The following is a 49,123-nucleotide window of genomic DNA, read 5'->3' as shown; positions in this document are numbered from 1 at the left end:
AAGCACCAGTTGAGCGCATTCAAGTTTAAATTCTGGGTTAAAAGTGCGTCTATCACGCTTAGTCATAATGTCACCTGTTTTAGTCTTGAGATGATCATACATCACCTCTTAATCAGGTGGCCAAATTCACTATGCCACTACACATATCTGAGCTCTCCACTGACCGATACATAAGAGAAGCCTTCGTATGAGAGTTCATTCTTGCTGATTAATGAGGTGTATATGTCGAAAACTCTTTCGTAAATCTTGTCAGGGATTTTTAATCCTTCGAAGGGATCGGCTCTGAGAGTAGACAGTGTTAATTCAAATTTAGGATCCATGATATAGACATTACGCTGTCCGAATTGATTGGCGTGGTTCTGGCTTAAGACTCTAAGCACTCGTTTTTCTAATAGCGATAAAGTCGTGTAATCGCCAGGGTTTTGAATGTAGCGAAGGAACTGCAATGAAGAGCCAATATCTTTGACCAATAAGGATAAGCCGAGCTGTTCGTATTCTGCAGCGACTAAAGCGGTGTTCACATCAGATTGCACCTTATCTAAGTACATGTGTTTAGCATGGTTTGACGCGAAGTTGTACGACACTATCCCCGCTATCAGACAAACAAGCAGTAGCGTTGGTAAAAGTACGAAATAGAGCTTCTTCAATACTGGCATGAGTTATCTCAAACTGTCGACAATGCGATTTCGAATTTGGATGCTACTTGGCCTTAACTGTTGATAAAGGTAGCTGCGATCTAAGACTTCTTTACTTGGGAACAGTTCGGGATCGTTTTGATACTCCTGAGAGGTGAGCGCTTTTGCTTTTGAACTTGGCGTTGCAAACCATGAATCCATCGCGTTTTGAGCGGCTATTTCAGGTTGCGATAAAAAGGAGAGGATCGTGGTTGCCTGTGGAGAAAGCTCTCCGTTGTTAATTGCGGCCATACACTCTAACCATAAAGTCGTGCCTTCTTGAGGCACGGTGTAGGCCCAAGATGCTCCAGGCTCGGCATCGTTAAGTACATAGCTGTCGCCCGAATATCCGTAGGCTAGGTCGATATTAGCTAGACGCTCAAGCTGGTGGATATGGTCGACGACATACTCATTGCTTTCAAGATGTGGTTTTTGCTGCTGTAGAGTTTGATACGCGACACGGAGTTCTTGTTCATTATTGGTAAATGGGGCAAATTGATTGGCTAATAATGCAGTGCTTACAAGATCTGTGGGGTCATAGTACATACTTATACGGCCACTGACTTTGGTGTTGGGTTCAAGAATGGCCATCCAAGATTCTGGGGCAGAAACTTTGTCACTACGATACAAAATACCTGATGTGCCCCAAGCGTAAGGAATGCCATATTCGCCACACCCATCCGCCCATCTGGGGTCAAAATTGCTTTCAATGGATTGTTGTAAATCACTCAGATTATGGAACAGGTTTTGTTTCGCTAATGCCTTAAGCTTTACACTTTCGACAATGACCAACTCAAAAGCGCCTCGACGTTCACTTAATAGAACCTCATCTCTTATTGACTCATCAGAGAAGAACTGTTGTTTTAGCGAGATACCGTAGGTGTCACGTAACTGAGTAACGACATCGTCAGATAAAAATTCATCCCAGTTGTAGAGATAAATGTCATTTTGCTGGCCGAATAATGGGCTAGCAAAAATGGATGTAGACGTGAGAATTGATACACAAAACGCTTTCACTGACGGATTCCCTCTCGTACGTGATATCTAAATCGTAGCCCAAAATCTGCGATATGATTCAAATTTAAGCACTTAATTTAACTTCAACTTAATGCATTTCGTGCAAATGCCTTCTTATTTTACTTGTTGAGTCAGAAATTCGACCGAGTGACCTCTGGCTTTTTCCTTCATAAAGTATTCAACATGAGTGCATATTTTTGACTTGTCAGCAAATGGTTTGTTTGAGTTAATATTCATTAAAATATGCATATTTGCAAGTTATTATGCAATTATTAAGCATTAAATTTGGTTGGTGGTTGATCTTTTCGGAGCTTTGAACGCACCGAATATCATTATTCTTTGTAGGTGCTCCAGCTCCACTCATGTACTTGATGCTCTTCTCATTCTGAAGGGGCTTCCATAACGCTTTGTTTCTTATTTTCTATTTCTTGAATAAGTATTAACGATGTTGTCGTTAAATACTTGTAGCACAAGGTATTTGTGCTTATTGTGGTCAGCAACACTCGGTTATCAATATCTGGGTCATGTCCCAACTAGCCATGATTATCGATTAGGGGAACGCTGTGAATTTAGGAGCCATTGTGGATTTAGAGATATATCAAGTAGATTCGTTTACAACTCAAGCATTTAAAGGTAACCCTGCCGGGGTCTGTATCTCTCAAGAGCCATTGGATGAATCATTAATGTTTTCAATCGCTGAAGAGATGGCGGTATCCGAAACGGCTTTTCTTTCGCTTAACACCATGACGCTTAAATGGTTCACTCCCCAGGTAGAAGTGAAGCTGTGTGGGCATGGCACGTTGGCAACGGTTCATGTCATGAAAGAGAAAGGGTTGCTAAACACGGGAGATAGGGTCGTATTTAACACCTTATCTGGGGAGCTATCTGCCGCAGTTTGTGAATCGTCTATCGAGCTTGATTTCCCCAGCACTCAGTTATCGTCGCTTTCTGAACCCAACATCATGTTACTTGAGCACCTTGGTCTTGCTCCGCACCACGTGGTTTCATTCAGAGAGTTTGACTCTAAGCAGTTAATTGAAGTTTCTGACGAGCAGGTGCTATTGGCGCTTTCCCCGAACTTTGATGCTTTAAAAGGCATACCTGGGCGGGGTGTTGTGGTGACTGCGCTTGCATCAAATACTAAGCTCGATTTTGTGTCTCGCTACTTTGCGCCATGGGTTGGGGTGAACGAAGATCCTGTAACTGGTTCAGCACACTGTGCATTAACGCAGCACTGGGCTGATAAATTAAATAAAAACAGTTTCAGTGCCTATCAGGCGTCTCGTCGTGGTGGTTATATTTCAACAGGGCTATTAGCTAATGGGCGAATAAAGTTAATTGGCTCTGCTACCACAGTGACTAGTGGTGTGTTGAAGCTTTAGATCTCATAGAAGCTTTAGAGCTCTATATAAGCTTTAGATCGCAGTTTGCTCTGGCTTGTTGTAACCGCCTAGTACGTTCTCTTCGATTGTTCACAGTTAAAAGAGGCGGCTAGGGCGTCATGTTATTATCGAAGGAATCACCGTGTCAGCCTTTTATCTTTCTCAAATATTAGTCGCGATTGCTATTTGTTTTGATCTTCTGTCATTCCAATTTAAGGAACGGAAGAAAATCGTCACTTGTCTGTTCTTTGCTGGTGTTCTTATTTCGAGTCACTTTATCTTGCTCGAACAATGGACAGCTGCGAGCTTAATGACGATTGCCACGATTCGTTATTTGACGAGCGTCTTTTCTACCTCGTCTAAGTTTAAATATTTGTTCTGCTCGATGTCGGTGGTTGCAACCGCAATGACTTACTCAGGGCTGACCAGCATATTGAGTTGCTTTGCCTCCGTACTTCAGACCTTTGCAGCCTTCAATAAAGATGACCGTCGATTAAGAGAATTGATGATCATCGGAACCAGCTTTTGGTTGGTTCACAATTATTTAGTTGGTTCGCCAACAGCGGTTGTTATGGAGGCGCTGTTTATCTGCAGTAACTTGGTGGGCTATTACCGTTTTTACTTCAAAAAGAGTGCCGCTGCTTAGGTTATTAGAGCAACGGTTTATAGAGCTACGATTTACACAGAAGCGGTTTACAGGGAAGCTAAGGCTGAGGTTGTTAATTCTTCTAATACTAACGAGGAGAGCTTAATGTCAAACATTTACAATGATGTTCCTTCACCAATACCCAATGAAATATTCAATGACCTGATTGCCAACGACAATATTCGGATCGAGAGAATCCTGTCTCATGGACACAGTTCTCCTGAAGATCGTTGGTATGACCAAGAAGAGAATGAATGGGTAATCGTGCTCGAAGGACAAGGCATAATAGAGTTCGAAGATGGTCGTGTCGTTACCTTGTCAAAAGGGGATTACATTAATATCGCGGCACGAGAGAAGCACAAGGTGCTCGGCACCGACAAAGACGCTGTTACGATCTGGTTAGCGGTGTTTTATCGTTGATGTATCGCCGAAGATGAGATGTTCTAAAGCTCTCAACCTTCGTACTCTTTAAAGCAGAACAAAACAAAATAGGAACTGGTCGTGGTTAGAATTCGCAACTACCAAGTCAGTGATGCCAAAGCTTTATGGGAGATTTTCTTTCATACTGTGCGTAACATAAATGTTCGAGATTATACCCAAGAGCAAGTCGAGGCTTGGGCACCAAGTGGTTTTGACTTTTCTCTATGGCAGAAGCGCATGGATGGGTTGCAGCCATTTGTTGCAGAACTCGATGGCCAGGTTGTTGGGTATACTGACCTGCAACCGAGCGGCTTGGTAGACCACTTTTTCTGCCACCACGAGTATCAAGGGCAAGGTGTCGGTCGAGCTTTGATGGAGCATGTTTTCGCCGTGGGTCGTGTTCGTGGTGTATCGAGATATTTCTCAGAAGTGAGTATTACGGCAAGGCCTTTCTATGAACGTATGGGTTTTAAAGTAGTAAATGAGCAGCAAGTTGAGATGCGTGGTGTAACGCTGACTAATTACGAGATGGAAAGGGTCGTCGAATAAGTGGCTAAGGCTCGTAGGGATTCAGAAACCAACTTTGAAATATTAATGAACCTTTTTAAGGATAACTTTTGCTGATCTATTGATATTGTCGATGAGTTCAAATTGTGTGCAAAATAATTTGTCTAATCTAAATATTGGGTGAATACAAGGAGTGTTGTTCATGAGTCATGTGAGTAGATCTAAACTGTATACATTAGTGTCGATATTGTCGTTCGCTGTTGGGGTTCTAGCGTTGGATGCTGGAGTCTCTGGGCTGTTTCCTCTCTTTGTTGTTGTCATCTCATTCTTTTCATTCGTCATCAACTCGTTTCTTTGTTTGTTCGGAGGTAAACGCGAAGATGGCTTTGATGCCTATCAAAAAGCAAACCAGACTTGCTCGGGGGCACTGGTCAAAGGCCTAGAAGATTCCAACAAATAAACCTGTCCGTTAAGGGGAACGGTAATCTCATTTTTGTTACAGTTTTCACCGGCTTTTTGCTCTCTTCTTCAAGAAAGTACATCACTTTAGAGATAATATTCACTTCAATTAATATCAGTGAAGGAATTAAAGTGGGAATTGAAGCTCTAGCGTTTGTGATGGACGCATTAATAACTGCATGTTGTATGTACATCGCCTCTAAAATGTCTTTCGTGGTTGCTGATTTTAAATCCCTTCTTACTATTGCTGTAATCGTTGCTTTGGTGTCATTGATTCCTACAGTAGGTTGGATGCTAGGGCTGATTCTATTTGTGTTTCTACTTGGGAAAGCAACGCATTCTAGTATTGGTGATTGTATCTGGGTTGTGGTCTTCACGAAGGTAGTATCGATGGCGGCATTTCTGATATTTGGTCGCTTGTTTATGTAATTCGGGTTATTGCCTATATCAAGTGTGTAGGTAGGTGACACTGATATTAGTTTGATATCTTTAAACGCAAAAAGGGTGTGAAGTGGTCACACCCTCTTTGTTGCTAGCAATGTAACTGAATTTGTTATTTAGGTAGCAACACTGTATCGATCACATGGATGACACCATTGCTCGCTTCAACATCGGGGATCACCACCTGAGCCTGATTAATCATGACTTTACCGTCGTCTGTTCCTATCATTACCGCTTCACCTTGTACCGTTACGGCACTATCGAGGTTCATCACGTCAGCTGCCATTATTTTTCCTGGTACGACATGATAGGTGAGCACTGCGATGAGTTTATCTTTGTTTTCTGGTTTCAACAGCATGTCAACCGTGCCTTCTGGCAGAGCAGCGAACGCTTGGTCAGTCGGCGCAAACACAGTGAAGGGGCCATCACCTTTCAGTGTCTCAACTAAGCCCGCTGCTTTGACTGCCGCCACTAAGGTGTTGAAAGAACCGTTTTCAGCTGCAACGTCGACGATGTCTTTCTTCATACCATGGTGGCCGGCGTGAGCAAAAGCCGTAAAAAGAAGCGTTGCAGCTAGCACTGACATGGTTTTAATTAATCTATTAAACATATTGTCTTCCTTTGAGTTTTGTCCGTTATTTTCGAGAGGTTTTACGAAAGCTCAATCGTGATAGATCAATTTGTTGCGCCTTTGAGTCGATGGTGAGCAATATCTAATGCTCCAATCGAATAAATTTCCATTGTTGAGCGTCTGTTATAATTCCATTTTTATGCATATAGTTATCTGGTGATCATTCAAAAAATGGATGTGAACATGAGGTTTGTTTTACCAGTTGTCTTTTCGGCGTTGGCTTCAATGCCAGCATACAGTGGCCTTGCTCCAAGTGAAGGTTTCAGCGGTAACTTCAGTGTTTTGGCTGGTTTTTACTCTGATAGTAGTAACTTGAGCACTGAACAAGATTCAATTCAAGCAACCAACACCAAGGAAGGAAATAGCGAAAACCAAGGGCTACTCGGCTTTTTGGGTACAGTTAAATATACTTTTGGCGAATCGCTGACTCACCAAGTGTATGCGGGTACAACACGAGAAGATATTGCAACCGGTACCATAGCGTTTGAAATCGGATATAGACATCAATTTTCTGGTGGCACCATATTGGATTTCTCTGTGCTACCAACGCTTATCTCAGGTAAGGCTTGGTCTGATCCCTATGCGGTCGGCGTTAATCGAAACGAAACCGATGTAAAAGGTAATGTTGGTCGTTTGCAATTGACGAATATTGCAGGCACTGGCTTTAGAACGGACTTCGCGATTGGTGAATCTGACGTTGATGATGAGTTGTCTGGGACTCAAAGTTCATTAAATTTATCTGTTGAGGACATCGCTCTGCTTGATAGGGAGCGAAGCTATGTATACGCCAAAGTAGGGTATCCCTTCATCTTGCCTAATCAAGCCGGTGTGTTTGTTCCATCTATGGTGTATTTCAACTCGGATGCGGAAGGTGGCTCGCTCAGTTTTGATAGTTACGGTATTGAATTAAATTATGCGAAGCGGATTGGTCGTCACGGTTTTGTTGTCACGCTGGATGCCAATGATCGTCAGTTCGATGAAGCTAATCCAATCTATGGAAAAACGCGTGACGAAAACGAGTACGGTGCCTTTTTAGCATACGAGTTTGGCGGCTTGATGGGATATGAAGATTGGTCGTTTATTACTTTACTCGGTTTGAGAAGCATAGATTCCAATATCGATTTCTATAACTCTGAACAGGTACTCGCGAGCGTTGGTATCGACTACAAGTTCTAAGGGTTAGATATTCCGAAGCGTTGTATAACGCTAAGATTTCGTTGATTTTATTATCTGTTTAATTATTTCGAGCACTTATAATCTTTAAGGTTGTAGGTGCTCGTTGCTATCCGTAGTATGAAAGTTGTTCAGTTAATAAGATCAGATAGTAAGGAAGCGCTTTGGAAATACAAATTAGACATTTAGAAGCAACGGATAGCCAAGATATTTTCGATATTTATCGTCGAACTTCGGTTTCAGAAAATACCTCGCAAAAGCCTTACCTGAGTTCTGATCAAGTGGAGCGACTGTTTGGTCATTCTGACCATTTTACTTTAGTCGCGGAATTGTCAGAGAAAGTCGTCGGTCACATTACTTTATTCATGACCTCCAAGGTAAGAGACAGGCACTGCGCTGGTCTTGGTATTGCTATTCACCCGGATATGCATGGCAAAGGGGTAGGTAAGGCGTTAATGCTGGAAGCGATCAATCAGGCGGATAACTGGCTTAACCTCGTGCGTCTTGAATTAGAGGTTCATGCCGATAACTACGCAGCTATTGCTTTATATGAACGTGTAGGCTTTCAGTTAGAAGGCACAAAAAGGCTCAGTACATTCAAAGCGGGCAAGTACATCGATATGTTACTGATGTCGAGAATACGACCGGACTACCTATCGACAGAGCATTTGTGTCTTTAGAGTTCAAGCCGCACGGTGAGATTGGCGGCTTATGTATTTAGTGTTTTATTGACTTCGTTAAGGTATAAAACCGTCTTCCTGTTGAGTTTTGACCTAGACTCAGACCTTAAGCGCCTACTGTTTTTCTTATCTTATAGTTTTCATACCAGTAACCTAATGTATAGGTACAGATGGTGATATCTGTTATGGCAAACGGGATGAAGCTCGCGTTTAAGTGTGCTGTTTCCGGATTGAAGATATTGGAAACGAACAGATACACCATGAACAGTTTTTCAAGGAATGAGTAGAGGATAATCGACTCTCTCCAGCGACGTACATACGCCGAAGCAGCAATAAAGAAGCCCATTAACCCAACCATGATTCCCCAGTGCCTAAATAAGAACACATAGTTAGAATCGTAGGGTAGGTTGTTCATGTCACGTAACGCGGTTTCTGGGTTAATCGCATAGATGCCAGCGTACATGGTGACTATGCCACCCACAACCAAAAATGGTTTGAGGTATTTATTAAAAAACATTGAATTGCCTTATTTCATTGAAAGTATGTTGATTTCTACACGGCGGTTGCATGCTCTGCCCGCTGTCGTGTTGTTGTCACAAACGGGGTAGCGCTCACCGTAACCTTGGGTTACAACGCGGCCGGAAGCAACTTTCTGGTTAATAAGGTAATCACCCACAGATTGTGCACGCTGTTCTGAGAGCTTTTGGTTACTTAAATCATTGCCTGAGCTGTCTGTGTGCCCTTTAATGTCTAAACGTGTATCTGGGTATTCACTAAGAATAAGTGCGACGCTGTTTAAGGCTGGGTAAATGCCAGAAGACAAATGATATGACCCTGAGTCAAAGCCAATGCCATTCTCCATCACTAGCTGAAGCTCTTTTTCGTTGATACGCTTAACTTGTACGCCGGAACTCAGCAACTCTTCACGCAATGCTTGTTCTTGTTTATCCATGTAGTAACCAGCACCACCACCGACCACGCCACCAATAGCTGCGCCGCGCAGGGCGTCAGAGCTATTTCCTGTTGCAGCTCCAATTGCAGCCCCTGCTAACATACCGGCTAACGCACCTTTGGTTGCAGAGTTCGTTTCGGTTTCACCTGTGGTCGCATTTTGTCGTTGAGTCGCTTGGCAGCCTGATAGCAAAGCTGCGATAGATAAGGTGACGATTACACGTTTCATAGAGTATTTACTCACTAATGGTGGGTGTCTAATTTCATTTATGCCTGTGATATAAGCCCGAGTGTAGAATATCGGTTAGGCTCTCCACAATGCGTTATACCAATCGTAGTAAATAACTGATCATTACTGTGACTGGTATTATATTTGTTCGTGTTATTTTAATGGCGTCTGAATGAAAATTGTGCAGGAAAAATACTGCAAATAAGGCGACATATAAAGAATATGAGCAGCTTTTTATGAGTTTTTGTGTTGACTATTATTTCCCTAACATGTTGTTGTTTTAATGTAAGCAGTAAATATACCCAATAATTAGGTTCCAATTTTTGTGTGTTCTTTTAATATATCCAGTTTTTCTTGTAGCGAGCTTCGTACAATATTAATGCAGAAGCGGTATAAAGGGTGATTGTGATTTCGTTCCAAATAGTAAATGGCATGACTCATTTGAGTGGGAGCAAGTTCGGTTAACCAGGTCGGTTTTACGCAATCAATCGTGTTAGGGCACATTGAAGCCGAGAGCGTTTCAGTAATGGCTAAAATGTCTGAATGCTCAGCGAGGCATGTTAAAACAGACATACTGGCAGAGCGGTATTTGAAATTAAAAAATTCAGGGGATCGACGTTGCAGTATTGCGTTAAAATCTGTGAGCCCAGGAACGAGAATGCCACCCGTCGGATATTTGTTGAAATCTTCTAGTTTAAATTTCTCATCACCCCATGGATGGTTTTTTCTCATAATAACAATGGGTTCACTTGTGGTGAGATCGACGGAACGAACAGACTTTGGTGTGTCAATTGAGCCGAAATTCAACCCAATATGGACATCGCCATTTTGTATGTCGGTGAGTGTTCGCTCTGTCCAGGTAGTGATATTCAGCCTTGCTTTTGGGAATGAGTTAAACACGACGGAGCTCGTTAACTCTGTTGCAATCGCTTCAAGGAATACACTTGATACCGCGATAGTGAGCTCACCGTCGAATTCTTTTGGATCTTCAAAAAGATCTGAAACAATCCGATTATCAAGTGCGTCAAGCTGCTCGTTTAAGCCTAAGCCAATGGCATCAGCCCTATGTGTCGACTGTAATTTACCATTGGCAGTGTAAAATAGTTTATCGCCAGTATAGTCGCGTAATTTTGCTAATGTTTGGCTAACCGCCGATTGGCTAATACCTAATGTTAATGCCGCTAATTTGGTGCTTCTATGAATATAAAGCGCATCAAACACCCGGAGGTGATTGAGATTTACTTGTTCATTATATTTTTTGTACATATAAATTCTCACTTATATTCTGTTTGATTAATTAAATGTGGTTCGAATAAGCAATGCTTATTTATTGTATAAGTAGCAAGGAAATGGTCATGTGAATATAGTGACGCCATCTTCTTCAATATCATTTTGGCATATATTATGAAAAATATTAAAAACGCTTCTCTTTCTCTGATAAGCACAGCATTAGTTTTGGCTTCAACTTCGGTTTTCGCAGATCAAAACAGCGACGCAAACAGTCATGAGTATCATGATGCTGACCCTCGAAACAGCAGTTTAAGAGCAGCGGTATTCTCAGATGATGAAGGCGAACTTAAACTCCTTGCTGGTGGCGGTGCTTCAGGCCTTACGAGCGATATCTCTCAGACGGTTGGCTTTGCTGAATATTACACTCAGTCGGAGAATGCACGTTTAAGAGCCGCTCACTTTGATTCTTTTGGTGGTGTCTATGTTGACGTTTATCAATTGAAAGACGCTGCTAACATGTACACCACTGGTTACATGCTGCCACTCGGTAGTGAAGATGGCACTTTGTTTTTCCCTTCATTGAACTATACCTATGTCGATGGTGGTGATGCATACTCAACTTTGAACGGATTAGGCGTACCTTTAGAAGGTAACGAAGAAGCGCACTTGGGCTCTGTCAACATGTATGCATTGCACCCTTGGAACGATACTCACTTTTCTGTATTCAACATTAACCTTGGTTCATCATACGGCGGCGCTGAAATGCAAGTGGCTAACCTAATGTGGCTGCAAGGCATCAAGACCAAAGTAAAAGACAAAGATTTCAACATCATGTTTGAATTTAAATACGATGTGATTTCCGTTCAAAATGAGCGTGGCATTGATGAAACGTCAGAAGAAGTGACAGCCTCTATTGGTATTGATTACCGCTTCTAAACTTAATAAAACATAATAAAAGCGAAACACAATAAAAGCGCTGCGAGTGCAGCGCTTTATCAAGTGATTGAACGTTATTACGTTATTACGTTATTACGTTATTACGTGATTAAAAGGTAAAGTTCGCGCCGACAAAGTGAACGCTACCAGACATGGTGCCTTGGAAGTTAACGGCAGCACTTTCGGTACGCTCCATGTAAACGTCACCAAGGTCAACGTACTCGTAGAACAGGTCAACACGTGTATCTCCCCAGTTTGTGCTTGCACCCATTGCATAACGGTATTGCTCGCCTGCTGGTACATCTACCCACTGTTTAGTTGGGTCATCTTGAGGAGAGGTTTCGTAAGACATGCCGGCACTGAGTAACCAGTCTGAGTTAAATTGATATTCGGTACCGATCGCAAATTTCCATACGTCGTCCCAATCACGGTTGATTCCCTGTGGCAATTGGTCTTTTGTGTTCAATTTGTCTTGGTAAACTTCTGTGTTGTCGAATGCGCTCCAACGGTGGTATTGGATTGAAGACAACAGGTTAACTTTATCGTTAAGTTGGTAGTGACCACTTAAGTCAACGATTACTGGGATAATGGAATTGGCACTGGCAAGAGACGGTACGGCATTGCCAGCAACGTTGAAGTCAATATCCATATCTTTGAAGTCGTGCTCGATTTGAGAGCGGTAGCTAAGGCCTAAAGCCCAATCGTCTTCTTTGTATAAAATACCGGCGTTGTAGCCAAATGCCCAATCGGTACCCATGTCTTTGGTTTCTAAACCGTCAGTTTTGATGTCAAGAAGGCCATAGTTTGCTTGAATACCAACACCGACAGAGACTTGCTCTGTGAACTGGAAACTCATGGTTGGGTTAAACTGGATTGAGCTCATGAAGGCTTCGTTAAGGTGGCCACTGGCATCCCAGTGCGTGCCGTAATCCACTGCTGATCCAGAGTAAGCGGCAATATTAATGCCAGCGTGGATATCTTCGTTGAGGCGACGAACATAAAAGAAACCACCACTTGGCATGATCGTCTGTGAATCAGCGTTGCCTTCAAGATCGTCTTTGGGTGTATCGTTTTGGTCTACGTACTCCATTTCTAGGTTGAAGATCATGGTGTTAACGGTCATCAGCTCGTCACCCATGTGAGACATGGTTGCTGGGTTAGTCCAAGACGCGGCGGCAGATTTTGTATTAACACCATCACCCGCGCCTGCTGCACCAGCGTTTGCGTAGATGGATTCTTGCATGAGCGTACCACTGGCATTGGCTAGGTTTGAAACAACAAGTAGGGCTAAAGCGGTCTTTTTCATTCTTCTTTCCAAAACGTTATTAGTACAAAGGGTTAGCTTATCGTGCATTGTAAAGGCAGGGTGAAGTGTTTCAATCAGTAATAATACCGAACAGCATCAAAAATTCTGAGATCTGTTTTTAGGGGCAGGGGTTTGTTTTCAGGAGGCTGTTACTGCGGAGTAAGCCGATGTTCAGCAAGCCAAAAAAAGCCGAACAAGAATGCTCGGCTTAAATGATTGTGATCGGTTTTTGATCTATTTAATTGGCCATACGTACTTTAGCCAAGCCATCATGCGAAGCAGAATTCGACGAACGATAGAAGTATGAAGAAAATCGCCTTTTTCGTTGATAATCACTGATTGACCCTGTACACCAAGAGGGAGGTTGTATTGGTTTAAGTCTTGGTCAAGCTCAATGATACCAATAGCAAAACCATGTTGAGTGATGTTGCGAGCCGATAGAAGTGTACCGTTAGCTTGGACTTCACCCTCACGCATTGCTGGCAATACTTGCACAAGTTTACCGGTAAACACTTCACCAGGCGCTGAATCTAGGATCACCTCTGCATCAAGACCAGGTTGCATGCGCTGCAAAGAGTTCTGCCAGAACATTCCTGCAATTAGACGCTTGTTGCTGGTCGGTATAAATACCATCGATGGTCGCAGTGGTAGCGTTGTTACACGAAAACCAGGCGCTAGGGCGATTTGAGTTGCAACGCCATCACTTGGTGCACGAACAACGGTATTATCGTAATCCAATTGAGCTTGGCGCTTCACTTCGAACAGTTGCGCAACACGAGTGTTTTGACCGTTGATCATCGATGTGGTGCTTAGCAAGATTCTGCGCTCGTCGGCTTCGGCCGCTTCGACGGCGGCTTCTGCTGCGTCGAGTTGAGCTTGTGCTGCAATATAGAGTTCTCTTTGGCGATCAACATCTTGTTCAGTGAACGGTGAGTTCGAGCCAGCGTTATCGTGGGCTTCTTTGTAACGCGTATACGTTGTTAGTGTGCGGTTACGATTCGCTGTTGCTTTTGCGACGACTGCATTGGCTTTGTCTGTGATGCTTTTTGCAGCAAGTAGCGCTTCTTCATTCTGATAGGCAACCGTTTTAGCTTCTTCTAGAGCCGCTTCGGCTTTGAGTAGCGCAAACTCTTGTTTGTCATTTTTGATGGTGTAAAGGACGTCACCTCGCTTCACCGGTACGTTTGGTTGAACAAAGACTTCTTCTACGGTGCCAGCTACTTCAGGAATAATGGGTACGGTGACAAAGTATTCTTTAGAGAACTTTGCGTAAGGGTGGTTGAAGTTCATGGCAATCATGATGGCACTTAAAACGGCAACACCACCAAGTACAGCAGTCGGGACAGTCCATTTGTTCAATGGAATTTTAAACAGCTTGAAAACAATGATACAAAGGGAAGTGTAAGTTAAGATGATCAACATATCCATGGGTTAACACTCGCTCTTGTTGGTTTTTATTTGAGATTTAAGCTCTGCAACTTCTGCTTTCAGTTGTTCGAGTTGTTTAGCGTTTTCTTCTGCATGGGCGCTGACACCCCAACCAACATCTGGTTTGTACAGCGTTGCCCATATCCAAAGAAATGGCCATATGGCATGTAGAGTAAACAAGCTCACCCAACCTGCAACATGAATAGCGTCTTGGTGAGGATGATTACGTTTGTGTGCAATTTCATAAGGAATGTCATGAATTACGATAATGCCGTAAAACAGGGTGAGGAATACAAAAAACACTAAAAATAAAGCAAAGTATTCAAGCATAAAGGTACCTTTTGATTGGGGTTAACTAACCAATTAACTGACTGGCTGACTGGCTGACTGGCTGATTGATTAAGCAAATGACTTAATGAATTTAACGGCTGATTCTGTGGATTAGATTTAGAAACATACGACCCATCGCACGTTCACCTAAAACGGATTGCGCGCACCACATTAAACGAGCATCCCAAGTGCTGCGGTAACTCAGTTTTGGGTTCGCTGCCATGCCGGCTTTTATCATGGTTTTCACGGTGGATTCTGGCGACCCCCCATTGCGATATGCTTGGTCTAGGAAACGATGCGACTTTTTCACTAGAGGTTCGTATTCAGGTAGCGTGTTGCTATCTAACATGTCACTCAATTGGATTGCATCGAATTCTGTCTGTACACAACCGGGTTCGATAGTAATGATTTTAATATTAAAATCAGCGACTTCTTGTGCGAGCCCTTTGGCTAACCCATTGAGTGCGTGCTTACTGGCCGAGTACCAAGAGTTCATACTTGTTGAGACGCGACCTGCAATTGATGTGGTGAAGATTATGCGTCCGCCCCCTTGCTGACGCATGATGGGTAATGCGGCGCGAGCAACGCGAGCGGCTCCAAATAAATTGGTATCAAGCTGCTGTTTTGCTTTCTCGATCGAAGTATCTTCGACGGGGCCTGCAATCGCGTATCCCGCATTGGAATAGACGATATCAACACCTGATTGCTCATCCATCATGGTGTCAAACATAGCTTGTATGTCGTTTTCATTTCGTACATCAACAGCGAATGTTTTTGCCCCTTTTTCAGCAAGAGGTTGCAGCCTATCAATACGACGAGCCGCGCAATAGACGATGTGATTTTGTGCAAGTAGTAACTCTACAAGTTTGAAGCCAATACCTGATGAGGCGCCAAGGACCAGTATTCTTTTTTGCATCTTATGCCTACCATTCGTGTTGGTTAAAGCTGGATGCAAAGGATGTTATTCGAGTGTTTTAAGGGAGGGTAGAGTAAATTTACTGAGTTTTAAAAAGGTGCTGCAGAGAGCACCTTCAGAGAAAAGTAGGATAAGCGAGCGTTTATCCATCAATACCTAGGCCGTTTCTGAGCGCAAATTGAACTAATTCGGTATGACTTTCTAGTTCAAGAAGATCCATCATCCGATACTTATGCGATTCAACTGTTCTTGGGCTTAAGAATAATTTTTTAGCACACTGCTTTGCTGTGAGGCCTTGCGCCAAAAAAGTTAATACGGTGCACTGTTTCTTACTTAACCTGAGCAATTTCTCGTTTTCATCAAAGAGCTTATCTGTTCCGTGGCTCAGACTGCGCGTAACGGTGGAGTGTTGCCAGTAAACAAGCCAAGTGTCACAAAGTAGTTTAAGTCTTTTTAGCTGTTGTTGGGTCATTTCTGGTTCATCATTGCTGAATCGGGCAAACGCTAACGCACCCCATGTTTGACCAAACAGTTCTAAATGTACGATGCCGTGCCAACGAGCACCCTCATCGTAGAGTGCCCTTAGTGGTTCAATCTTTGAGTTTTTGAGACTTTCACAATCGAAGATTTGATATTCCTGTTTAGAGCGAAGCAATTTGAGGTAATCAATGTAGTTACCGAGCAAAAATTTTTGTTTATCTAGTTTTGGAATATGTTCGCGTGAAACAGAGATGGTCTTGCCGTCATTCAACAATATCATGGAGTTAGGGAATAGAGTAATTCTGTCTAACTTAAACCACTCAATACCGTCTAATGCTAATTCAAGAAACTTCATGTTGAAATTTTTTGGCTGGCAAGAGGTCATTGCTGCTATTTGTGAATGAAGAAATTCTTCATAACTTAGATGGTTGATATTTCTCATTATAAGCTCGTCTCATGGCCTGATTGATTAAGATAACTTGCCAGTCAGAAAGGTGTCAATTTTTTCTTAGAAAATACCAGTATTCATTCTAAATGCAGTATTTTTTACCGTATAAGTCCGAGCGATATCGCCATAATATTGTTGCATACCTGCATTCGAAGTATTCAGGTTAGACCTTTATTAGAAAAATATTTGGTTATTTGAATGACAAATAACCAAATATTTTTAGTCGGAGAGCGATGATGAAAAGCGTTATGAATAAAACCGTTTTGGTAACAGGCGGTGCAATGGGTATGGGTAAGGCGTATGTTGATCGAGCCGTTAAAGATGGTGCTAAACATGTGGTTATTTGGGATCTAAACGAAGCTGCGATGGAAAAAGTTAAGGATGAATTCAAAGACAGTAAAACGTCTATTCATACTTTTGTGTTGAATGTTACCGACACTGACCTTATCTATGAAACAGCACAAATTGTATTGGATGAAATCGGTCCCGTTCACCTGTTAATCAATAATGCTGGTATTGTATTCTCCGATGATTTTATTAACCATCAGCCTCAGAATATTGACCTTTCAATGCAAATCAACAGCATTGCGCCAATGCACATCACTCGCGCATTTTTGCCAGCAATGGCCGAAGAGTCTGACTGTCATATTGTGAATATTTCGTCTGGTGCGGGTTATATGTATTGCCCTAAAATTGCGGTTTACTGCAGCAGTAAGTGGGCAGTGATTGGGTGGTCAAACTCATTACGAGTTGAGCTAGCAGAATCCCTACCTCACATTAATGTCACAACGGTTAACCCTGGTCATATTAACACTGGGATGTTTGATGGCGCACACTCTAAATTAATGCCTGCGATCTCAACTGATGAAATGGTCAATGCAGTTTGGAATGGTATTAAGAAAAACAAAATCTGCGTTGCTCGCCCTCGTATGGTTGGTTTAATTCCTCTTATACGTGGTCTCATTGGATTTAAAGGTTACGACTGGCTTTCAAGAGTCAGCGGAACGAATGACTTTATGGCCGGCCATAACGATCAAAGAAAAAAATGATCAGATTATTCGCTTAATTAAACCAGTGATATTGCTGCTTCACATTTTTAATTAATCGAACATCGATAACGCTTTTTTAAAATTTGTTTGTTATTCAGTAATTGTACTGATTCACTTTTTTGTTTTATCTAAAATAATGGTTAGTGAAATCAATACTTCTATTAAAAATAAGGTTTGACTCATGTTTAATAAGAAAACATTCTTGCAATTGGCTGTAGGTGCGGCGTTGGCTGCTACCTCAATGGCTAGCTTTGCGACAACGGATACTGCTCGCCCTAACATCCTCGCTATTTGGGGTGATGATATCGGTATCGATAACATTTCTGCTTATACTCGCGGACAAGCAGGCCACTGGACACCAAACATCGACCGTATCGCGAACGAAGGTGTATTGTTCACTGACTTCTACGGTGAGAACTCTTGTACGGCTGGTCGTTCAGCATTTATCACTGGCCAACACCCTATGCGTACAGGCTTAACGAAAGTTGGTATGCCAGGCGCAGCTGAAGGTATGCGACCAGAAGATCCAACTATCGCGACGATGCTTAAAGAGCAAGGTTACATGACAGGTCAGTTTGGTAAGAACCACCTTGGTGACCGCGATGAGCACCTACCTACTGCTAACGGTTTTGATGAGTTCATGGGTAGCCTTTACCATTTGAACGCGGAAGAAGAGCCTGAGCATCCAGATTACCCGAAAAATCCAGCGTTTAAGAAGCGTTTTGGCCCTCGTGGTGTTATCCATTCATACGCTGACGGCCGCATTGAAGATACGGGTGCCCTAACGATTAAGCGTATGGAAACCGTTGATGAAGAGTTCCTTGAAGGCGCACTCGATTTCATCGATCGCGCACACAAAGAGAAAAAGCCTTTCTTTGTATGGTTCAACTCAACACGTATGCACGTTTGGACTCACCTGAAAGAAGAGTCTAAAGGCATCTCTAAACGTGGCGGCCTATACGGTGACGGCATGGTTGAGCACGATAACATGGTTGGTCAACTGCTAGACAAACTTGATGAGCTAAAAATCGCAGATAACACGATCGTGTCTTACACCACCGATAACGGTGCAGAGAAATGGTCTTGGCCTGATGGTGCAACATCACGTTACTACGGAGAGAAGAACTCTACGTGGGAAGGTGGCTTCCGTGTACCAGCAATGGTACGTTGGCCGAACAAGATCCCAGCGGGCACTGTTGCGAACGAAATCGCAGCACATAATGACTGGGCTCCGACCTACCTAGCAGCCGCTGGCGCAAAGAACATCAAAGAAGAGTTGAAAAAGGGCACGAAGCTTAACGGCAAAGAGTACAAGGTTCACCTAGATGGTTACAACCTAATGCCTGCTCTTAAAGAAGGTAAGAACACAACAGCTGACAGTAACCCTAATTGGCCACGTAAAGGCTTTGTATACGCAGCAGACGATGGTCACATCTCTGCAGTACGTATGGGTGATTGGAAGTTGATGTTCACTGTGAATGAGTGTCACGGTATTAAAACTTGGCAGTGCCAGTTTAATGAACTGCGTTTCCCATACATCTTTAACTTACGTCAAGACCCGTATGAGAATGCACACAAAGATGGTGTAGGCTATGCACAATGGCAAGTTGAGCACTTACCATACATGTACATGGGCGCAGCATACACGTTCCAATTCTTGCAATCTTTCCAAGAGTTCCCACCTCGTCAAGTACCAGGTTCGTTCTCTATCGATAAGATTGTAGACAAGATGCAAATCTGGCAACGCGCTCAATACCAATAATTCATTTGTCGGGAATGGATTATCAAGAGGCAAGCATTCGCTTGCCTCTTTTTTTTCTTTAAATAGACCAGACTTATAAGCAGTATTTATACTGATTACTCAAAACCGTTCTCTGCATACCATAAATATAAATCAAAGAGGGGAACCCTAATGAGTATCCAGCTAAGTAGTTATCAACCGAACATGCCATCTAAGCGCATGAATATCATGACTAAGCCTATTGGATCGGCGTGCAATATTGATTGCACATATTGTTACTACTTAAGCAAGGAAGAGCTTCTTGGCCACGAAATGGGATGTGGCAGTCGTATGTCTGAAGAGATGTTAGAGACTTACATCAGGTCCTACATTGAACAACAAAATCATCGAGAGATCGTTTTCCATTGGCAAGGTGGTGAACCGACTCTGCTTGGTGTTAATTATTTCCGCGATGTGGTACGCCTTCAAAAGAAATATTGCCCGAAAGGCGTGAAGATTGAAAACAACCTTCAGACCAACGGCACATTGTTGAATGATGAATGGGGCAAGTTCTTAAGCAAAAACAACTTCATGGTTGGTTTAAGTATTGATGGACCTGAGATGATTCACAATGCTTATCGCACCAACCGCTCTGGGCGAGGCACGTTTAAGCAAACCATGAAGGGTGTCGATATTCTGCATAAGCATAAGGTTAACTTTGCCACGTTGACGTGTGTAAATAACCTGACTGGTTCAAACCCTCTTGACGTTTACCGTTTCCTACGAGATGAGATTGGCTCACCTCAAATGCAGTTCATCCCAATCGTTGAACCTAAGTCATTCCGAGAGACAGCTCCACAAAAGTGGTCAGAAGAAGAGGTTATTTTCCAAGGCATGCCTGAAACTGAGCCTAGCCACCCGAACTCGATTGTTGAGTCTTGGTGTGTATCTGATCACCAATGGGGTGAGTTTCTCTGTACTATTTTCGATGAGTGGCTAGAGAACGATATCGGTAAAGTGAATGTGCCGTATTTTGAATCTTGCGTTGAAACTTGGATGGGCCGTGTGAACCCGCTTTGTACACTGGCTCCTATGTGCGGAAAAGGTTTAGCTATTGAACACAATGGGGATGTGTTTGCTTGTGACCATTACGTTTACCCTGAATATAAACTTGGCAATATCAATGATGCCAAGCTTGAAGATATGCAATTTTCACAAGGCCAAGAAGAGTTTGGCCGAGCAAAAGAATCAACGTTACCTAAACAGTGTCGCGAGTGTACTTATCAATTCGCTTGTTTTGGAGAGTGCCCAAAAAATCGCTTCATCAAAACCCTCGATGGTGAAACAGGCTTGAATTATTTGTGTGCGGGATGGAAGCGATTCTTTTCACATATTGACCCCTACATCTCGATGGTTGTTGCCACTATGGGTTACCCGGTAAACAAAGGCATCAATAGCGATGCCATGAAGATCAAATTCAAATAGAGGCATGACGTAATGAAACTAAAAACTGCTGTGTTACTCGCCGCTGCACTGTTTAGCCAAGTGGCTATCGCTCAAGTCAAAGAGGTGTTACCGACAGATACTCTATTTAATCAAGCATCGATAAAAGCGGTGATTGATATGGCTTTTCATACCAAAAGTGAACGGTATACTGAATTTGCTACGCTTTTTAATCTTTGTCAAAAGCTGCCTAAAAACCCTCAATGTGGTGAAAAATACGACGCAAAACGTACGAATTATGAAGTGGCGAAAGCGAATTATGACGTAATGTTAATGACGAATGATCCTCAATTTATCACTTTGATGATGCCTCCGATTAACTATGAAGAGTTGGTTTCTGGCTTAAAAACGTTGGGTTACTTGAGCAGTGAACTGGAAGAGGTTGAGCATGCACAAACACTCGATGCTTTGAATGAATGGCTGCTCCTCCATAGCTTTGCAAAAACAGACGAGATCTATTTTATGCATGCGCTCATGGTGAGAGCTGAAGAGCTGTCTCAACAGCTTCAGGTGGAGCGTTATACACAATGAAATTTCGTATAATCAATGGGTCAGCCGTGTTGCTGATTCTTGTTGGAACGCTATTTACCTTTTATTCTTGTTTCTCGCTGGCAGCGAGTGTTCAGCCTTTAGGTAATGCAAGCGCAGATAATGCAAGCGTAAGCCAAGTGGTCACTGTTGCTGAACAGCGTGAGTTGTTACTCGCGGAATATTCTCAAAATGAAGCTTTGCCTTTAGCGCAACGCGCGGCTGCGACCGTTAATTTGGGTTTGTATTATGGCCCGAATTCGGTCATTGCGGTCGCTAGAGCATCACGTTCAGAACATCCGCAAATGCGTTTGGCTGCAATACAAGCGGCAGAGCAGTGGCAGGGTAAAGCAAAGTGGGATGTTGTCTCTCCAATGCTAGATGATGTTGACCTTGAGGTTGAAGCTCAGGCTGTCCGAACCTTGATCGAACTTTGGCCACAGCTTTCAGGAGAGTATCTTGACCGTCTAGAGCCAGCAGTGGATAGGCACTTAGCTTTGTTGCCCAATGATCTTGATGGAGATATGGAGCGCGCATGGATCTATACCATTAAAGGTGACTTTGAACAGGCCGAGCTGATCTACTTGAATCTGTTTGATCATCATAAAGAGCCGAGAGTCGCTATTGCTTACGCAGAATATTTGAAAAGTATAAATGACGATAAACAAGCTCAACGTATTTTAAAGCAGGCACTCGTAGAGTATCCACAAGAAGCTTCTCTACACCATAGCCTTGGCCTATCTTACTTACGAACCAAGGAAAGATTGAATGCGTTGCGTCGTCTCAGAAATGCGTATGAATTGGATCGTAACAACGGTTCTTATGGATATGCTTATGCGACTTTGGTTCGAGATAGTAATGCTGAAACCGCAATCAAAGTCTATCAAGACATCTATCAGGATCACGCTCAACCGGCTTATCTATACGCATTGTGCGACACATTATTGATTGCCGGGGAAAATGCCACTAAGTGCCTAGCTGAGCTCGATTCTGTCGCACCTCAAGATGTTGTATCAAACCTAAAAAAACTCTATCTGTCCAATTAAATCAATGCTGATACCTACTGAGGCACTACAGCTTATTTAGATAGTATTACAAGGTAACGTTATGTCTACAAATACTCGTGAAGCCATTCGTCAGTTAATTGAACAGACGAACCAATCCATTATCGGCCAAGCTCATGTCACTCAATCGATGATGATTGCATTGCTGACGGGAGGACACATTTTATTGGAGGGCCTTCCGGGTACGGCGAAAACTCGCGCCGCTAAAATATTGTCTGAACGGTTAAACCTCGCTTTTAGCCGTGTGCAATTCACGCCCGATTTGCTTCCTTCAGATGTCACGGGCACGCAGATCTATCATCAAGAACAGGCGAAGTTGACGTTCCAAGCTGGACCCATTTTTAGCTCTATGGTGTTGGCTGATGAAATCAATAGAGCACCCGCCAAGGTTCAGGCCGCACTTTTAGAAGCGATGGCTGAAGGTACTGTGACGGTTGCCGGTGAAACGATGTCGCTACCAGAGCCGTTTTTAGTCATCGCAACGCAGAATCCAATTGAACAGGAAGGTACCTATCCGCTACCAGAAGCGCAGATGGATCGTTTCATGATGAAGGTAAATGTTGATTATCCAGATCGAGAATCTGAAATGTTAATCATTGACTTGGTTCGCCAAGAAGAACTTGGAACCATCAATGGCGAAGAGAAAGAAACGACAGACCCAGAAAGTGATACGGATGCGCGAGAACAATATGAATATGAACCGCTACACGCGGCATTTAAAGGCTGTGCTCAGCATATCGCTGATGGGAAGGAAGCAGTAAAACGAATCCATACCTCGCAACCCATCAAGCAATACATTGTTGATCTTGTTATGGCAACTCGCTTCCCCCATTTGTACCCGGATTCAAATTTAGAACAGTGGATTGATGTTGGCGTCAGTCCTCGCGCATCGATCGCTTTGGACAAATGTAGCCGCGCTCATGCATGGCTCGGAGGGCGTGATTATGTGACTCCTGATGATGTGAGAACGGTCGTGGTTTCGGTATTAGGTCACCGTATTACTCCAAGCTTCGATGCCTTATCGAATTCGGTGAGTGCCGAGCAAATCGTTGATGAGCTGTTGCTCAATGTGCCTCTTTCTTAGGAAGTGTTGGTTATGAATCCCTTCGATGACGCAAGAGTCGTTAGCTCGTTTGAATCTCTGATGGCGATGAAATTGAAATCGACAGGTTTCTCTTTGCCGCCAATGACTAAAAGTCGTTCTCGACAAGCGGGTAACCATTTATCTCGTTACCGTGGTCGAGGGCTTAACTTTGAAGAGTTTCGTCATTATCAAATGGGAGACGACATTCGCAGCATCGACTGGAATGTGACACAACGAATGCGCGAGCCCTATGTTCGAGTTCAAAGTGAAGAGAAAGACCTTCCTGTGATCTTGCTTATCGATCAGCGCAGTAGCATGTTTTTTTCTTCGGTCGACACAATGAAATCGGTAGTGGCAGCTCAGGTCGCTGCTTGCTGCGCTTGGAAAGTTTCAAAAGACGGAGACCGTATAGGCGCGTTGATCTTCTCAGACGATCAGCAGCACTGGTATAAACCGCAGCGTCACCCGGCTCATGTTTCTCGAATTATCCAGTCTTTGGCATCGGCGAATCAAGCTCTGTCTCATCCAAATGAAAAGGGAAAAAGCCTTGTACGCTCGGGGTTATCGGATGCTCTGACAAAGCTGATTAAGCAAAAGCTGAAAGGCTGTTTGATTGTGATGATAAGTGATTTTAATGACGTGACAGAACATGATGTTCAGCAGATAAAATGGCTTAAGCAGCATAATGATTTGATGGGCGTTGCGGTGAATGATGCTATGGAATTTGAGCTTCAATTCTCTCAGCCAATCCATATCAGTGACGGTGAGTGGCAGCTCTTGGCTGATACTTCGTTAAACCAGAAACTTCATCGATACAACCAAATGACACAACAAGGATATCAAGACTTACATCAGCTGATGAGCGCTGGTGGCATTGATGTTGTTAGGTTAGACACCTCAGGTCAGCACATTGCTGATTTTGTCAAAAAAATGAGTGGGGGCTACCGTGTCAGATAATCGAGTGTTACTCAAAGGTTTCATCGATCCTGTGGCGGATATTGACGTCAGTTGGGTTCCATCGACGGTTGGTTGGAAAGTCGTCTTTGTTTTGATCTTGGTGTGGGGGGCTTGGAAGTCGTTCCGCCTTTTTTATTCCTACAAAGCGAACAAATATCGTCGCGTAGCGGTAAAAGCAATCAGTAGAAGTAAACAAGACGCCATTGATAAACAAGAAACCGGTGATAAACAAGACTTACAACAAGAACTACGCAGAATCAACAGCGTGCTGAAACAGGTGGCTTGTTGCTCCTATCCGAAGAGCAAGGTTGCGATGCTCAGTGGTGATGAATGGAGCGAGTTTCTCACTGTTTCTTCTCCGACTCCCATTTTTAATCACGCACTATTAAGCCAGTGGCAAAATGATATTTACAAGGCCTCATCGGATTATGACTGGACTGATAGAGAATTAAGCGAGATACGAACAAGTTCTGTTGTCTGGATAAAAATTCATACGAGGGTTTCAAATGATTGAATTTGAATATCTTTGGGTCTTCTTGTTACTGCCATTGCCGATTTTGGTTTACCTTTTTACCCCAAGTCATCAAGTTCCACAAGTTGCACTCAAAGTGCCTTTTTTTGATGCACTGATATCAAGCTTAGGGCTGAGTGCAGATAAAGGTTCGAATCAACTAAAAGCGGGTATTTGGCAACGTTCTTCTGTGCTTCTCGGATGGTTATTGGTGGTCTCTGCCGCAGCAAAACCCGTTTGGTTAGGCCCAGAGGAGACCCGAGAATTGGCCGGGCGGGATGTGATGATCGTTCTGGATCTATCTGGGTCTATGGCAACGGATGATTTCTCTAATCGCGCGGGTGAGCAAGTGACGCGTTTAGCGGCTTCAAAAACGGTATTGAATACGTTCAGCCAAAAAAGAGAAGGGGATCGGTTAGGTCTCATCGTGTTCGGAGATTCGGCTTTTTTGCAATCACCTTTCACCGTTGATCATTCGGCATGGCTTGCGCTACTTGATGAAACTGAACCCGCGATGGCCGGGCAAAGTACCCATTTGGGCGATGCGATCGGCTTAGGTATCAAAAGCTTTCTGTCAGAGAAGCGACCGGAAGAAAATCGACAACAACCTGATCTCGATAACGTTGAACTGTTTAATCGTAATCATCTGATGATTGTACTCACGGATGGCAATGATACAGACAGTTTAGTACCGCCGATTGATGCCGCGAAAGTGGCCGCTGCACACAACATTAAGATTCACCTCGTTGCGATGGGTAGCCCGAATACTTCGGGTGAGCAAGCGATTGATATGGATGTGATTGATACAGTTGCTAAGTTGACAGGGGGGCGGAGCTTTTTAGCGATGTCGCCTACGGAGCTAGACAAAGTATACGACACGATAAATGAGCTTGAACCAAGTGTATTTGAAAGTTACCGCTACCAACCTAAGCAAAGCCTTCATTATGCGCCCTTGCTCATCGCATTTGTTTATCACCTGTTATTCATGATAGTTCGCACCATCTTGAATCTTTACACCAAGTCATCGGCTGATAATGTGGAACAAATATGATAGGAAACTTCCATTTTTTGCGACCTGAATGGCTATTGCTCATTGTGCCATTGTTCGCTGTATTACTGAACAATTGGCGTCGGGGCCAGAAGCGACATTCATGGGTCACGCACCTACCGAAGCACTTGTCTGATGCGTTGCGAGTGGGTGAGTCGTCTCGGATTAAGCATCTTCCTATTCTGTTGCTGGGTGTCATTGGAATCATCTCGGTTGTGGTAGCCGCAGGGCCAAGTTGGTATCGACAATCGTCGCCTTCTGCTGAAGACACTACGCCTTTAGTCGTTGTGCTGGATGTCTCTGAGTCAATGTTACAAAAGGATGTAGCGCCAAGTCGTCTGTTTAGAGCGAAACAAAAAATAGCGGAGCTTATCGATCTGCAAGGCAAAGGGAAAACGGCTTTGGTCGTTTACTCGGGTACTGCGCACTTAGCGATGCCTTTGACGCAAGATATTGCGGTGTTTAAGCCTCTATTGGAGGCCATTCAACCCGAAGTCATGCCAAGAGAAGGTAAGTTTGCTGAATATACTTTGCCTGTTATCAGTAAACTGATATCTGAAACCGACAATGCGACGGTATTGTTGGTGACCGATGCCGTTAATCAACTGGCTTACCGTGAGTACCAAGGTTATTTCGAGGAGAAAGGTTATCAACTGCTGATTTATGGCATCGGTAATCAAGATGTTCCATCCCCGTTACCGATGGAAGTTGAGAATTTATCGAAGTTAGCCAGCTCTGTGTATGGCGACTTCGTTGCTTTTACTCAAGATGACCAAGATATACAAGACTTAAGTGGGCAGATCACGTCTTTTGCTGAGCTTTCAGCAGACCAAGCTGAGCCTTGGTTTGATGCAGGTTACCCTTTGGTTTGGTTGGTTTTGGTGCCTTATTTACTGTGGTTTAGAAAAGGTTGGTTGGTTCAATGGTGCTTCGTTGCATCGGTATTTTATAGTGCTGTTTACAGTCCGAACTTGTATGCCGCCGAGTTTTCGTTGGCCGATATTTGGCTAACAAAAGATCAGCAGGGTGCTTTGTATTATCAAGACCAAGAATACCAACAAGCGGCACAAGTCTTTGAAAATGAGTATTGGAAAGCAACGGCTTACTATCAAGCTGGAGAATATGAAGTTGCACAACAATTCTACATGCGCAGTGACACCCTACAGAGTCAATTAGGTGCGGCGGCTTCGTTGGCGAATCAAAAAGAGTTTGTTGCGGCAAGGTCATTGTATCGAGAGATCTTGGAGCAATCCCCCGACAATTCAGAAGCACTTCATAACTTAAAGATTGTTGAAGATGTGATTGCTTATATTGATAGTTTTACCAAGGAACAATCGAAGAGCAATGAACGCGAGGTGAGCCGAGAAAATGGTGATAAGCCGAAGCGGTCTGATGGTGTTGAACAACAAGTTGAAAAAGATCAAGTGATTCAAGAGGTCTTATCCGCTGAACAAATTTTGAGTGATCCAGGTGCCAACGAAAAATGGATGAAGCGAGTTCAGAGTGACCTATCGAGTTTTATCTCAACCAAGTTTGCATTGCAGTATCAACAAGGGGTAGCTAACCAAACGGAGTGGAAAGATGCAGTTAAGTAGAAAGATGCAACTAACCAGTTTATTTCAGCTTTTGTGTTTGGTTATTGGCTTAACGAGTCATTCTGCTTTCAGCCAGCCCTCAGCCCCAAGCCAAGAAACGGTTTATAACGAGCAGTTAGCCTCACTCTATGAGCAAGACAATGTGAAACTTAATGCTTGGCTGAGTCATGCCAGTTCGGACATTGCCGTGCATGAGCAGGTTACTCTTAATATCGAAGTGATGACTGATACATGGTTTACCAAAGGTACCAAGGTACACCGCGTCGAAGTGGATAATGCAGTCGTGTTGCCGATTAGCTCGTTTGCCGTCAATTCTACAGTGCGTATTGATGGGAAGGTTTACTCCAGCCAGCTTTGGGAGATCGTGCTTTACCCTTTACAGAGTGGAGAGTATCAAATCCCTCCTGTTGCGCTTGAGATTGGCGTAAAGCTGGGCAGCAACAGCGTTGAAGGACTGGTGATGACAAAGGCCTTGTCTTTCAATGCTCATAAGCCTTCTACCAATATGACGTCTGATCAGAAATGGTTAACAGGTACTGAAGCTAGGCTAAAAGAAAAGTGGACGCTTGTCTCTCAAAATGAAAGTTCACAGGGTTTGGAGGAACAGCTCAGTGTAGGCGACGCGATCACTCGTGAAATTACGTTATCTGCACATGACACCATCAGTGCACTTTTGCCGGAAATCACAACACTTCCTGATACCTTAACGAGTCAATTTTTGGTATACCCTGAGTCAACTCAGTTTCGAGATGATGAGCAAAGGGGGGTACGTCAGGCTCAAAGAATAGAGAAAGTGACTTATATAGTGAACAAAGCGGGGCGAGTTACGCTTCCTGCTGTTAGAGTGTTTTGGTGGGATTCAACGTCGCAACAACAAAAGACTCTTGTTTTACAAGAGAGAAGTTGGGAAGTATCGCATACATTTTCTTCTTTTGTTGAGCTGTACAAGGGGTTGCTAGTCTCGATAGTTGTCTTCATCACAGCACTGGCTTTGGTTGTAATCATCTTGTATCGATATGTGCAAACTCATCGAAACAACAGGTGGGTGACATTAACCCAGGCGATATACCAGAGAGATATGCTGTTATATGAACAGGCGGTTTACCTAATATTGCTTAAGCACTTTCAATCCAAAGTATTAGCGCAAGATGGAAAAACGTTTGATGAATTGAATGTGATTTGGCGAAGATATCAACAAAACACGGCACTTCATCCATTGACCGAAGAGAAACACCCCCGCATATTTTTGATTAAAGTGTTAATAAAACTGCTCATGTCTGTTCAACCAAACCCTACGAAGTATTAGGGCGTGGATAAACGCGCCTACAGTAGCGCGATGCTACATAAGCTTAAATACAGGCGTATACGGAATACGTGAATTAACGAAGGTAAGTGAGCGATATCAGCAAAATCATTAGGTTACTTTTGTATGTCAGCATAAAAATTATCTAATATGTCTATTTGAATAGACTATATTTTAAAAGGTATCTGTCACATCTCGTGTTGGATTTTGAGAAAGGAGCGTATTACTGTTGTTAGACCCAACCATTGGTAATCAAATAGAGTGGCCATGTGATTTGCCACAAGAACTCATCGATAGCTTACTTGATATTGCCGTTTTTAAAGCGGGTATTCATCACCTCGAAATAACAAAAAAGTTTCAAAACTTACCTGGCGTTTTTTATATTTTAAGCGGTTCCGCAGGTATCTGTTTTTCTGCCGAAAATATGAAAAGCATATCTGGTGGTGTGATTGGAAGGGGAGATTGGATAGGCGCTTTGTCTATTCATGCAGACTATAACCTCTTTGCTGTAGCTGAGGAGATCGAACCTATCACTATGGTACTTTTTCCCGCAGAGAAGGTGTTAGAGTTGGCGGAAGAGCAATACGCAGTATTCAAGTGGTTGCTACATAGTGGTACCAAAGCTCAATCAATTTGGATGCAAGCGTACTTATCTTCGATTCATGAAAAAGAACAGAAAACCATTTACGTTTTGTTGGAACTTGCTGCACGGCAGAACAATATTGCAGGTGCAACCGTGAGTATCAATATCTCACAAACTCAATTGAGTTCGATTACAGGGATCTCGAGATCCAGATTGAATGAGGTGCTTAAAGGGATAGAGCAGCAGGGTTTGGTCGAGATACAAAGAGGGAAGGTTTTTATCACCGATGTAGAGGGTTTGTATGAGCGAATCTCACCAATGAATTTGATGATGCGCGACCCCGTTGCTGAGATCTCTAACAACATGATCTAACCTTTGGATGATAACGTTTTCAGTCACAAATAAATATCGCCAAAAAAATTATGCCCAGTGTTCTTTTTGGAACATACATCGCCAGAGAAGATCTATAACATTCATTCTATATTTATAAATTAGATTAAAACGGAATAGAATTGTTATGAAAATGGCTGTATTGGAATACAAAGTTTTGGGCCTTGGTGACTGGATTAAAACAAGGGTTTCAAGCCGTTGTGCATATTTACTGGCTGAAGAGTATACAGCGTTGGGATGGCCAACAAAAGTGGATGGCAAAGTGTTATCGACTGAGTCTGCTTAGCCTGTGTAATCCAAAATTATCTAGATGAAAACAAAAAGAAGCTGGCAATGTGCCAGCTTCTTGTGTTTTTAAAATAAGAAAACAGAGTTACTTGTTCACGTATTCTTTGAATTTCTGCTTGGTTTCAGCATCGGCTTTTTCATACCAGAAATACAACATTTCTTCAGCTGTATTCGCTGCATTACCATCAATTTTTGCTGGTAGTGTCACTGGTTGAGCAACGGCAGCGGTTGCGCCCACAGCCGTTCCTGTAGTTAAAGCTGCGATACCACCCGTACGGTTGTACTCTTTCGCTTCTTGAGGGTATTTACGGCCAATCTGCATACCATCTTTGGTCAGTTTGTCTTGTTTAACACTGATTGCATTTTGGTTCTCATCAACTAATTTCCAATCTAGGTTCTGAAAGCCTTTTTTCGCTTCGTTGACGTTACGGAACTTAGGCATGTCGAACGTCAATGTCGTGTCTGTTGCGTCAAAAGTAGCAATAATTGCGTGACTATCGACAAACTCGCGGTCGTTGCCTTGGCTAAAAGCAAGCTGATATTGGAAAACGATTTGGTTTACACCGTCTGGGACGGTTATCGTTTTGCTTGAAGAGAAAAAACCACCTTCAAGATCAGGTTTAGCCTCATTAACCGCTAAGACTTCTACTAGAGCATCAGCGCTAGAAGGAACTTCAATTTTTACGTCAGCTAACACTTGTGGTGCTGAGATAATTGTGGAAAGCAGGGCAATGGATTGTAATTTTTTCATAGTCATACAGTTGTTTAGGTGAGTCATTCTACACTCGCATGCATAAAGAAGTATTTCAAGTTACCTTGTCTCGATTTGGTAAAATTCACCGAAACTTAACCTAAGCCTAGGGCGTGTTGATCTTTCGAGCTGATTTTTGCAGCGAGTTGCTGGGTATTTATACAAGGCAGAGGCTTTGATGTGTAGCTAGCCTACATGAGAAGCCGATAACGTAGTAGAAATGACCAGCAAACACTGCCCGAAGGGTTCGGCTAAAAGCGTTTTACTCTTTGTTGAGGGAGATTTGCTTAGAATGACTAGGCTGCTTCTCCCTCGCCGCGATTAAAACGCTTTTATCTCGAACAAAATTTAACCGCGAAAGGTCAACACGCCCTAGTTCTTGAACGTGTTGATTGTATGGTTTTCACTCGGATGAGGGCGTGGACGAGGATTATCTTCTGTTGCCGCATTATTATCGCCACCCTCTGATACTTGAGGCGCTTTTAAAGATACGTATATAGGAACGATTGCTGAAATCCAAATGGCATAGATGGTAATCACGCGGTTAAAGGCGACGAACCAGGTCTCGCTGCCGGTTGCGGATAGGTAGTAACCGATTAGGGTAAGCAAGGTGCAGATGATAGCCCACATGACAGCCGACGTTGGTTCTTTTGTTGTTCCTGCGAGTAATACAATCGTAACGTAGGGAACGGCCATGGCTATGCCCAAAGGCACATGATAGTCGACCACAAAAATAATGGTTGCACCAAGTGCCAAGAACAAGTGTGGGCCGGTGCTAGGTAAGTTTAAATTCCATATCATGTGACACCTTCCTTTACCCCATTTTTCGCTGCTGGTGGAGTTTGTGTATTAATCGAGTAGCTTGGTGACTATTGACCATCAATCGATTAATAAGTTGTTGAAGCAATTCAGCCTCGGGCATGATGTGCTGCTCTGTGGTTTGCGCTGCAGAGATCGCAAGCTCAAGTACCTCATACATCTCGTGTTTAGATGCAATGGCGATAACGGCTTTTAAAGTCTTCGATAGATCATCGGGTTTATCATCCGAGAAGAGGGCTATTAGTTCATCAATTTCATTTTCTAATTCATTAACTAAGTTGTTTAAACACTTGAGCTTTTCATTACCTTCTAGCTTATCGCCTTCTAGCTTATTGTCTTCTAATAACGGACTACGAGATATTTCTTCTTCTGTAAGAGGCAGTTTGTTCTTAGGTGGACGAATCAGCATGGTGACATTGCTATTATTCGTGTCGGTTAATTGACGAGAATGAACAGATTGGTGTCGGTTAACCTCAAATTGATCATGAAACTCATTAATGGCGTTTTGTAAGCTGTTTTTCTGCAATGGCTTGGTGAGTACAAAGTCTGCCCCTGATACGATAAATTCATCGTGTGCTTCTTTGAATACATCGGCAGTACACGCAAAAATAACGGTAGTCAGCTTGAGTTCATTACGAATTTTTTTAATCGCTTCGATACCGCTCATGTTGGGCATATGATTGTCCATTATGATCAGGTCATAACGGTTTGACGCTAACTTATCCAAGGCCTGTAAACCATCGTAGGCGTTCTCAACCGTTAAGTTTATCGACTCACAGAACTTCCTAATCACCATCGCGTTGATTTTGTTGTCTTCAACTAACAATACTGAGAAATCATCGAAAGTGTCATTGGTTTTGGTTGGCGCTTGCTCGACCACTTGTTTTTCAAGCTCGTGCATTTCTAGAGGCAAAGAGATACTAAATTGAGTACCCAAACCAAGCTGACTGGACACCTTAATAGTTCCTCCCATCAGTTCGACTAATTGCTTAACAATAGACAGCCCCAATCCTGTGCCACCAAACTTGCGGGTTGTCGAGAGCTCAGCTTGTTCAAAGGCAGTGAATATATGATCGACTTTGTCTTCTGCAATGCCAATACCGGTGTCCGACACCAAGATCTTCACGCTTGGCGGTGTTGTGGGAGCAATCAAAAATTCCACTTCGACTTTGCCTGATTCGGTAAATTTGACCGCATTTCCTGCCAAGTTAAATAAGATTTGACGTGTACGCGCAGGATCTCCAATCAGCTGAATATTGGTTGGAATGTTGTCTTTAATGGTAAAAGCGAGGCCTTTGTCTGATGCGAGAGGCGTTAGCGTTTTATCAAGGTGTGTCACCACGTCGGTGACCGAAAATGGACTGTACTCGAGCTCCATTTTGCCTTGTTCGACCTTAGAAAAATCAAGAATGTCATTCAATATGGTGACTAGATGCTGTCCTGAATCAATAATGATTTGTGCTTGTTTGCGCGTGTCTGCACTTTGTGAGTCTTCTTTTATGATTTGGGCGATACCTAGCACGCCATTCATAGGAGTTCGTAATTCGTGGCTCATAGTTGCGAGGAACAATGACTTAGCTTCGCTGGCTTTTTCAGCTTTGTCTGCAGCTTCTTGATAAGAGAGGTTGTTTCTCTTGAGCTCGAAGACTCTGAAGATAAACATGGCGAACGAGAACACTAAAGTCAGCAACGCCAAAACGATAATAAGCTTAACGATGACACCTTTAAGTTGGTCTTGGAGATCAGTAAATTGATGTTCAATATGTTCTATGTACTCCATGCTATGTGCCGAAAGTACTTGAGATAGAAGCTGGCTTTGTTGTTGATTGAGCTCGGTAAACGTTTTGTAAAGGCTGGCCAACTCAGAGTTGACTTCAGAGTGTTGAATTTCGGTTCCCCCAACCAAGACACTGGCAAGCAGCTCGCTTTGTATATCAATGTTTGCGTTGTTTACCTCAGTACTAGTTGAACGACTGCCTGTGAGTTGTAGAGTTAGAGATTGCAAAATAAACTGGCGAGCCACACTTAACCCTACGAGGTTATCTAATGTGTCGACATTCGACATTGAAGCATCGTAAAAGCGCTCCAGTAATTGCGTTGTCGGTAAGTGACTAAAGAACGCAGAGTGGATATTTTTGCCTTGATAACTTTCTCTGAGCTGTTGTAACTCTCTTTCTAAAGCAACCAAATCTGCAGACATTTGATAAGGGTTGGAAATACCGGCAAGCACCGCATTGGTGATGTGATCACGCATTTCTAGAACTTCATGGCCTAACTCTCGAATGGGTTCCCCATATTTGGTGACCTTTTCATGCTCGGAGTAGGTCAACATGATAAAGCTAACTAGGCCGATGAACAGCGAGATAAACAGTAAAAATATGAGTCTGATCTTATTCATTTTCAAACTCCACTAACATTTGAGGGCGGTGACCGGTGAGAGTTTCGAGGAAGACTTTGATATCGTTAATGGTCTGTTTTTCAAACGTTTTACCGAGTTGGCTTTCCCCCATGATTTTGATCGCTTCTTCGAGAGTGGCGGTTTGACCATCATGAAAATAGGGTGCGGTGATTGCCACGTTTCTTAGGCTAGCAACGCGAAACAAGTGCTTGTCTTGTGGCTGAGCGGTAAACATGAAGCGACCTTGATCTTCACTGCGTTCAGAGCCTGTTTTCGATAACCCAAAATAACCAAATCGCATGACCATGCCTCCGCCAATATTGGTACCTTGGTGGCAACGAATGCAGCCTTCATCTTGGAAGGTTTTCCAGCCTCGTTCGGCCGTTTCAGAAAGAGCCTTACTGTCCCCCTGTAAATAACGGTCGAAAGGGGCGTTTGGTGTCGTTAAACCTTGCATAAATTCAATCAGCGCAGCCTTAATGGAAGCTTCGTCAATAGCTATTGATTGCTCTTTAAATAAGCTGATGTATGTATCCGATTGAGAGACGTAATCAGTAATATGCTGCCAGTTTGAATCCATTTCATCGACGTTGTGCACTGGGCCATCAATTTGATCACCGAGGTTATTTACCCGGCCATCCCAGAAAAACCGATAGTTAAAGACGGCATTAAAAACGGTGAGTGAATTTCTCATCCCCGCACCGTTTACGCCAATAGACACCGGAATCACCTCAGCGCCATTCGTTTGTAAGCTGTGACAGCTTTCGCAACTGACGCTTCGATTAGAGGATAGATTAGGATCTTTAAACAGTACCCAGCCGATTTTAGCAAGCTCATGATTTATCTCGGGAGAGTCTGGAATCGGAAAGATTAACTGATCTGAAAGTGCCGTCGGTTGAGTGTCTTGTGCATTTGTGTTTGAGTTGTGGGCTATTGAGTGAGAATCACCGTGGTCGCTTTCATGAGAGTGCTGTTTTGGGTGTTCAGATGAAGCGTGCATCTTTAAAGAGACGGCATCATAAACCAATAGGCTTATTGAAACGCAAATGACAGTTATACTTATTACTGCTAAATATGGCGTTTTCATAGCATTAGTTCCGTCTAAATAGATAATTTTGGCAAGTCAGAATCCCTCTGAAACCACCTTCATTTCACGTTTCAGTGATAGGTGTTATTTATAAACCTAGTTGCGCATGGTTGATGTTGCAAGACAAGTGGTAGGAAATTAAATTGCTTAGGCGGTTATCGCACGGGGACTGAAGAGCAGATCTGAATTAGAATTGAATGAAGTTAAACCAAGAGAAATCGAATTAAATGAAAAAAGCCGCAGTCACTCTAGTGAGTTACTGCGGCTTTGGTATTGGCTTATGTATTAACTATAAACCTCAGTTCAATACATGGTCTAGAGCGGTTTATTTAGCTTGCGCTGCTGCCGCTTCTAGCTGCTTAAGTTTACCTTGAAGCATGTAAGCATTTTGGTTGAAGTTACCTGGGTTCAATACTTGGCTTTGCTGCATTGGGTAATCAGGTAGCGTGTTCATGAACTCTTGTACTTGGCCGCCAACTGGTACGAATAACCACATGTTGTCTGCCATCCAACGTAGGTACATGCCAGATTCGTGTGGTGCTTTTTCGAATGGGTCTGCACGTAGGTGAACAACTTGAGGCCAGTTTGGTTGGAAACGCACAGCATCAACAATGTTACCGTCCATTACAGCGAATGAGATCTTGAAGTCATTCCAACGTACAGCGTTTAGCTCAGCGTTCGCAGAGAAGTAAAGCAGGCTATCACGAGGGCCTTTCTCTTCTTTACCTTGGAAGTAAGGTAGGAAGTTGTAACCATCTAGGTGTACACGCCAGTTTTTACCGTTGTAAGTTGCACCTTTATCAGACGCTAGCTTCTCAACCACTTTGTCATCACCAGCCGCAGCTAGTAGAGTAGGGATCCAGTCTTGGTGACCCATGATATCGTTGATCTTAGTTCCCGGTTTGATAGTACCAGGCCAGCGAACTAGCTGAGGAACACGCATACCGCCTTCGTAAGTAGTACCTTTCTCACCGTGGAAGTAAGTTGCACCACCATCAGGCCAAGATACTGTCTCTGCACCGTTATCTGTTGAATAGATTACGATAGTGTTGTCTGCAATTTTAAGCTCATCAAGCTTGTCTAGAAGCACACCAACTTGGTCATCGTGCTCTAACATGCCGTCTGCGTAGATGCTGATACCAGATTTACCTTGGTATTTTTCTTGTAGACGAGTCCACACGTGCATACGTGTAGTGTTGTGCCAGATGAAGAATGGTTTATCCGCTTTCACCGCTTTTTCCATGAATGCTAGAGATTCTTCAAGGAACTCTTCATCCGCGTGCTCCATACGCTTACGCGTCATAGGGCCTGTATCTTCAATCTTACCGTCAGAAGTCGACTTGATTACACCACGAGGACCAAAGTTCTTACGAAACTCAGGATCTTTAGGGTAGTAGTATGTTTCTGGCTCTTCTTCTGCGTTTAGGTGGTATAGGTTACCGAAGAACTGGTCAAAACCGTGGTTCGTTGGAAGGTGTTTGTCTTGGTCACCCATGTGGTTCTTACCGAACTGAGCTGTCATGTAGCCTTGTTCTTTAAGAAGGTCTGCGATAGTTGGAGCCCAATCTGGGATACCGTGGTCAGAACCTGGCATGCCGATAGTCAGTAGACCTGTACGGAAAGGTTCTTGACCTGTTAGGAATGCAGCACGACCAGCAGTACACGATTGTTGACCGTAGTGGTCAGTAAATAGTGCGCCTTCGTTAGCAATACGGTCGATGTTAGGCGTTTCGTAACCCATCATACCGTTGTTGTATGCACTGATGTTGAATACACCAATGTCATCACCCCAGATAGCAAGAATGTTTGGTTTTTCTGCTGCTGTTGCTGCTGAAGAAGCTGCTAATAAGCCAACACCTAATGCTAGTTTATTAATTTTAGTACCCATAAGGACTCCGATTTACTTTTAAGATTAATGCGTTAGAACAACACATCGATGAACAAATGTTATTCCCAAAATTCCGCTTCGTCCTTTTATAGTGCTTATAACCAATCGTTATGATGATCAGTTAACCCATTGATTAATATCATTTCCAACGGGTTCGTTGAATATATCCTTAGTTTGTATGTGTGATCCTTATCATGTTTGTTGTCGTAAACCTTATCGATGATTTCTGTGTCCATATCTCAATAAAAATGACAAAAAGATTAATAGTTTAGGGAATCTCGCGCATGCTCAAAAAATGAACTATACGTTGTAGGGCAGGATGCAAATAACTTACGAAGAGGTTTCTATGACAGCGAAATATGGCGTCAAACGTCGATTAGCGATTTTGGGCACAGCGATGATGGCGGCTTCCACCACCACATTCGCAGCAGAAAAACCGAATATTCTCGTCATTTGGGGTGACGACATTGGTCAATCTAATGTCAGTGCGTACACCTTTGGCTTAATGGGGTATCAAACTCCAAACATTGATAGCATCGCCAAAGAAGGCATGATGTTTACTGATTATTACGCAGAGCAATCTTGTACCGCAGGTCGCTCTACTTTCATTACAGGCCAAAGTGTACTGAGAACAGGCTTGAGTAAAGTGGGCTTGCCGGGCGCAGACATCGGCTTGCAGGCAGAAGATGCGACAATTGCAGAACTATTGAAGCCTATGGGTTACATGACTGGCCAATTTGGTAAAAACCACCTTGGTGATAAAGATGAATTCCTTCCTACAGCACACGGGTTTGACGAATTTTTTGGCAACCTTTACCACCTAAATGCTGAAGAAGAACCAGAAAATGAAGATTACCCAACTGACCCAGAGTTCCGTAAGAAATTCGGCCCACGTGGTGTAATTAAGTCATTTGCTGATGGCAAGATTGAAGATACCGGTCCACTAACGCGCAAGCGTATGGAAACGGTCGATGAAGAAACGCTAGATGCGGCACTCGATTTTATGGACCGCGCAGTGAAAGCGGACAAACCATTCTTCGTTTGGTGGAACGCAACACGCATGCACTTTAGAACACACGTGAAAGCCGACAGTAAAGGTGTGACTGGCGTCGGTAACTACGCTGACGGCATGGTAGAACATGATAGACACGTGGGTCAGTTACTAAAACAAGTCGACGAGTTGGGTATCAAAGACAACACCATCGTTTTCTACTCAACGGATAACGGCCCACACATGAACTCTTGGCCTGATGCAGGTACAACTCCGTTCCGCGGTGAGAAGAACACCAACTGGGAAGGCGCATACCGTGTACCAGCAATGGTTCGTTGGCCTGGTAAGATTGAACCGGGCAGTATCTCTAATGAAATCATGCACCATATGGACTGGATGCCAACCTTCGTTGCGGCTGCTGGTGATGACCAAATCAAAGAGAAATTGCTGAAAGGTCATACAGCGGGTGATAAAACGTTTAAGGTTCACCTAGATGGTTACAACTTCCTTCCTTACCTAACCGGTGAAGAAGAAAAAGGTCGTCGTCATGAGGTCTTCTACTTTACCGATGATGGTGATTTAGCGGCGCTTCGTTATAACCAATGGAAAGCGGTGTTCATGGAGCAACGTGCAACGGGTACCATGCAGATTTGGTCAGAACCGTTCGTGACGTTACGTCTTCCTAAGCTGTTTAACCTACGTATGGATCCATACGAAAACGCAGACATTACATCGAACACCTACTACGACTGGTTGTTAGACCATGCTTATATGTTCGTTCCTGCTCAGGCGTATGTTGGCAAATTCTTAGAAACGTTTGCTGAATACCCACCACGTCAAAAAGCAGCCAGCTTTAGCTTGGATCAGGTTATGGAGAAGCTTCAAGAGAACCATAATAAGTAAGCTCTGGCTCGATGAAATAATAGCTTAATGAAACTGACAACTAGAAAGAGCTCTTCGGAGCTCTTTTTTTATGCGCATACCGATGAGTAGATCCCGGTCGTGAATATGAGTCACAACTATCGAGCTAACTGCCACTAAATAATTGTAAATCCGTTGTTTTTACGTCTACCTTATTAAGCATAAGGATGTATAAAAACAAGGAATGTTATGTCTGCATGGTTGTGCTCGCTAGTGAACGGATTGAAACACCAGAGAGTCGCAGTATTATCCGTAATCTTGTCTCCACTTATTCTGTTACTTCTCAGTTTCAATGTGTACGCAAATTCCAAACCCACGTATGTCGGCTCGGAAGCATGCGTTGATTGTCATAGCGAAGAAGTCAAAGCGTGGCAGGGCTCTCATCATGATATGGCGATGAAGCACGCGACAGATGAATCCGTACTAGGCGATTTCAACGATCAAACGGTCACCCATAACGGGAAACCCAACCGATTTTTTCGCAACGGTAAAGAGTTCTGGGTCAATATCGAAGGGCCAGACGGACAGTTTAAAGATTACAAAATTAGCTATACCTTTGCTTTCGAGCCACTGCAACAATACATGGTTGAGTTTGAAGACGGCCGTGTACAGTTGATTCCTTTCGCTTGGGACTCTCGCACTGAAGGTGAAGGCGGTCAACGCTGGTTTCACCTCTATCCGGATACCACCAACACCGATGAGTTTTACTGGACTAACAGTGGGCAGAATTGGAACTTCATGTGTGCCGATTGCCATTCGACAAATTTAGAAAAGAATTACGACAGTGCCAGCAACACCTATAACACTACTTGGTCTGAGATTAATGTTGGTTGTGAGGCGTGTCATGGCCCTGCAAGCGAGCATGTTAAGCAAGCTCAGTTAGCCGAAGCTCAATTTACCAAAGATCAGCCAGCAAAAGCCAACGGCGGAAAGGGTGCTCAAGTCTCGGCGCATTATGGGTTTGATCGCGACTTGTCGAAGTCGGTGAAAGAGTGGATCTACCAAGAGGGTAACTCAACCCTGCAACCCAAAGACATCATTCATACCAATCAAGTTCAAACCTGTGGTCAATGCCACAGCCGACGTACTCAGTTAAATGAAACGGGAGACCACGTTAACGGATCATTCTTTGATAAGTATCGCCTGAGCTTAATTACTCCTGAGCTTTATCATAATGATGGTCAAATCTACGATGAAGATTACGTTTATGGATCCTTTTTGCAATCAGTGATGGCAGAGAAAGGCGTCACTTGTACTAACTGCCATGATCCCCATACTGCAGAACTGAAAATTGCCGAAGAAGCTGTGTGTAGTCAATGTCACATTGCTTCTGAATACACGCCTGAAAAGCACACCTTCCATGAAGCGAATACCGAAGCTTCACAGTGTACGACTTGTCACATGCCAGAGACAACTTACATGGAGGTTGACCCAAGGCGTGACCACAGCTGGCATATCCCACGCCCTGATATTAGCCAACACATTAAAACACCGAACGTGTGTACGAGCTGTCATGAAGATCAAACTGATCAATGGGCCGATAAGCAAATTGGTGAGTGGTTCCCTGACTCTAAGTATCGCAACCAGCAGCACTTTGCCATTGCCTTTTATGCAGATTCAATAGGGCACAGAGGTGCAGAAGATGCTTTGGCGTATTCAGCTCAGGATTCAAGCTTAAGTAATATCATTCGCGCATCGAGCTTAGAACGTTTGGGTGGTAATACGGGGAAGAACACGCTCATCTCATTAGCAAGAGCGGTGAAACACGATGACGAAATGATCCGCTTGGGTGTGGTGCAAGGCTCTTCCGGTTTCCCATTTACTGATCGTTGGCAGATTCTAGAGCCACTACTGAAAGATCCTGTATTGTCGATTCGCTCCGAAACTGCAGGTGCATTGGTGCGCTATTGGGGGGAAATGAATCCTCTGCAGAAAGACCAAATCAAGCCAGCATTGGAAGAGTACATAGAGATACAACAGTTCAATGCCGACAGAGGGTTTGGTCGCACTAACCTAGGTAACGTTTACCGAGATTTAGGCCAATATCAAAAAGCGATAGATTTCTATTTGGGGGCTATCGAAATCGAACCTTATTTTGAAAACAGTTACGCCAACTTGGCGGATTTGTATCGAGCGCAAGGTAACGAATCAAAAGCGCTGTCGACATTGAAGCAAGGTATTGAAGCTCAGCCGAAATCAAGTGTATTGCCTTACAGCGCAGGGTTAGCTCTGCTTCGTGTGAAAGATTACGAACAAGCGACCGAGTACCTTAAACAAGCGGCGGAAACTGCACAAACCGACCCTCAATATTGGTATGTGTATGGGTTGGCTTTGGAGAAGTCTGATGTGCTTGCTGCAAGTAAATCATTGAACAAGGCTTACCAATTTAGTCGCAGCCCACAGCATCTGTATGCCCAATGTGAAGTGTTAGCGCGAAACAGTCATAAACCGGGTGTACCAAAGGCGTTTGAGCAATGTATTTCATCATTGAGCAAAGTAGCACCTCCGGAGGCAATTCAGCAGTTGAAAGCAAAAGTACTTAGCAAGTAGAAAGCACTTATCGAGCAACAAGTTAGGCTGAAATAGAGCGCCATGATCAACGTGGCGATACGCTTATAAATTTATGGTGCTTATAACTAATAGTTATGGGGTTTGTGAGTAGGATGTACGCAGCCAGATTGAATTAAGGGAAGACCTATGAACCATGCGCAACAAGCAATAAACCAACTGATTGAACAAACAGAGAAAAGTGTTATCGGTCAGAGCCACGTCGTTCGGGCTCTGGTAATAGGGTTATTGACTAATGGCCATGTACTTTTAGAAGGGCTTCCGGGTACGGCGAAAACTCGTTCAGTGAAATCGCTCGCGAACCTACTGAACACTAGCTTTGGTCGAATTCAGTTTACACCAGACTTGTTGCCATCAGATGTAACGGGTACTGAAGTGTATCAAGAGCTGGATGGTAAACCTCAACTGCATTTTCAACCGGGTCCGATTTTCAATAGCATTGTTTTAGCCGATGAAGTGAACCGTGCTCCTGCAAAGGTACAAGCGGCTCTGCTTGAGGCAATGGCGGAAGGGACGATTACGGTGGGTGGTCAAACGCATATTTTGCCTGATCTATTCATGGTACTAGCAACTCAAAACCCAGTTGAGCAAGAAGGTACGTATCCACTTCCTGAAGCACAAATGGACCGTTTCATTATGAAAGTGACGGTCGACTATCCAGAAGATGAAGCTGAACGCGATATCATTCGACTGGTTCGCAGTGAAGAGCTGGGCAGCGAAACCAGTTCAGAATTAGTGACACCGCAACACATTGAGCCTGAGTTGGTCCTTGAAGCGCGCCGCCAGCTTCCAGAAATTGCCGTTTCCGATTTAGTTGAGAACTACATTGTGGCGTTGGTTATGGCGACACGTAAACCCGAACGTTACCCAGAATCAAATCTATCGAAGTGGATAGAGATTGGCTCGAGCCCGCGTGCGTCTATCGCATTGGACAAATGTGCTCGCGCTTATGCATGGCTTCAAGGGCGTGACCATGTCACGTTAGACGATGTTCGTGCCATGCTACCGACCGTATTAGGACATCGATTCTCGTTGTCTTATGACGCATTGGCCGATGGTGTCGACCATCAAAGAGTGGTTGAAGAACTGCTTGATAATGTTGAGATCGGATAATTAGGGGGCGTTATGGCGAAGCCAATACAAGCTCCCAAATCGCAAGGCCTTGATCCTAGGCTTTACTGTGATTATTCAAGACTGGTGCGAATTCAGGCTCAAGCAGAGTCGTTTTCTCTATTGCCTCACCTAAAGGCGGGCAGTGTGCTTTCGGGTAGACACAACTCATTGTTCCGAGGTCGAGGTTTGAATTTTGAGGAGTTACGTCATTACCAACTTGGTGATGATATTCGTAACCTCGATTGGAAAGTGACCATGCGAACAGGTAAACCTCACGTTCGCAGCTATACCGAAGAGAAAGACCGTAATGTGATGATCTGTGTCGATCAACGCAGTTCTATGTTCTTTGCTTCTCAAAATACCATGAAATCTGTTGTCGCGGCCGAAGTTGCCGCATTGTGTGGGTGGCGCGTGCTGAAAGATGGTGACCGTGTCGGCTTTGTTTTAGCCTCACACCAAAAACTGTTCCATACTAAAGCGCAACGTTCTCAATCGGATTTACTGGCTCAGCTCAAGCACCTTACCAAAGCCAATCAGAGTTTAGGTGTTAGTGTGAGTGACAGTGAAGGTGTTGGTTTTAGTCAGTGGATTGAATTGCTTAAGCGCATGAGGCTGAAGCAATCAACCTTAATTTTTATTAGTGACTGGCGAGATTGCCAAGAGCAGCATCTCGACCATCTAAAACAACTGCAACAACACAACGATATCTTAGCCATTATGGTGACGGATCCTTTAGAACAGTCGTTACCTCAAGATCTCGCAAGCGCAAATTGGGTGGTCGGTGATGGTCGCTTTCAACTTAATCTAGATAGCCAATCTAAGGTTAACCTAGCGAGTGAAAGCCTCGCCCAAAAAGCGGCACTTCAGAAACAGTCTCTTGCTCAATTGATGGCGATGAAAAACCTCCCTTATATCGAATTAGACACGTCTGGCAATCACATATCGCAGCTTCAAAAGCTGGTGGGAGGTCGTTAGATGTCTGTTGAACATACGCCTCCAAGTACTTATATCCTTCGCGACCTGCATGATGTCGCGATTCCCGATAGCGTAAGCTGGATGCCGCAAACTATTGGTTGGAAGATCCTCGGTGTCGCTTTGCTGTTGGTTGCTATCTATTTGGCTTATCGCTTGGTGTTAAGATGGTGGAATAACCGTTATCGCCAAGAGGCACTCAAGGCGTTAACCCTTCTGGACGCCAGAGACAAGAACTCAACCGAGCGAACCTTTAAAGTCCTCAAAGTCGTGCTTCGTTACCTAGACAGCAGCAATGCAAAACTGTTTGGAGAAGCTTACGTGAAGCGTTTGAATGCTTATTTACCAATCAAGGGTAAAGCGATTTCAGATCGCCGAGGCTATTTTCCTGACGACATTTCGAACTTATGGATGCAGAGCTTAATAGACCCGAATGTGCGTTTGACCTTTGAACAACGTTTAGACGTAATTCAAACCGCGATGATGTGGTTAAAACTCCACAAACCAGATGTACAGGTGACGCTTGAGGGGCAAGACAATGTTTGATGTTCTATCTGCTAGCTTCGAATTTGCGCACCCTCTGTGGTTTATCGCATTACCTCTGCCGTTTTTAGTCTACTTTGTTGTACCTGCATATCGAACCAAGCAAATGGCTATCAAGGTGCCATTTTTCCGCGAGCTGGTTGACGCGATTGGTGAAGCGCCATCAGAGGGTGCAAGCCAGTTAACACCCAGTTGGTGGCAACGAACGACGCTCATTATTACTTGGGTATTGGTCGTGTGTGCGTTAGCGAAACCAACCATTCTTGGTGAGCCACAGGTTCGCGAACAATTAGGTCGTGATGTGATGGTAGTGGTCGATTTGTCCGGCTCGATGGCGGAGCAAGATTTCACATCTAAGCAAGGCGATAAAATCTCTCGCTTAGATGCGACCAAGGAAGTGTTAGCTGACTTTGCAAAAACCAGAAAAGGCGACCGACTCGGTTTGATCTTGTTTGGTGATGCTGCGTTTGTGCAGACGCCATTTACTGCAGACCAAGATGTATGGCTGGAACTTCTTAATCAAACCGATGTTGCGATGGCTGGACAAAGTACCCACTTAGGCGATGCCATTGGGCTTGCTATCAAGGTGTTTGAACAAAGTGAAAAGCAAAGTGCCGCAGTTAAAGATTCAAGCGTCGACACTAATGAAAAAGAGAAAGTCGTGATCGTATTGACTGATGGTAACGATACAGGAAGCTTTGTTGAGCCTATCGATGCAGCCAAAGTCGCAAAGGCTAAAGGCGTTCGTATCCACGTGATTGCGATGGGAGACCCGCAAACGGTTGGAGAGGTTGCTCTGGATATGGACACCATCAAACGTGTGGCTAAAGAGTCTGGAGGCGAAGCCTTTGAAGCGCTTAACCGCGACGAATTGACCAAAGCTTACGCTCAGATTGGTGAGTTAGAACCTCAATTGTATGAAAGCACCACTTATCGTCCTAAACAGGGTCTGCACCATTACTTGATGGCGATTGTCGTAGTGATGTATTTGACTGCGTTCAGCTTAGCAACGATACGCCGAAAATCGCTTTTAGCCTCTACAACTAAGAAATTGAAAGGAGAGGACGATGCTTGATTCTCTCACAATCCAACAGTTCTTTACCCAATTTCATTTTATCCGACCATTCTGGTTGCTGGCCTTTGTTCCTATGTTTTTCCTACTGTGGGTTCGCTGGAGAGAAGAGACCAAACCTACGTGGAAAGACATTCTACCTGCCCATTTACGTGATGCTTTGACCATTGGTGAAACAGGTTGGCGCAAACAGTTACCGTTGAAGCTGTTAGTTGTGATTGTGACCATCGCCATCCTTATCTGCTCGGGCCCAACATGGCAACGTGAGGCATCGCCTTTTGGTGAAGATAAAGCGTCGATGTTAGTGGTGCTTGATAACAGTGAATCTATGCTTTCCAAAGACTTACCACCAAGTCGCTTGGAACGATCTAAGCAGAAAATTAGAGACTTATTGGGAGCTCGCAAGGGCGGTAACACAGGGTTAGTGGTTTATGCAGGCAGCGCACACGTGGCGATGCCTGTGACTCAAGACAGCAAGGTGTTCGAACCGTTTCTTGCGGCGATTACACCTGACATCATGCCGGTTTCCGGTAAGTCAGCGGAAGAAGCGTTGCCACTCATAAATCAGCAACTGTCTGGTGAATTGGGCTCGTCGGTGTTGCTGGTATCAGATGGTGTGAACCCAAGCACGACACGAGCTTTTGAAACGTTCTTCAACGAAAACCCCTATCAGTTGTTGATTTTGGCTGCCGGTAATAGCGATGTTGTGAGTGATAACCCAGTCGATCTAGATTCATTGCGCAATTTAGCGAATAAGACTGGTGGTCGAGTGATTGAGGTGACCGTTGATGATTCGGACATACAACAACTGAATCAAGCTGTTGAAAGAAACATGCAACTTAACGGTGAATCCTCTATGCCATGGAAAGACATGGGTTATGGCTTGCTGATTCCAATGGCGATCATCATGTTGTTATGGTTCAGAAAAGGGTGGCTGGTACAGTGGTGTGTCGTTGGCCTGATGATTTCGGGGAGCATTTACTCGCCAAGCACTTGGGCGAAAACCGTCAACTTAACCGCTGAGAAACCGGTTGTGGTGGAGTCACTTACCGCTTGGGATAAAACAGCCCAATGGTGGTGGGACTTATGGCTAACGCCTGACCAACAAGGTCAACGCCTGTTGAACCAAAAGGAATACCTTCAAGCGGCGAAACATTTCAGGGATCCGATGCGAAAAGGAGCGGCTTACTACTACGCCAGTGAATTTAAGTTAGCTCATAGCGCATTCTTACAAGTTAAAACTGACCTTGGTTTATACAATGCAGCGAGCGCGTTAGCCCGACAACGTGAATACCTGGCAGCGAGAGATCTTTTGAAATCATTAAGTGAGAAAGAGGACCTGTCAGCAGAGCTGCGAACGGATGTCGATAACAATCTCGCCGTGCTTAGTGGGATTGTTGAAGAGGTAAATCGAACCAGTGAAAGCCAGTCAGGGACAACAGATGGCCCTGAGGAATCTTTGGAGCTTGAAGACGATCAGCCACGAACCGGTGATGGTGCTGAAGAAGAAACAGTCGCTGAATTAATGCTCAAAGAAACGCTTAATGCTAATGAGATTTTGGGTAGCCAAGAGCTTGCTGACAAGTGGTTAAAACGAGTAGAAGCGGATCCTAAGTTCTTCTTGAAGTCGAAATTCCAAATTCAGCTACGAGAACCTGCCCCTTCGATTGAACAGACGCCAGAACAGGTATCAAAACAGGAGCAAACACAATGAGTCGATACGATTTAGCTCTTGAGGTCACTCAGGCAAAGAGAGTCCGATTCACCACCCCTACGTGGTTACTGTCGATGACTCTCATGTTGAGTTGCATTTTTTCTGCCGTTGCTTCTGCTGCCGACATCTTCGATCTCCAAAAAAGCGGTGACGTTGAATTGATCGCTTGGATAGGGGAAAAGCCGAAATCAGGAGAGAAGATTACGCCGGCGAAAGTGAGCGTTAATGAGCAAGTGATCTTGACGATTGAGGTTGCGACGCCACGTTGGCTAACAGGTGGTACTCGAATCGGTAGTATCGAAATCCCTAATGTGATTGCCAAACAGCGTAACCAACTCGCGACTAACTACACGGAACGAGTCGGTGGCACTACATGGTCGCGTCAGCGTTGGGAAGTGACACTTTATCCGATGGCTTCTGGCGAGTTTGTGATTCCTACAGTGCCGGTACGTGTTCAAGTGTCTGCGCCAGATGGTTCGAACGTTGGCGGCACGCTTTACACACAGCCGATTAAGTTTGAAGCCTCGTTGCCGTCAGGTTTACTGGATAATGAAACACCGTGGTTTTCGGCAACAGACGTGGATGTAGATCAGCAATGGCAACGTTCGAATGAAGATTTAAAAGTCGGCGACGCGATTACTCGAACGGTGACGATAAAAGCGAAAGACAGCTTGTCTGTGTTACTTCCAGATGTGTTGAGTAATGAATCCACACAACAGTATCAAGCTTACCCACAGCCTAATCGTTTAGACGATACACAAGAGCGTGGTGATTACCGTTCAAGCCGAGTTGAAGAAACGGTGTATGTCATTCAACAAGGTGGTGAGTTTACGTTGCCGGATTTCTCATTTCAGTGGTGGGACAGCAAAAATCAACGTCTTGAAAACGTGGTGATAAAAGGGGATGTATTTGAGGCTAGACACACAGTCCAATCTTTCATCAAGGCTTACATGCCTGTATTTATTACTGCTGGTTTGGTTCTGATCGTTTGTGTTGTGTTCATTGTTGCTGTTAAACGTTATTACACAAACCGCCCCACACCAAGTTGGCTGGTATTACGTCGCCTACTTAAGCAAAATAATTGGGCTGCACTAAGAACCTTTATCTATCGTCAATTACGAAATGAAACCTCTCAACTTGAATTGGCCAAAGCGAAACTGGATAAAGCGCAACTTGGTAAATTGAATGTCCAAAAGCGTTGGATGGAAGATAGCGAAGCGCTTCAACAAGGACGCGAGGATAAAAATGTATTTACGCGTTTATGGAAAGGCTTACGTCACTTATCCAATAACAATGCAAACCCGAACAAATCTCGTTCAATTGCTGCTCGCTTGAAAATCCCTAAAGCCTTGCCAGACTTAAAAAATAGAACTAAGTAGCAAACTTTAGTTATTCGCATCGAACATCATCGGCAGGTTCTCTACTATGGAGAACCTGCCTCTTTAATATGGAACTGTATGAAAAGTACCGAACTAAATTTAATTCCTATTTTTGTCGCTATCTATGAAGAGCAGAACTTATCTAGAGCTGCTAATCGCATGGATATAAGTCAACCGGCTGTGAGTAAAGCACTTGCAAGGTTGAGAGATATTTACGACGAGCCACTGTTTCACCGCACCACATCAGGCGTAGAGCCAACCACATTCGCGATTGATATCTATCCAGCAATGGCTGCAGCACTTAAGAATTTCACTTCTACTTTATCGGCATCAAGAGATTTCGATCCGAAAACTTCTGGTCGCGTGTTTTCCATTGCCTGTGTGTCACCGGCAAGCTACGAAATGATGCCAAGAGTTATGCAGTTGATTAGCCAAGTCGCACCTGGTATCGCATTGGAAGTTCATCCCCTATTTACTGAAGACTATGAATCAGATTTAAGGCTTCAAAGACACGACGTTATTATTGATATGACGCCAAAAGGAAGAACCATGCTTAAGCATGAGGTGATTTCTAGAGAAGAACTGGTGGTTGTGTGTCGTAAAGATCATCCCGCGATTGAAGATACTATCGATATGGAGCAGTTTCTATCGCTTGAACATGTGGTTGTTTCTCGTTGGCATGCACGTAAAAGCTTATTGAGCTCAGAGCATTATAGTGACCTTGAAAAACGCAAAATAATCTATCGTGCTGCGGGTGTTGTTGAGATGCTGCCTGTGATTGAGGGATCGGATGCTATCGGTATGCTTCCTATTTCATCGGTGCATTGTTTTTCTGAAAAGTACGACGTTAAAACACTGCCTTTACCCTTCGAATTGGAAGACCTCGACATGTGTATGATTTGGCACCCAAGCCGCACTAACGAACCAAGCCACAAGTGGTTGCGAGCTAAGATCAAAGCGGCAGCAAAAGATATCTCAAGTGTTTTGGAACAATAAAGTT

Annotated in this window: 47 protein-coding genes and 1 pseudogene; 31 read left to right on the top strand and 17 right to left on the bottom strand. The window is 43.8% G+C overall.

All coding sequences use genetic code 11. From position 1 onward, the window contains the following. The 3 genes and pseudogenes from BCT34_RS24475 to BCT34_RS16295 all read right to left on the bottom strand — a co-directional run. On the bottom strand, positions 1-102 hold a 102-nt coding region (locus BCT34_RS24475; protein WP_131828338.1), incomplete at its 3' end, for a transposase. Between the two features lie 41 nt (positions 103-143). Further along, a pseudogene (locus BCT34_RS16300) lies at positions 144-656 on the bottom strand (GGDEF-domain containing protein); the annotation flags it as partial. A 3-nt stretch (positions 657-659) separates the two neighbouring features. Next, the gene (locus tag BCT34_RS16295; RefSeq protein WP_076651365.1) at positions 660-1,691 is read right to left on the bottom strand and encodes a spermidine/putrescine ABC transporter substrate-binding protein; all 1,032 of its coding nucleotides are present in this window, start codon (positions 1,689-1,691) and stop codon (positions 660-662) included. A gap of 581 nt (positions 1,692-2,272) precedes the next feature. Here BCT34_RS16295 and BCT34_RS16290 point away from each other — a divergent pair. The 6 genes from BCT34_RS16290 (at position 2,273) to BCT34_RS16265 (ending at position 5,534) form a co-directional block, all read left to right on the top strand. Continuing rightward, complete coding sequence (locus tag BCT34_RS16290; RefSeq protein WP_076651364.1) at positions 2,273-3,073, top strand: PhzF family phenazine biosynthesis protein; 801 nt, start codon at positions 2,273-2,275, stop codon at positions 3,071-3,073. Between the two features lie 142 nt (positions 3,074-3,215). Beyond that, positions 3,216-3,719, top strand: coding sequence for a YgjV family protein (locus BCT34_RS16285; RefSeq protein ID WP_076651363.1), 504 nt, complete (start codon positions 3,216-3,218; stop codon positions 3,717-3,719). 105 nt (positions 3,720-3,824) lie between these two features. Then, on the top strand, positions 3,825-4,139 hold the full coding sequence (locus BCT34_RS16280; protein ID WP_076651362.1) for a cupin domain-containing protein: 315 nt from the start codon (positions 3,825-3,827) through the stop codon (positions 4,137-4,139). Between the two features lie 81 nt (positions 4,140-4,220). Further along, on the top strand, positions 4,221-4,688 hold the full coding sequence (locus tag BCT34_RS16275; RefSeq protein WP_076651361.1) for a GNAT family N-acetyltransferase: 468 nt from the start codon (positions 4,221-4,223) through the stop codon (positions 4,686-4,688). 160 nt (positions 4,689-4,848) lie between these two features. Continuing rightward, positions 4,849-5,106: a hypothetical protein gene (locus tag BCT34_RS16270; protein WP_076651360.1), complete on the top strand. Its 258-nt coding sequence runs from the start codon at positions 4,849-4,851 to the stop codon at positions 5,104-5,106. Positions 5,107-5,237: 131 nt separating this feature from the next. Beyond that, entirely contained in the window at positions 5,238-5,534 is a 297-nt protein-coding gene (locus BCT34_RS16265) for a hypothetical protein (protein ID WP_076651359.1), read from the top strand. A 124-nt stretch (positions 5,535-5,658) separates the two neighbouring features. Here the strand turns inward: BCT34_RS16265 and BCT34_RS16260 are convergent, their stop codons facing one another. Further along, positions 5,659-6,156, bottom strand: a complete 498-nt coding sequence (locus tag BCT34_RS16260; protein ID WP_076651358.1) for a fasciclin domain-containing protein — start codon at positions 6,154-6,156, stop codon at positions 5,659-5,661. Positions 6,157-6,360: 204 nt separating this feature from the next. Here BCT34_RS16260 and BCT34_RS16255 point away from each other — a divergent pair, with 204 nt between their 5' ends. Both BCT34_RS16255 and BCT34_RS16250 read left to right on the top strand, forming a co-directional pair. Next, entirely contained in the window at positions 6,361-7,353 is a 993-nt protein-coding gene (locus BCT34_RS16255) for a DUF2860 family protein (RefSeq protein ID WP_076651357.1), read from the top strand. A gap of 161 nt (positions 7,354-7,514) precedes the next feature. Beyond that, a complete protein-coding gene (locus BCT34_RS16250; RefSeq protein WP_076651356.1) occupies positions 7,515-8,030 on the top strand; it encodes a GNAT family N-acetyltransferase in 516 nt (171 codons plus the stop codon). Positions 8,031-8,136: 106 nt separating this feature from the next. Here BCT34_RS16250 and BCT34_RS16245 read toward each other — a convergent pair whose 3' ends face one another. The 3 genes from BCT34_RS16245 to BCT34_RS16235 form a co-directional block, all read right to left on the bottom strand. Next, positions 8,137-8,547 carry a hypothetical protein gene (locus BCT34_RS16245; RefSeq protein WP_076651355.1) on the bottom strand — a complete coding sequence of 137 codons (411 nt, stop codon included), beginning with the start codon at positions 8,545-8,547 and terminating at the stop codon, positions 8,137-8,139. 9 nt (positions 8,548-8,556) lie between these two features. Continuing rightward, positions 8,557-9,210: an OmpA family protein gene (locus BCT34_RS16240; protein ID WP_076651354.1), complete on the bottom strand. Its 654-nt coding sequence runs from the start codon at positions 9,208-9,210 to the stop codon at positions 8,557-8,559. Between the two features lie 309 nt (positions 9,211-9,519). Continuing rightward, on the bottom strand, positions 9,520-10,476 hold the full coding sequence (locus BCT34_RS16235; protein ID WP_076651353.1) for a LysR family transcriptional regulator: 957 nt from the start codon (positions 10,474-10,476) through the stop codon (positions 9,520-9,522). Positions 10,477-10,614: 138 nt separating this feature from the next. On the opposite strand from BCT34_RS16235, the gene BCT34_RS16230 reads away from it, so the two are divergent. Next, positions 10,615-11,376: a hypothetical protein gene (locus tag BCT34_RS16230; protein ID WP_076651352.1), complete on the top strand. Its 762-nt coding sequence runs from the start codon at positions 10,615-10,617 to the stop codon at positions 11,374-11,376. Between the two features lie 109 nt (positions 11,377-11,485). Here the strand turns inward: BCT34_RS16230 and BCT34_RS16225 are convergent, their stop codons facing one another. The 5 genes from BCT34_RS16225 to BCT34_RS16205 form a co-directional block, all read right to left on the bottom strand. Further along, entirely contained in the window at positions 11,486-12,682 is a 1,197-nt protein-coding gene (locus tag BCT34_RS16225) for an outer membrane protein transport protein (RefSeq protein ID WP_076651351.1), read from the bottom strand. A 234-nt stretch (positions 12,683-12,916) separates the two neighbouring features. After that, a complete protein-coding gene (locus tag BCT34_RS16220; protein ID WP_076651350.1) occupies positions 12,917-14,110 on the bottom strand; it encodes a biotin/lipoyl-binding protein in 1,194 nt (397 codons plus the stop codon). A gap of 3 nt (positions 14,111-14,113) precedes the next feature. Beyond that, on the bottom strand, positions 14,114-14,440 hold the full coding sequence (locus tag BCT34_RS16215; RefSeq protein ID WP_076651349.1) for a DUF3302 domain-containing protein: 327 nt from the start codon (positions 14,438-14,440) through the stop codon (positions 14,114-14,116). Positions 14,441-14,531: 91 nt separating this feature from the next. After that, entirely contained in the window at positions 14,532-15,356 is an 825-nt protein-coding gene (locus tag BCT34_RS16210) for an SDR family NAD(P)-dependent oxidoreductase (RefSeq protein ID WP_076651348.1), read from the bottom strand. A 142-nt stretch (positions 15,357-15,498) separates the two neighbouring features. After that, the gene (locus BCT34_RS16205) at positions 15,499-16,278 is read right to left on the bottom strand and encodes a LuxR C-terminal-related transcriptional regulator (RefSeq protein WP_076651347.1); all 780 of its coding nucleotides are present in this window, start codon (positions 16,276-16,278) and stop codon (positions 15,499-15,501) included. A 239-nt stretch (positions 16,279-16,517) separates the two neighbouring features. Here BCT34_RS16205 and BCT34_RS16200 point away from each other — a divergent pair, with 239 nt between their 5' ends. From BCT34_RS16200 to BCT34_RS24470, 13 genes are all read left to right on the top strand, one after another. Continuing rightward, the gene (locus BCT34_RS16200; protein WP_083702764.1) at positions 16,518-17,333 is read left to right on the top strand and encodes an SDR family NAD(P)-dependent oxidoreductase; all 816 of its coding nucleotides are present in this window, start codon (positions 16,518-16,520) and stop codon (positions 17,331-17,333) included. Positions 17,334-17,574: 241 nt separating this feature from the next. After that, a complete protein-coding gene (locus tag BCT34_RS16195) occupies positions 17,575-19,095 on the top strand; it encodes an arylsulfatase (protein ID WP_241902830.1) in 1,521 nt (506 codons plus the stop codon). A gap of 150 nt (positions 19,096-19,245) precedes the next feature. Further along, entirely contained in the window at positions 19,246-20,538 is a 1,293-nt protein-coding gene (locus BCT34_RS16190; protein ID WP_076651344.1) for an anaerobic sulfatase maturase, read from the top strand. Positions 20,539-20,550: 12 nt separating this feature from the next. Beyond that, the gene (locus BCT34_RS16185) at positions 20,551-21,087 is read left to right on the top strand and encodes a hypothetical protein (RefSeq protein WP_076651343.1); all 537 of its coding nucleotides are present in this window, start codon (positions 20,551-20,553) and stop codon (positions 21,085-21,087) included. Next, positions 21,084-22,130: a hypothetical protein gene (locus tag BCT34_RS16180; RefSeq protein WP_076651342.1), complete on the top strand. Its 1,047-nt coding sequence runs from the start codon at positions 21,084-21,086 to the stop codon at positions 22,128-22,130. The genes BCT34_RS16185 and BCT34_RS16180 overlap by 4 nt, the downstream gene beginning before the upstream one ends. 61 nt (positions 22,131-22,191) lie before the next feature. Next, on the top strand, positions 22,192-23,232 hold the full coding sequence (locus tag BCT34_RS16175) for a MoxR family ATPase (RefSeq protein WP_076651341.1): 1,041 nt from the start codon (positions 22,192-22,194) through the stop codon (positions 23,230-23,232). A gap of 12 nt (positions 23,233-23,244) precedes the next feature. Then, positions 23,245-24,189, top strand: a complete 945-nt coding sequence (locus tag BCT34_RS16170; RefSeq protein ID WP_076651340.1) for a DUF58 domain-containing protein — start codon at positions 23,245-23,247, stop codon at positions 24,187-24,189. Then, positions 24,179-24,703: a DUF4381 domain-containing protein gene (locus BCT34_RS16165; protein WP_076651339.1), complete on the top strand. Its 525-nt coding sequence runs from the start codon at positions 24,179-24,181 to the stop codon at positions 24,701-24,703. Before BCT34_RS16170 ends, BCT34_RS16165 begins: the two co-directional genes overlap by 11 nt. Beyond that, positions 24,696-25,751 (top strand): VWA domain-containing protein, encoded by a 1,056-nt coding sequence (locus BCT34_RS16160; protein ID WP_076651338.1) that lies wholly within the window; start codon positions 24,696-24,698, stop codon positions 25,749-25,751. Before BCT34_RS16165 ends, BCT34_RS16160 begins: the two co-directional genes overlap by 8 nt. After that, positions 25,748-27,343: a VWA domain-containing protein gene (locus BCT34_RS16155; RefSeq protein WP_076651337.1), complete on the top strand. Its 1,596-nt coding sequence runs from the start codon at positions 25,748-25,750 to the stop codon at positions 27,341-27,343. The genes BCT34_RS16160 and BCT34_RS16155 overlap by 4 nt, the downstream gene beginning before the upstream one ends. Continuing rightward, positions 27,330-28,649, top strand: a complete 1,320-nt coding sequence (locus BCT34_RS16150; RefSeq protein ID WP_076651336.1) for a BatD family protein — start codon at positions 27,330-27,332, stop codon at positions 28,647-28,649. Before BCT34_RS16155 ends, BCT34_RS16150 begins: the two co-directional genes overlap by 14 nt. 226 nt (positions 28,650-28,875) lie before the next feature. Further along, positions 28,876-29,601 carry a Crp/Fnr family transcriptional regulator gene (locus BCT34_RS16145; RefSeq protein WP_076651335.1) on the top strand — a complete coding sequence of 242 codons (726 nt, stop codon included), beginning with the start codon at positions 28,876-28,878 and terminating at the stop codon, positions 29,599-29,601. A gap of 145 nt (positions 29,602-29,746) precedes the next feature. Then, complete coding sequence (locus tag BCT34_RS24470) at positions 29,747-29,905, top strand: hypothetical protein (RefSeq protein ID WP_165690285.1); 159 nt, start codon at positions 29,747-29,749, stop codon at positions 29,903-29,905. A gap of 87 nt (positions 29,906-29,992) precedes the next feature. Here BCT34_RS24470 and BCT34_RS16140 read toward each other — a convergent pair whose 3' ends face one another. The 5 genes from BCT34_RS16140 to BCT34_RS16115 all read right to left on the bottom strand — a co-directional run bounded on the left by BCT34_RS16140 (position 29,993) and on the right by BCT34_RS16115 (position 36,850). After that, on the bottom strand, positions 29,993-30,658 hold the full coding sequence (locus tag BCT34_RS16140; protein WP_076651366.1) for a DUF2057 family protein: 666 nt from the start codon (positions 30,656-30,658) through the stop codon (positions 29,993-29,995). A 372-nt stretch (positions 30,659-31,030) separates the two neighbouring features. Continuing rightward, positions 31,031-31,459, bottom strand: a complete 429-nt coding sequence (locus BCT34_RS16130) for a hypothetical protein (RefSeq protein WP_076654747.1) — start codon at positions 31,457-31,459, stop codon at positions 31,031-31,033. 13 nt (positions 31,460-31,472) lie between these two features. Then, positions 31,473-33,875 carry an ATP-binding protein gene (locus BCT34_RS16125; RefSeq protein WP_076654748.1) on the bottom strand — a complete coding sequence of 801 codons (2,403 nt, stop codon included), beginning with the start codon at positions 33,873-33,875 and terminating at the stop codon, positions 31,473-31,475. Then, a complete protein-coding gene (locus BCT34_RS16120; RefSeq protein WP_076654749.1) occupies positions 33,868-34,962 on the bottom strand; it encodes a cytochrome c peroxidase in 1,095 nt (364 codons plus the stop codon). The genes BCT34_RS16125 and BCT34_RS16120 overlap by 8 nt, the downstream gene beginning before the upstream one ends. 325 nt (positions 34,963-35,287) lie before the next feature. Then, a complete protein-coding gene (locus BCT34_RS16115) occupies positions 35,288-36,850 on the bottom strand; it encodes an arylsulfatase (RefSeq protein WP_076654750.1) in 1,563 nt (520 codons plus the stop codon). Between the two features lie 346 nt (positions 36,851-37,196). Between BCT34_RS16115 and BCT34_RS16110 the strand changes: the two genes are divergently transcribed. The 9 genes from BCT34_RS16110 to BCT34_RS16070 all read left to right on the top strand — a co-directional run bounded on the left by BCT34_RS16110 (position 37,197) and on the right by BCT34_RS16070 (position 49,119). After that, the gene (locus tag BCT34_RS16110; RefSeq protein ID WP_076654751.1) at positions 37,197-38,744 is read left to right on the top strand and encodes an arylsulfatase; all 1,548 of its coding nucleotides are present in this window, start codon (positions 37,197-37,199) and stop codon (positions 38,742-38,744) included. A gap of 207 nt (positions 38,745-38,951) precedes the next feature. After that, positions 38,952-41,312 carry a tetratricopeptide repeat protein gene (locus tag BCT34_RS16105; RefSeq protein WP_076654752.1) on the top strand — a complete coding sequence of 787 codons (2,361 nt, stop codon included), beginning with the start codon at positions 38,952-38,954 and terminating at the stop codon, positions 41,310-41,312. Between the two features lie 147 nt (positions 41,313-41,459). Beyond that, positions 41,460-42,443 (top strand): MoxR family ATPase, encoded by a 984-nt coding sequence (locus BCT34_RS16100; RefSeq protein WP_019825004.1) that lies wholly within the window; start codon positions 41,460-41,462, stop codon positions 42,441-42,443. A gap of 12 nt (positions 42,444-42,455) precedes the next feature. Further along, a complete protein-coding gene (locus BCT34_RS16095) occupies positions 42,456-43,418 on the top strand; it encodes a DUF58 domain-containing protein (RefSeq protein WP_076654753.1) in 963 nt (320 codons plus the stop codon). Next, entirely contained in the window at positions 43,419-43,961 is a 543-nt protein-coding gene (locus BCT34_RS16090) for a DUF4381 domain-containing protein (RefSeq protein ID WP_076654754.1), read from the top strand. Next, the gene (locus BCT34_RS16085; protein ID WP_076654755.1) at positions 43,954-45,033 is read left to right on the top strand and encodes a VWA domain-containing protein; all 1,080 of its coding nucleotides are present in this window, start codon (positions 43,954-43,956) and stop codon (positions 45,031-45,033) included. Before BCT34_RS16090 ends, BCT34_RS16085 begins: the two co-directional genes overlap by 8 nt. Then, positions 45,026-46,744 (top strand): VWA domain-containing protein, encoded by a 1,719-nt coding sequence (locus BCT34_RS16080; protein WP_076654756.1) that lies wholly within the window; start codon positions 45,026-45,028, stop codon positions 46,742-46,744. Before BCT34_RS16085 ends, BCT34_RS16080 begins: the two co-directional genes overlap by 8 nt. Then, positions 46,741-48,123, top strand: a complete 1,383-nt coding sequence (locus tag BCT34_RS16075) for a BatD family protein (protein WP_076654757.1) — start codon at positions 46,741-46,743, stop codon at positions 48,121-48,123. Before BCT34_RS16080 ends, BCT34_RS16075 begins: the two co-directional genes overlap by 4 nt. Positions 48,124-48,201: 78 nt before the next feature. Beyond that, on the top strand, positions 48,202-49,119 hold the full coding sequence (locus tag BCT34_RS16070) for a LysR family transcriptional regulator (protein ID WP_102305862.1): 918 nt from the start codon (positions 48,202-48,204) through the stop codon (positions 49,117-49,119). The last annotated feature ends 4 nt before the right edge of the window (positions 49,120-49,123 follow it).

Source organism: Vibrio sp. 10N.261.45.E2 (assembly GCF_002875705.1).
Classification (GTDB): Bacteria; Pseudomonadota; Gammaproteobacteria; order Enterobacterales; family Vibrionaceae; genus Vibrio.
This window is presented reverse-complemented; position numbering and strand designations above follow the sequence as displayed.

Excerpts from the sequence above, each read along its gene's own strand:
- BCT34_RS16280 (WP_076651362.1), top strand. The coding sequence starts at position 3,825 with ATGTCAAACATTTACAATGATGTTCCTTCACCAATACCCAATGAAATA.
- BCT34_RS16270 (WP_076651360.1), top strand. The coding sequence starts at position 4,849 with ATGAGTCATGTGAGTAGATCTAAACTGTATACATTAGTGTCGATATTG.
- BCT34_RS16260 (WP_076651358.1), bottom strand. The coding sequence starts at position 6,156 with ATGTTTAATAGATTAATTAAAACCATGTCAGTGCTAGCTGCAACGCTT.
- BCT34_RS16255 (WP_076651357.1), top strand. The coding sequence starts at position 6,361 with ATGAGGTTTGTTTTACCAGTTGTCTTTTCGGCGTTGGCTTCAATGCCA.
- BCT34_RS16245 (WP_076651355.1), bottom strand. The coding sequence starts at position 8,547 with ATGTTTTTTAATAAATACCTCAAACCATTTTTGGTTGTGGGTGGCATA.
- BCT34_RS16240 (WP_076651354.1), bottom strand. The coding sequence starts at position 9,210 with ATGAAACGTGTAATCGTCACCTTATCTATCGCAGCTTTGCTATCAGGC.
- BCT34_RS16235 (WP_076651353.1), bottom strand. The coding sequence starts at position 10,476 with ATGTACAAAAAATATAATGAACAAGTAAATCTCAATCACCTCCGGGTG.
- BCT34_RS16230 (WP_076651352.1), top strand. The coding sequence starts at position 10,615 with ATGAAAAATATTAAAAACGCTTCTCTTTCTCTGATAAGCACAGCATTA.
- BCT34_RS16225 (WP_076651351.1), bottom strand. The coding sequence starts at position 12,682 with ATGAAAAAGACCGCTTTAGCCCTACTTGTTGTTTCAAACCTAGCCAAT.
- BCT34_RS16220 (WP_076651350.1), bottom strand. The coding sequence starts at position 14,110 with ATGGATATGTTGATCATCTTAACTTACACTTCCCTTTGTATCATTGTT.
- BCT34_RS16215 (WP_076651349.1), bottom strand. The coding sequence starts at position 14,440 with ATGCTTGAATACTTTGCTTTATTTTTAGTGTTTTTTGTATTCCTCACC.
- BCT34_RS16210 (WP_076651348.1), bottom strand. The coding sequence starts at position 15,356 with ATGCAAAAAAGAATACTGGTCCTTGGCGCCTCATCAGGTATTGGCTTC.
- BCT34_RS16205 (WP_076651347.1), bottom strand. The coding sequence starts at position 16,278 with ATGAGAAATATCAACCATCTAAGTTATGAAGAATTTCTTCATTCACAA.
- BCT34_RS16200 (WP_083702764.1), top strand. The coding sequence starts at position 16,518 with ATGATGAAAAGCGTTATGAATAAAACCGTTTTGGTAACAGGCGGTGCA.
- BCT34_RS16195 (WP_241902830.1), top strand. The coding sequence starts at position 17,575 with ATGGCTAGCTTTGCGACAACGGATACTGCTCGCCCTAACATCCTCGCT.
- BCT34_RS16190 (WP_076651344.1), top strand. The coding sequence starts at position 19,246 with ATGAGTATCCAGCTAAGTAGTTATCAACCGAACATGCCATCTAAGCGC.
- BCT34_RS16185 (WP_076651343.1), top strand. The coding sequence starts at position 20,551 with ATGAAACTAAAAACTGCTGTGTTACTCGCCGCTGCACTGTTTAGCCAA.
- BCT34_RS16180 (WP_076651342.1), top strand. The coding sequence starts at position 21,084 with ATGAAATTTCGTATAATCAATGGGTCAGCCGTGTTGCTGATTCTTGTT.
- BCT34_RS16175 (WP_076651341.1), top strand. The coding sequence starts at position 22,192 with ATGTCTACAAATACTCGTGAAGCCATTCGTCAGTTAATTGAACAGACG.
- BCT34_RS16170 (WP_076651340.1), top strand. The coding sequence starts at position 23,245 with ATGAATCCCTTCGATGACGCAAGAGTCGTTAGCTCGTTTGAATCTCTG.
- BCT34_RS16160 (WP_076651338.1), top strand. The coding sequence starts at position 24,696 with ATGATTGAATTTGAATATCTTTGGGTCTTCTTGTTACTGCCATTGCCG.
- BCT34_RS16155 (WP_076651337.1), top strand. The coding sequence starts at position 25,748 with ATGATAGGAAACTTCCATTTTTTGCGACCTGAATGGCTATTGCTCATT.
- BCT34_RS16150 (WP_076651336.1), top strand. The coding sequence starts at position 27,330 with ATGCAGTTAAGTAGAAAGATGCAACTAACCAGTTTATTTCAGCTTTTG.
- BCT34_RS24470 (WP_165690285.1), top strand. The coding sequence starts at position 29,747 with ATGAAAATGGCTGTATTGGAATACAAAGTTTTGGGCCTTGGTGACTGG.
- BCT34_RS16140 (WP_076651366.1), bottom strand. The coding sequence starts at position 30,658 with ATGAAAAAATTACAATCCATTGCCCTGCTTTCCACAATTATCTCAGCA.
- BCT34_RS16130 (WP_076654747.1), bottom strand. The coding sequence starts at position 31,459 with ATGATATGGAATTTAAACTTACCTAGCACCGGCCCACACTTGTTCTTG.
- BCT34_RS16125 (WP_076654748.1), bottom strand. The coding sequence starts at position 33,875 with ATGAATAAGATCAGACTCATATTTTTACTGTTTATCTCGCTGTTCATC.
- BCT34_RS16120 (WP_076654749.1), bottom strand. The coding sequence starts at position 34,962 with ATGAAAACGCCATATTTAGCAGTAATAAGTATAACTGTCATTTGCGTT.
- BCT34_RS16115 (WP_076654750.1), bottom strand. The coding sequence starts at position 36,850 with ATGGGTACTAAAATTAATAAACTAGCATTAGGTGTTGGCTTATTAGCA.
- BCT34_RS16110 (WP_076654751.1), top strand. The coding sequence starts at position 37,197 with ATGACAGCGAAATATGGCGTCAAACGTCGATTAGCGATTTTGGGCACA.
- BCT34_RS16105 (WP_076654752.1), top strand. The coding sequence starts at position 38,952 with ATGTCTGCATGGTTGTGCTCGCTAGTGAACGGATTGAAACACCAGAGA.
- BCT34_RS16100 (WP_019825004.1), top strand. The coding sequence starts at position 41,460 with ATGAACCATGCGCAACAAGCAATAAACCAACTGATTGAACAAACAGAG.
- BCT34_RS16095 (WP_076654753.1), top strand. The coding sequence starts at position 42,456 with ATGGCGAAGCCAATACAAGCTCCCAAATCGCAAGGCCTTGATCCTAGG.
- BCT34_RS16090 (WP_076654754.1), top strand. The coding sequence starts at position 43,419 with ATGTCTGTTGAACATACGCCTCCAAGTACTTATATCCTTCGCGACCTG.
- BCT34_RS16085 (WP_076654755.1), top strand. The coding sequence starts at position 43,954 with ATGTTTGATGTTCTATCTGCTAGCTTCGAATTTGCGCACCCTCTGTGG.
- BCT34_RS16080 (WP_076654756.1), top strand. The coding sequence starts at position 45,026 with ATGCTTGATTCTCTCACAATCCAACAGTTCTTTACCCAATTTCATTTT.
- BCT34_RS16075 (WP_076654757.1), top strand. The coding sequence starts at position 46,741 with ATGAGTCGATACGATTTAGCTCTTGAGGTCACTCAGGCAAAGAGAGTC.
- BCT34_RS16070 (WP_102305862.1), top strand. The coding sequence starts at position 48,202 with ATGAAAAGTACCGAACTAAATTTAATTCCTATTTTTGTCGCTATCTAT.